Genomic DNA, 57,671 nt, shown 5'->3' on the forward strand with positions numbered 1-57,671 from the left:
AGTAGAACACTCCTCCGAGGGCGTCGAGGCCGTCCTGGGACCGGAACCAGTGGTACTCCAGTACGAGGAAAGGCAGGCCGAGCAGGGAGGCCACGAGAGGCGTCTTCCACCACGTCGGGTGGGCAAGGCGCGTTCGCGTGTCGTTCGGCTGCACGTCGTCGGGAAGCATGCGACCACCGCATCACAGCCGCCCGGGCAGGGGGCATCGGGGCACACACTCACCCTCGCACGCGCGCGTACTCACACCGTTCACGGCGCCCATGTCGATGGTGAAGACGATGTCTTCGCTGCGGCCGGGGCGCAGTGGGGTCCAGCCGATGGCGAGGAGTCGTCCGGGTTCGGGGTCGAGTTCCCTTTTCACTTCCCGGCGGGTGCTGGCGCGGGGTGATTCGTCCAGCCGTTTACCGCTGTGGGGCGCTTAGAGGGCATCTGACCTGGGTAGTTGGTGTTCTGGGATGTTTTTGTGACTGGCACCGTTGGTGGTCGTTGCATGAGGCGTGAGTGTTGGTCGTCCGTACCGCAGTGACGTGTCGGACGCCCGCTGAGCCTTGATCGAACCGGTGTTCACCGCCTGGCGGGCGAGACGAACCGGACCCGGCACGGCGGCCCGGGTGCACGATCTGCGAGAGATCGTCAACGCGATCCTCTACGTCAACCGCACCGGCATTCCCTGGGAGTGCCTGCCGCACGACTTCCCGCCGCACAAGAGCGTCTACGACTACTACGCGAAGTGGGAAGCGGACGGCACCACCCAGCAGGGCTGGTTGTTGAACCAGTCAACCCATTCCGCGGTGCCGAGTTCGACATCGGCGAGGCCGTGCCAGGGCCGACGGGGCTTGTTCAGCTCTGTTCTGTAGAGGCCGATCCGGGATTCCATGAGTGCGTCGTCCAGGGCGTCGCCGACGGTGCCGATGGAGGCGTCGACGCCGGCCTCGCGGTGGTGTGCGGTGAACGCGAAAGACGTGTATTGACTGCCCGCGTCCGAATGATGAATCAGGCCGGGGCTGGCTGGTGTGCCGGCACGGTCGCGTCGCCATAGGGCCATGTCGAGGGCGTCGAGGACGATCTTGGCCCGTTTGCTGGTGGCGGCGGACCAGCCAACGATCGCCCGGGAGAAGACGTCCACGACGAAAGCGATGTAGACGATTCCTGACCAGGTGGCGACGTGGGTGAAGTCCGTGACCCGTCGCTCGTTCGGCCGGGACGCGGTGAAGTCACGTTGTAGCAGGTCAGCCGCCCGGCCGTGCCCATCGTCACGGATGGTGGTGCGGATCTTCCTGCCGCGGAGGGCGCCCTCCAGACCCAGGTCGCGCATCAGCCGAGCGACCGTGCAACGGGCCACGGTTATGCCCTCACGGTGCAGCTGCCGCCATACCTTCCGGACCCCGTAGACGCTGAAGTTGTCGGCATGGACGCGACTGATCTGCGTCTTCAACTCGGCGTCGCGGACCGCCCTGGCACTGGGGTGCGCTTCTTGGCGGCGTAGTAGGTGCTCGTTGCGATCTTCAGTCCGTGGCCGGCCAGGACACGGCAGATCGGCTCGACCCCGAACACCTGCCGGTGCTCGTCGATGACCGCTACGAGCGCTTCGACGGCCGGTCAAGCTCGGCCGCGGAGAAAGCCGACGCGGCCTTCAAAATCTCGTTCGCCCGCCGCAGTCCGGCATTCTCGGCCTTCAGCCGCTTGATCTCCGCGGCCTCCTCCGAGGTGGTGCCGGGTCGCTGACCGGCGTCGACCTCGGCCTTGCGGACCCAGCTCCGCACCGTCTCCGCCGTGCCGATGCCCAGCTTCGCGGCAACCGCCTTCATCGCGGCCCACTCGGTGGGGTAGTTCGGACGGATCTCCGCGACCATGCGCACAGCACGCTCACGAACCTCAGAGGGGTAGGGGGACGGACGTGCCATGATTCGATCCTCTCAGGGCATCGAGCCTCCATCAGCCCCGGAGCGGTTCAACATCGCCCACATCACCAATCGGGGTCCCTCCCTGGTCTCGCAGTTCTACACCAAGAACAAAGGCGCGCCTTCGTCACAGCACTTCAGCAGGTCCTCACTGCCGTCGAAGCAGGCGGCATCACCGACGTCCCCGAACTCGCCACCATCGCGGGTCGCTACATCACCCGCCGCACCACCGCCTCCGGCGCTCGCGCCCGCGTACGCGGAAAAGCCGTCCTGATCACCCCTACTGGCTCGGGCACCGGCCGCGTCGGCCACCAAGCCATCGCGCTTCCGGCTCCGCCCGCCTGCGCCCTCTGATCGCCGAAGCCGCCCGCCTGGGACTGCGTTTGGCGTTCACCGTGCGCCTCGCCAAGACCGGCTACCTGCACCCCTCCGGCAGCCGCACCGACTCATCTGGAATCCGCCGCGACGTCATCCAACGTGCTGACCACACCGAAGAACGCTCCTACGGCTCCGCCCAGACCGGCGGATTCGACGCCGTCGACTTCGCCCGACGAGTCGACGCCGTCGCTGGAGACGTCACCGCCGCCGTCCATCAATGGCTCGTGGAAACCGGACGCATCCATCCCGACGTCCAGATCCTCCACCTGGAAGTCCGCTCCTGGCGCACCCGCCAGGAGCGTGTCCCACGTGGCCGTGATCTACGTGTGACGTTGCGGTTGTCCCGTCCTGCTAGACGTTCTCCCTGCCACGCTTGATCTTGGGGGTCTTGGCCGCCCTGGCGCTTCACCACCGGGGGCGGCGGCTTGTTACTCTTTCCGGTCATGCGAGCCCTCTTCCCGGGATCCTTCGACCCGGTCACTCAAGGGCACCAGGACGTACTCCGGCGCGCTGCCCTCCTGTTCGACGAGGTCGTCGTGTGCGTGATGTTCAATCCGAACAAGAGCGGCCGGTTCCCCATCACGGAACGGCTGGACCGGCTCCGCGCGGCAGCAACTGACTTGAGCAATGTCACGGTCGACTCCCATACCGGCGGCCTGCTGGTCGACTACTGCCGCCGAGTCGGAATCGACGTCGTCATCCGCGGAGTCCGTGGCGTTCCCGACCTGGACTACGAAATGCCGATGGCCCGCATGAACCACGAACTGGCCGGAGTCGAAACGTTCTTCATCGCTGCAGACCCCGCCCTGGCCCACATCTCCTCCACCCTCGTCACCGCGATGAGTCAACAGGACCGTGTCCCCGAATGATGACTTGAGCGAGCTTCTTCCAGCAGCTGAGGGCGGCAGCGAGGGTTCCTGAAACTGCCCAGTGCTCAGAACAAGCACCGTTGCAGCACTAAGGAGATTCCCTTTCAGATCCCGGGGTCGGTTGCGTGCCCTTCGCTTGATGGCCGTGGACCCCGTAGCGGAGCTCAATGTCACGCTTGCCCACTGGGGCCAGCGGAGCTGGGGCCGTTGGCGCGGGGCTGCCTCTCCTGCTGCACCCAGCGCTCGTGCGCGGACTTTAGAGATCGGCTCACGCCCGGGCGCGAGCAGCGCACTGCCCGCAGGCGGCCCCGCGAAGCCGGACATGGCGGTCTGGGCACCGCGCAGGCGGGAGTTGGGTCGCTCCAGGAGCGCGGGGTCGCGGCCGAGCAGATCCGGCAGAAAGGCCGTGGCGGCCGTGTCGAAGAAGAGTCCGCCGAGGCCGGGGAGGAAGGCGACGGCCGCGAACAGCGGAATGCTCAGCACGCCGAGCGCGGCCGCTGCCGCCGGTATGGCGAGCAGCACCGCACGCGCCGCGTCCATGGCCCGCATCGTGCGCCGACGGTCCCAGCGGTCCACCAGCGCACCGCCGGGCACCCCGAAGAGCAGCCACGGCAGTGTTCCGGCGGCCGTGACGACGGCGAGGGTCATCGGATCCCGCGTCAACGTCCATGCGAGCAGCGGCAGCGCGGCATGCGACACCCCGTCACCGAGCGAGGACACCGTCTGCGCAGTCCACAGCCGTTCGAACCCGGTCGGCAACTTCGGGTGAACAGGTCTTGCGCAGAGCGGTGTTGGTGCCGGGCTGGCACGATTCGGCCCGGCACCTGGATGGCGTACCAGCCCCAAGGGAGGAGAATGTTCACTCTCCCTCAGCTCGGGCAGATCAGAAGACCCAAGAGCCCCAGCCAACCTGGTTGGTGTTGATGTCCCAGACCTCTACAGAGAGCTTGTGTACACCGTCGTTGTGGTACTCCGGCCACGTGTTCACTCCGCCTCCCCAGCCGGTGTGCGTGCTGCCGCCAGTCTGAGTGTTCACCTGCCACAGGTCCACCTTGCACTCGTTGGCGGGCCCGTCGACGTGACCGTAGGCGTACATGTCAGAGTAGGGGAGGATGTACGCATGGCAGTTGCCGGCGAACGCATCCCCACCCAGGCTGGCTGCTGACGCAGCGCTGGCCGAGACGGCGACGAGGCTTGCTGCGGCGATCCCTGCCGCAGCGAACTTGATCCTGCGTCCGATCTTCACGGTTACTCCTTCGGAGGTAGTGACGGGCAAAGGGGCATATCTGAGCTGGTTCAGTCAGTGGTCGATGCCCGGCCCCGGTTGACAATCGTCATGGACAGTCGGTGCATGTGAGGATTTTCCCGTACGACTCCGTACGCCCCTTGCCCGGACTCGGCCTGACAGGAGCACGGGTGTTGACGGGTCGCGCCCCACGAAGTGGGGTGGCCGATCATGCGCGCCAAATCAGCAGGTCACCTGCGGTCTGACGTCCCGTCGGCCGGCCCTTGCTTCCCATCGGGGAGATGGAGTGAGCCCTACGAAAGGGCATGCGCACTCAAGATCGACCCGATGGGCGACATGATCGGCTACACCACGTGGTGGGACAGCATCTCCGCGTGAGCCGTCCCGCTTGAGAGCGTCACACTGGTTGCGGCCATGACTGTGGCGGTGGCGAGTGTGGCTGCTGTGCGGGACACGCGTAAACGGCTGCGGCGGGGACTGGTTCGGGTCGAGCGACGCATGCGCCTACTCCTTTCGTTTCGGTTTCCGGTCCTGATCGTCCGCAGCCGCTCACGGCGGTGACCAGGCAGAACAGGCGGAAGAAAGACCGGCAGTTTTCCCGGCAGACACCCTGTGGTGTACTCACCTGCACAGCTTCAGATCATCCGGCGGGGGCGTGATGAGCGAGGGTGGATTCGGGGCGCTGTTGCGCGCCCGGCGCAGTGGGGCCGGGCTGACGCAGGAGGAGCTCGCCGAACGCTCCGGGCTGAGCGTGCGGGCCATCCGTGACCTCGAACACGGCAGGGTTGCCCGGCCCCGCCGGGAAACGCTGCGGCTGCTGGCCACGGCCCTCGGCCTGCCAGAGGAGGAGGGCGAGGAACTCCTTCGCCTTGCCCGTCAGGCGTTACCACCGGCTCTGGCCGGGCCCGTTGACGCCGAGTTGCCGACCGCTCCCGCCACGACGGCACCCAACCGCGGTGACGATCCACATCCCGCAGCCGTCCCGCCGGACGAGCCGGACACGCTCTTGAAGGGCGAGGCCAGCGGCCGTCAGGCCCGACATGGGCGTGGGAGAAGACCCGCGGCACGCTACTTCCTGCTCACCGCCCTGCTGACGGCGGGCCGGGCGGGGCGCGGGACGGCCATCTCCGCCAGTAGCAGGGACGCGTCGACGGCCTTGGTCGCGCCGGGGCACAGGACGGCGGCGACGATGGCGCGGGTGGCGACGTCGACGGCGGTGGTGAGTTCGGGGCGGGCGAGGGTGCCGTCGTCGAAGAGGGCGAGGACGTCCAGGCGGGTGGTGTCGACCTGGACCTGCTCGCCGGGCCGCAGCGCCGTGGTGGGGGTGAAGGCCCGCCCGTCGAAGCTCGCGGGGGTCTGCCGGACGGGCCCGGCGGGCAGTTCGCCGGGGCGGGCGAGGGTGGTGACGAGCCGGTACGGCGTGGCCTGGGACGGCGCGGGCACCGTGCCGGGGCCGTGCTGGTCTTCAAGGATCTGGTTGATCGGCGGGAACAGGCCGTTGATGGTGCCTGTGGAGCGGCCGCGTCGGCGGCGCAGTGCCTCGCGGACGGCGGCGACGACCCGTTCGTCGGCCCGCCCTGTGGGGGTGGATGCGCGCGTGGTGCGGTGGTCCACCAGTCCCCACAGGCCCTGCTTGCGGTAGGCCGGGCGCATGCGCTGCACCGTGGTGCGCGAGACGCGGCCGGAGCCCAGCGCGGTCAGCTCCTCGGCCTTGGTCTGCTCCCGCTCGGCCAGAGTGAAGCGCTCGGCGTCGTACTGCGGCCGTACCGCTCCTTCGCTGCCGGGCCCGCCGGGCAGTCCGCATTCGACTTCCCTTACATGCCGCTGCCAGGCCAGTGCCTTCTCGCGCGCCGCGGCAGGGGCGGTTTCGAACAGCCCCCACTGCGGGGCCGCCTGGGGCACGTCGGCCCCGATGACGGCGAAGCCGGGGTCGGCGAACAGGTGCCCGGCGAGCACGGCCTCACCGCCGCCGTCCGGGCCGACGAGGTGGATGCCTTGCCCGGACAGGGCGACCACCTGCCACTTCACGCCGCGGAAACGGACGTGAGCCCCGATCTTCACGGCCGGCCGGGCATTCCGCCGCGCGGTCACCTGGCACCTCCCGTCTTGCCGGGGCCGCTCCAGCCCCGCGGGCCGACGAGGACGCGTTCGTGCAGCGGCGTCTGCAGCGGTGTCGTCAACTGTCCATGCCACAGGGCGTGGAAGACGACGGGGAGGACCTCGATCGGGTCGCCGGCCGCTTCGGCGCCTTAGAGTAGCGGCCGCGGCCGCGTGAACGCCTCGAGGACGGCGGGCATCAGGCCGGTGCGGCCGGCGTTGCGGGGGTGGCGGTAGCCGGCCAGCCATTTCAGGTTCGCCGCCACCACCTCATCCAGCGGCGCAAGCCGCTGGTAGGTCCAGCCGATGTGCGCGCACGCCTCCGCCACCGCCTCGGCGGCCCTCATCGCGCGTTCGCCGCCGGCGTCGGAGTGGCTGGGGCAATCGGCGAGCAGCGCGGTTTTGTCGGTGTAGCGGGCGAAGAGCTGAGGCACCCAGGAGCGGACCTGCCCGCGGGGATTGCACCACAGCAGCCGTACCGGCCGCCCCGCCGGCCCGGTCACGTCCGGGTCGCGGTCCAGCATCATCAACTGGGTGCGCATCGCGTTCGATCCCGCGGTCACGTGCCGTCCGGTCGTAGCCGACCACCACAGGCCCGGTCCCCGCCGCCGCCCCGGCACGGCCGGGAACGCGGACACGGGCGGCAGGTCCTCGAAGGCCACCGCCAGGGCCGCGTCCGCCCACCGCTGCTGGACCGTCTGCCCGACGGGGTCGAGGAAGACCGCCTCGAACCGTGCGCCCCGCTCCGTCTTCACCCGCTTCGCCCGGCTCCCGGGCCCGGCTGCACCCGTGTTGATCATCTGCTTCAGCCAAGCCGTATCCGCTGGCAGCTACGGTGGTTTTGGGGATTTGGACCCCGAAGGGGTAGGGCATGCACTAACGCTTGGCGCCTTCCGGCGCGGGCGCCCGGCGTTTTCAGCCGGTCCTTCAGCTAGGGTCTGCCTCCTGGCGGGCCGCGAGCGCAGGAGGTCTCCGGCTCGGGGCGAGGAAGTCGTCGACATCTTCGGTGAGTTGCCAGTCATCCGGGCCTTGGCCAGCCCTCCATGACGATTCGTAGTTGGCCATCGGGGATCCGAACTGCATGGCCGGGTCTGCTTCGGGAGACCGACGTGCTTCGGCCCCCGTGCTGCTGTGCAGCGCTGGGGCCGAAGGGGTGCCGTCCTCGCTCCGACTCAGGTCACTGGATTCCGGTGGCTCTGGTCACCATGCGCTGATGACCGGCGCGTCGGGTTCGTGCTGCCGCCAGGCCACATTGAGGCGCGCGAGCCGGTCCGCGGCGGCGATGCCGCGCAGGAACGCGACCTTGCCGTCGCTGACTTCGAAAGCCACGGCGCCCACGACCCGGTCGTCGACCACGGCGAGGACGGCCGGGGAGCCGTTGACCATCGCGATGTGGAACGCGGGGGAGCCGCCGGCCAGCCGCCGCTTCGCCGGCGTGGGCTTGAAGCCGGCCCGCACGTACGAGGCGACCCGCTCGCGCGTGGTGTACCGCAGCAGCCGCCTGGCCAGTCCGTAGCCGTCCGAGACCGCGGTCGCGTCGTCGGTGAGCAGCGCCACCAGCCGTTCGGTGCGCCCTGACGTGGCGGCGGCGAGGAACTCCTCGACGATCCGGCGCGCGGACGCGGGGTCCACCTCGTCGCCGCCGCGGCGCTCGGCGGCGACCCGGCGTCGGGCCCGGTGGACATGCTGCTGGCTCGCGGACTCGGTGATGTCGAGGATCCCGGCGATCTCGGCGTGGGGGTAGGAGAAGGCCTCGCGCAGGACGTAGGCGGCCCGCTCGACGGGCGAGAGGCGCTCCATGAGGGTCAGTACGGCCAAGGACACCGATTCGCGCTGCTCGAAGGTATCGGCAGGGCCGAGCATCGGGTCGCCCTCGAGGAGTGGCTCGGGCAGCGAGGCACCGGCCGCTCGCTCGTGGCGCGCCTGGGCCGAGCGGAGCCGGTCGAGGCAGAGGTTGGTGACGGCCTTGGTCAGCCACGCTTCCGGCACATCGATACGTTCCCGGTCCGCGGCCTGCCAGCGCAGGAACGCGTCCTGCACGGCGTCCTCGGCGTCGGCGGCCGAGCCGAGCAGACGGTACGCGAGCGAGGCCAGCCGGCCCCGGCTGGCCTCGAACCGATCGATGGCTGCGCTGTTCATGCGGAGCAGCCTATGCGGCGGCCCTCACACCGGCCCGGTCAGGCGTGGTGGCCAGGCGGCGCTTGTGCTTCGGCATGCCGAAGGTCGGGTGGGCGATGCTCCACCCGGCCCCCTTGAGAATGCCCGACTTGAGCCACACGGCGCTCCGGCCGCCCAGGTACCAGGACTTCGAGTGGACGTCCCCGTCCACCATCTGGAAGATCGCGTCCTGCCGCCCGAGGCTGATGTGGTTGCCGTGGTACTTCAGCCCGGTGGTCGGGACCTTGCTGCCCGTCAGGCGCGCGATGATCGCGGCGGTTGCCTGCATGTTGGTGTAGCCGGCCGAGGCGCAGGACATCGGCAGCGGCCGGCCGTTCTCGCCGATCGCGTAGGCGCTGTCGCCGGCGGCGTAGACGTCCGGGTGCGAGACCGAGCGCATGGTGCGGTCGACGACGATCTGGCCGGTCTCGGCGACCTTCAGGCCGCTGGCGGCCGCGATGGGGTGCACGGCGAACCCGGCCGCCCACACGGTCACGTCGGCCGGGATGGGCGTACCGTCGGCGGCGATCGCCCGTGTCGGCTCGACGGCTTCGATGCCGGTGTGCTCGTGGACGGTGATGCCGAACCGGTCGAAGGCCTGGCGCAGGTGACGACGGGCCTTCGGGGAGAGCCAGGCGCCCAGCTCGCCGCGGGCGGCGAGCGCGACCGTGAGGTCGGGCCGGGAATCGGCGAACTCGGTGGCGGTCTCGATGCCGGTCAGCCCCTCACCGACGACCAGCACGGTGCCGCCCTCGCCCAGGCCGGCCAGGCGCTCGCGCAGACGCAGCGCCGAGGACAGGCCGGTGACATCGAAGGCGTACTCGGCCACGCCGGGAACGCCATGGTGGGCTGCGGAGCTGCCGAGCGCGTAGAGAAGCGTGTCGTACGCGAGCTCGCCGTCGCCGTCCTCGCCGGTCACGGCGACGGTCCTGCGTTCGGGGTCGACGCCGGTGACGCGCGCCAGGCGCAGCCGCACCCCGGTGCCCGCGAATACGTCGGTGAGCTTGCGGACCGCGAGGTCCTGGCCGATCGCGAGCTGGTGGAGCCGCATCCGCTCGACGAAGTCGGGCACGGCGTTGACGACGGTGATCTCGGTGTCGGCGGGGGAGAGCCGGCGGGCCAGGTTTCCGGCGGCGAAGGCCCCGGCGTATCCGGCGCCGAGTACCACGATGCGGTGCTTCATGGCGTTGCTCCTGTCTCGTTCGCGTGCCCCTTGAACGAGACGGCGCTGCGATTGCTGACAGGAGCCGGGTGTGATGCGGGTCACCGAACTGAGACGAGCGGCTGAGCCTCCGACGGGCGCTTGTGCCTGTCTTGGGCAGCCGAAACGGGAGCGATGGCCAACTATTCGATACCAGCCCTTGTTTCACCTATCGATATTCGATAGATTTCCATCGCAAGTCGATAGGGGGGATGGGTCATGGGGAAGCTGGCAGTGCGTGCGCTGCGCGCCGTGCTCGTGGTGGTGCTCGCCGGCACCGTGTTCGTACAGGCAGGAATGGTGTGGGCGTTGGCCAGCGGGAGCGACCCGGAGGACGGGTCGCTCCCGCTGACCCCGCTGCGCGTGATCACGATCCTGGGGATGGTGTCGGCCCAGGTTGCCCTGGTCTGCGTATGGCGGCTGGTGGCGATGGTGCGACGCGGAACCGTGTTCTCCCACGCCGCCTTCCGGTACGTGGACGGCGTGATCGGCGCGATCGTGGCGGCCGCCCTCGCGTGGTTCGCCGTCACGGCCCTCAACGCGCCGGGCCAGCGCGCGGACCCGGGCGTCACCGTCATCATGGGCGGGGTCGGCGTGGCCATCCTGGGGGTCGCCCTTATCGTGCTCGTGCTGCGGATGCTGCTCGCCCAGGCCGTCGCGCGCGACGTCGAGGCGGCACAGATGCAGGCCGAGCTGGACGAGGTGATCTGATGCCGATCGCCGTCGACATCGACGTGATGCTGGCCAGGCGGAGGATGTCCGTGGGCGAGCTCGCGGACCGGGTAGGGATCACGCCCGCCAATCTGGCGGTACTCAAGAACGGCCGGGCCAAGGCGGTGCGCTTCGCGACGCTCGCCGCGCTCTGCGAGGTGCTCGAGTGCCAGCCGGGTGACCTGCTGCGCTGGGAGGCCGAGGACGCCGCGGGCGGATGACGTGCCCCAGGGCGGGCCTGACTACGCCGAAGCCCTGCAGGACCAAGGGACTCCATTTACGGCCAGATCAGCGTCCGGACCCTCCCAGCCGATGGCAGTGCTTTCGTATATTCACGCGCGTGTGGCTGGAATGCGGCCTACCGTCGAAGCCGTGACGACAGATGCGTGGCATGTGCTGAGCCGCTCCCTGCAAAGACGTCACCAGGAGTTCGACAACACCTACGCCCGGTACAACGGCCAGAATGTACCGGGCTCGGCGGCTGCCCTGGAGTTGCAGGACGACGGCCTCGCGGGCGAGTGGGGGCCTGCCCGGTGCACGACGCGCATCTGGCGCCTATATCGCCAGTCATGGCTGTCATGGACCACCTCGACAGCCTCGGTCTTCCGTTCACTTCGCCCAGTGGTCTAACGGCCTCGCACACGGTAGCCCGCAGCGCCCTGGACATTGCGACAAAGCCATGGTTTCAGACGGAGCCGGACATCGGCACGCGCGAGCGGGTACGCCGGCACATGAACTACCGACTGCAGAGCCTGAAAGAGCAGGAATTGACGGTCGGGGACGATTCGACGCCAGCTGCGGAGGGCGCCCGCCGGCATCCGCGAGAACGCACCGCGAAGATCCTGCATGCCGCACGGCACCACGGCTTCTCCGTCAAGGGAAAGATCGCGGACAAGGTCAGGCCCTGCTACCTCGGTCCGTGCCCGGTTCCCAGCACCACAGAGCTGGCCGGCGACATCATCGCGCCGGGCCGCAGCGCGCTAGGAGTCCTGCTGTGGCGGGCCACCTCGGCTGTCGTGCATGGCCAAACCCATGGATTGACGATGTTCTACGCGGAAGTCTCAGGGGCCCCTGAGACCGGACCGGACGACCACTTCGTCTACAGGCAAATGCAGTTCAGCCCCCAGGAAGCTGCTTTTCGCTGTGCCGGAGCTCCGCTCGCGACCCTGTCGATGCTGCGACGCCTGTATGGCCACTTCGGCCGGCCGACAGCCGGCCTCGAATCGGTTGGCCAGGACGTCGCCCGAACGTGGCTGCACATTGCCGGGTTGCCACATGCGCCTGTGGCCTGACACCGCGGCCGCGAGTGGGCACGAGGACCGCGCAGCCACCGAAGAGCGGGCCGAGTGGGCCGTGCTGCTCGCGTAGGAGCGGTGCTTCCTGGTTGCCCGGCGGGATTGGCCGGCTGCTCCTTGGGCAACCCGCCGTTCGGGATGCCCCTCGATCGAGCGGTGGAACCAGGCTGACGGCCGGGCCTGGACCCAGCGTTACGGTCTGGCCTGGGACCGGATCGTCCCTGGCAACCGCCCGCGGTTCACCTGCGTCCAGACCCCCGAGGCCACTGCGATCGCCGAGCGGGCCGGCGGCCGGCTCACCCTCCTTCCCGCAGCCGGTGCGGGGCGCGCGCGGGCCGTTCGTGCGGTCAAGTGACGTGTGGGGTTGCGCCGTTGAGTGCTTCCGTACGCTTACCCACACGATGGACACACAGAGCATTCGATCGGCAACGCAGGGTAGTTGGCGGGGTGTTGGTGTTCTCGCCGAACGTGTAGGTGTCGCCCCGCTCGAGCGTTGCAGAGGGCACGCAGACCTGCTCCGCCTGACGCACCAACGTTGTCGTTTCGACTCGTTGGGAGAAAGTTGCAGGTGGAGACAGCGGCATCCCGCCCAATCAGGCTGGCCGTGAGACCTAAGGGGCGGTGTATGTCGATCGTGGCCCGGGTGTACGGGTATCCGCCCGGCCACAACGCCGGCTCCGAGTGGATGCTGCACTCGATGCTCCGCCCGCTGGCCGAGCGTGGTCACCAGGTGGAGGTCTGGCTCTCGCACCCCGGAAGGATCGAGAAGACCTACGAGATCGACGGGGTGCAGGTCGTCCCCTATCAGGAAGGCATGGACTTCGCCGCCCGCGCCCAGACGGCGGACGTGCTGTTGTCCCACTTCGAGAACGTGCCGCTGGTGGCAGGGCTCGCGCGGGACCGCCGCATCCCCCTGGCCGTGATCTGCCACGACAACTTCGCCACCAGCTTCCACAACGCGGCCGGCGCCGACCTCGTCGTCTACAACAGCGAGTGGATCAGACGGGACGGCGAGATCTTCTACGCCCGCTACCCACGCGAGTTCCTGCCCAGGAACAGCATCGTCGTGCGCCCACCGGTGATCGCCGAGGAGTACCGCACTCAGCCCGGCGCCTGCGCGACCCTCGTCAACCTCAACTCCGACAAGGGCGGCGAGGTGTTCTGGCAGATCGCCGCCTGGACCCCGGAATGGAACTTCCTCGGCGTCCGCGGCGCCTACGGGCAGCAGGTCATGCCACCCCCACGGCTGCCCAACTGCGAAGTGGCCGACTCGGTGCCGGGACAGCAGATGCGCGAGCACGTCTACAGCCGCTCCCGCGTGATGCTCATGCCGAGCCTGTACGAGTCGTGGGGGCGGGTGGCGGTGGAGGCGTTCGCCTCCGGCATCCCGGTCATCGCCCACCCCACACCCGGCCTCGTCGAGTCCCTCGGCGAAGCCGGCATCTTCGCCTACCGCGACGACCTCAACGCCTGGATCCACGCCCTGACCTCCCTGCGGGACCCGGGCAACTGGGACCGCGCCTCCCGCCGGGCCAGGGCCCGCTCCATCGAACTCAGCGCAGCTCCCGACCTCGACCTCTGGTGCAACGCCGTCGAATCCCTGAGCAGGACCAGCTCACGCACCAGCTTGCGCAGGCGCGCGATCGGCACGCTCGTCGACGCCGGCGAGATGAGCCGCAGCCCCGGGGGCGACGTCGCGGATGCGGGAGCCGAAAGACACACCTGCCCCTGACGGCACTGCCCAGCGCAGCCGGACCACGCCTCCGCAGCCCCGGACAACGACACCGCCCCGCACCGCAACAGCCCCGGAACAACGCCCGGCACCCGCCGCGCACTTGGCTTGCGGACCTGTCTGCGTGCCATGCGAACAACGGGAAATCAGCTCAACCTGCAACGTAAGGACGACACGCCATGCCCCAGGAAACCCTCCCCGCCGCCCTCGAGCCCGCCAGTGTGATCGAGCCCCGGGCGGCCATTGCCCCGGCCGCGAGCGCACCGATCGCTCCGTACACCCACATCCGGCGTTTCAGCTTTTCCGGCAGCGTGGAGAACTTCACCGTTCCTCCTGGCGTCACCACGGTCAACGCCCGCTGCTGGGGCGGCGGGGGCGCTGGGCTCAGCACTGGGGGCGGGGGCGGTTTCGCCACCGGGGACATCGCCGTGGTGCCGGGGGAGACCCTGCGGGTCGTCGTCGACCTGGGAGGAGGCCCCTCCGGAGGGGGCGGCATGAGCGGCCTGTTCAGCCAGCGGCTGGGGCAAACGCTGCTGATCGCCGGCGGAGGCGGAGCATGCTCGTTGGACAACCCTGATGTGCGGGGTGGTGCGGGCGGCGGCACCAGCGGTTTTGACGCACGGACGGGCTCGTGGGGCGGCTGGACCGGACCGCCGGCGCATGGAGCTTCGGGTTCCACCGGCGGCGCCGGCGGGGCCATCTCCACCAACACCAGCTGCGGGGGGGCGCGGCGGCAACACCGGCCAGAACGGCGGCGCCAACGTGAACGGATCCCCTGGGGGCCAGGTGCCGATCCCCGGCATGGGCGGAGGCGGGGGTGCCGGCTACGGCGGCTCCAGCGGCGGGGGCGCCGGCTACGCGGGCGGCGGTGGCGGCCTCGGTATCGGCGGCACCGCCGCCGCCTTCTACAGCGGCGGGGCCGGTGGCAGCAGCCTCGTGAACGGTCCCGGTGTCACCGGGGGCCGCACCCTGGCCGGCAACGCCACCCAAGCGGGCGGCAAGGACGATCCCCTGTACCAGTCTCCTGTCGGCGACGCGGGCAACCGCGGCCAGGTGGTGCTGCAGTGGACGGAGTTCTCGGTGACGCCGGGCGGTCCGCCTGACGTGGAGCTGAGGCAGGGCGGACGGGCCGGCTACCCCGGAGTCCATGTCGAATCCGACATGGCGTTCGACCCGGCGACGGTGACAGTGGCCCTGCCCGCCGACCGCGGTCTGCTCTTCGGCACGCAGACCCTCGCCGACTACCAGCTGACCGTCCAGAACACTGGCCACGAAACCGTCCAGTACGTAGGAAGCCTCTCCGAGGACGGAACCTCGCTCGTTTTCTCGGACGTGGACCTGGAACTGTCCGGCACGACCGTCATGTGGGTGGCCGTGAGCGCCGGCCACGATGCCCCGCTCGGAGCCACCAGCCTGACCTTCACCGTGGGAGGAAAGCCCTCGCCCTCCACGACGATCGTCGTTGCCCCGAATTTCAGCGTCTCGCCCGGCGGTGCCCCGGTGGCTGTCGAGAGGGGAGGGCTGCCCGTGTATCCGGGTGTGGAGGTGCAGAACAACGGATCGCAGGCCATCCCGCTGCAAACGGTCACCGCGGTCCTCCCGGCCGACGCCGACATGGGGTTCGGTACGCAAGACAGCCCCGATCACCAGCTGACCGTCTGGGGTGCCGACCAGAACATCACCGTGTACATGGGGAGCATCTCCGACAACGGCCAGACACTGACCTTCTCCGATGTCGACCTGGGAATCCCCGGGGACGGATCACAGTCGGCCATGTGGGTCTGCGTGAGCGCCTCCGACGACACACCCACTGGCCCCACGCACCTCGAGTTCACCGTCGGCGATCGAACCACACCCTCCACCACCATCAACGTCATCTGACAGGCCGGGAAGTTCTGGATCGGGTGGCGGTGGACGCGTTCGCCTCCGGCATCCCGGTCATCGCCCCATCCCACCCCTGGCCTCGTCGAGTTTTTCGGCGAAGCCGGGATCTTCGCCTACCGCGACGACCTCAACGCCTGGATCCACGCCCTGACCTCCCTGCGGGATCCGGGCACCTGGGAGCGGGCCTCCCGCCGGGCCAGGGCCCGCTCCATCGAACTCAGCGCCGCCCCCGACCTGGACCTGTGGTGCGACGCCGTCGAATCCCTCAGCAGGACCAGCCACCCGAACGGCTGGCACGGGCGCGCGATCGGCACGCTCGTCGACGCCGGCGAGATGAGCCGCACACCCGGGGGCGGTGCCCCGGAGCCCGGAGCCGAGCGACGCACGTGTCCCTGACCGCAGGACGCGGCGAAGCCGGACCACCGCGTCGCCTCCCTGGGCGCCGACCGCCAGGACGTCGGACTGCACCACAGCGCCCCTGAAGAACATCCGCCGCATGCAGGGCATTGCCCGCACAGAGCTGCCTCACCTGCAAGCCGAATGGAATCTGCTCAATCCGCAACGAAAGGACGGCACATCATGCCCCAGGAAACCCTTCCCGCCACCCTGGAACCGGCCAGCGTCATTGAGCCCCGTGCGGCTGTTGCGCAGGCCGCGAGCGCGCCTCTCGCCCCCTACACCCACATCCGGCGTTTCAACTATTCCAGCAGCGCCGTGGACTTCACCGTTCCCCCCGGAGTCACCACCGTCAACGCCCGCTGCTGGGGCGGCGGAGGCCATGGAGCCGGTCTCGGGGGCGGGGGCGGCTTCGTCGCCGGAGACATCGCCGTCGTGCCGGGGGAGACGCTGCGGGTCGTGGTCACCTTGGGGAGCGCAGGCAATGGAGGCGGTATGAGTGGCCTGTTCAGCCAGCGGCTGGGGAAGCCGCTTCTGATCGCCGGCGGAGGCGGAGCGGGCATTTCGTATGTCGGCAATGCATACGGTGGTGCAGGCGGCGGCATCAGCGGCTCCGACGGACAGACGCACTCGGGCGGCGGGTGGACAGGCACGCCGGCGCGTGGAGCTTCGGGTGCCACCGGCGGCGCCGGCACGGTCGCTCCCCCCGGTGGCTATAGCGGAGGGCGTGGCGGCAACAGCGGCCACAACGGCAGCAACGCCCCGAGCGGCTTGGGCATCGGGGGCAAGGTGCCGATCGGGGATATGGGCGGAGGCGGAGGCGGAGGCCAGGGCGGTATGGGCGGTGGTGCCGGCTACGCAGGCGGCGGTGGCGGCGCCGCTTTCGGCACCAAGACCGTCTGGTTTGCCAGTGGCGGGGGTGGCGGCAGCAGCTTTGTGAACGGTCCCGGCGTCACCAACGGACGCAACCTGCCCGGCAACGGCACCCGGGCAGGCGGCAAGGACGATCCCCTGTACCAGGCCCCCGTCGGCGACGCGGCCAAAGGCGGCCAGGTGGTGCTCCAGTGGACGGAGTTCACGGTGACGCCCGGCGGACCCCCCGACGTGGAGCTGAGGCAGGGCGGAGGGCCCGGGTACCCGGGCGTGCATGTCGAAGCCGGCGTGGCGTTCGACCCGGTGTCGGTGGCGGTGGCACTGCCCACCAGCCATGATCTGCTCTTCGGCACGCAGACCCTTGCCGACTACCAGCTGACCGTCCAGAACGCTGACGGGAACACCGCCCAGTACACAGGAAGCCTGTCCGAGGACGGAACCTCGCTCACCTTCTCGGACGTGGACCTTCAGCTGCCCGGGACCACGGTCATGTGGGTCGCCGTGAGCGCCGGCCACCAGGCCCCCCTCGGCGCCGGCAGCCTGACCTTCACCGTGGGAGGAAAGCCATCTCCGTCCACAACGGTCATCGTCACACCCGGCTTCACCGTCTCCCCCGGCGGAGACCCGGTGACCGCAGAACGGGAAGGAGCACCCGTCTACCCGGGGGTCGAGGTCCAGAACAGCGGCACGGAATTCATTGCACTGCAGACCGTCACCGCGACCCTGCCGGCCGATACCGCGCTCAGGTTCGGCACCGCAGCCGGCCCCGATCACCAGCTGACCGTCTGGCAGGCCGACGGCAGCCACAGCGTGTACGTGGGAGTCCTCTCCGCCGACGGCCGGACCCTGACCTTCCCCGACGTCGACCTGGGCGTTCCCGAAGCCGGCTCCCAGTCGGTCATGTGGGTCTGCGTCACCGCCTCCGACGACACCCCCACGGGACCCACCACCGTGGCCTTCGCCATCGGCGACCGCACCTCACCCTCCACCACCATCCAGGTCATCTGACCTGAACATCACCTGCTTGGGGCCCTGCGCGTAGTGCCACACGCCTGTGCAGCCACGAGCAACGACCCCAGACAGACCCTGCCGGTAGGCGGGCCTCGGCCACGTCGGCGCCTTCATCTTTCATCTGCTCACCCGCGGCACCGCGCTGCGAGTCCGCTCGGCGAGGCGGGGCCCGAAGGCATCCCGGCAGGGCCAACCCCCCACCCCATACAGCAGCGAAAGGACGGCACATCATGCCCCAGGAAACCCTTCCCGCCCCCCAGCAACCGGCCAGCGTCATTGAGCCCCGCACGGCTATTGCGCAGGCCGCGAGCGCACCGATCGCTCCGTACACCCACATCCGGCGTTTCAACTATTCCGGCAGCGTTGCGGACTTCATCGTTCCCCCCGGTGTGACCACGGTCAACGCCCGTTGCTGGGGCGGCGGGGGTTGGGGAGTCGGTCTTGGGGGTGGGGGCGGCTTCGTCGCCGGAGACATCGCCGTTGTGCCGGGGGAGACGCTGCGGGTCGTGGTCGACCTAGGCGGAGGGGGTGGGGGCGGTATGAGCGGCCTGTTCAGCCAGCGGCTGGGGAAGGCTCTTCTGATCGCCGGCGGAGGCGGAGCGGGCAATAAGTATGTCCGTAATGTGCAAGGTGGTGCGGGCGGCGGCATCAGCGGTTCTAACGGAGGGACGGACTCCGGCGGCGGGTGGACAGGTACCCCTGCGCGTGGAGCTTCGGGTTCCACGGGCGGCGCCGGCGCGGTCCCTCCCCCTGCTTGGCACCTCTATCTCGGAGGACGTGGCGGCAACAACGGCCAAAACGGTGGCGCCGGCGGGGGCGGCGGGACCGTTGGGGGCAAGGTGCCGATCGGGGGTATGGGCGGAGGCGGCGGCGGAGGCGCAGGCGGGTACGGCTTGGGCGGTGGTGCCGGCTACGCGGGCGGCGGTGGCGGCACCGGTGTCGGCCGCAGCGACAGCGGCTGGTTTGCCAGTGGCGGGGGTGGCGGCAGCAGCTTTGTGACCGGTCCGGGCGTCACCAACGGACGCACCCTGGCCGGCAATGGCACCCGGGCGGGCGGCAAGGACGATCCCCTGTACCAGTCTCCTGTCGGCGACGCGGGCAACCGCGGCCAGGTGGTGCTGCAGTGGACGGAGTTCACGGTGACGCCCGGCGGACCGCCTGATGTGGAGCTGAGGCAGGGCGGAAGGGCCGGGTACCCGGGCGTGCATGTCGAATCCGGTGTGGCGTTCGCCCCGGTGGCGGTGGCGGTGGCCCTGCCCGCCGGCCATGGTCTGCTCTTCGGCACGCAGACCCTTGCCGACTACCAGCTGACCGTCCAGAACGCCGATGGGGAGACCGCCCAGTACACGGGAACCCTGTCCGAGGACGGAACCTCGCTCGTCTTCGCGGACGTGGACCTGGAACTGCCCGGCACGACCGTCATGTGGGTCGCCGTGAGCGCCGGCCACGATGCCCCGCTCGGAGCCACCAGCCTGACCTTCACCGTGGGAGGAAAGACCTCCCCCTCCACCACCATCGTCGTCGCCCCGAACTTCAGCGTCTCGCCCGGCGGCGCTCCGGTAACCGCGGAGAGGGGAGGAGCGGTCGTCTACCCGGGGGTGGAGGTCAGGAACAACGGCACGGAAGCCATTCCGCTGCAGACGGTCACCGCGGTCCTCCCGGCCGATGCCGCCCTGCGGTTCGGCACCCAGACCATCGCCGATCACCAGCTGACCGTCTGGGGCTCGGACGGGAACATCACCGTGTACGCGGGAAGCATCTCCGAAGACAACCAGACACTGACCTTCCCCGACGTCGACCTGGCAATTCCCGAGGACGGATCCCAAGCGGTCATGTGGGTGGGCGTCAGCGCCTCCGACGACACACCCCAAGGCGCCACCAGCGTGGAGTTCACCGTCGGCGACCGTACCTCGCCCTCCACCACCATCAACGTCATCTGAGCGCGGCGGCGCAACGCCTCACGCCCGCGTCCTCGAATCTGAGGCCGACAAGCCACACACCGAAGCCGCGGCCTGACCAGGCTCGCATTGTTCACCGCTGGGCCAGCAGGATCTCTGCCGGCCCAGCGGCGTCAGACTTCAGCGGAGCGGGCGACGCCGGTGAGCTGTCCCTCCCGTACGGCGACGCTCACGCCGCCCACTCCAGCCCGAGCGCGGCGAGGGCAGCGAGTCGTTCGGGGGTGAGCTTCGCGCGCCTCGATTTCGTGTTCGACAGGAACACTCCGAGTTTCACGGTGTGCTCCTGGCCGCCGACCACGATCGTCTCTGTGTGCCCTCTGGGGGCCTTCAGGTGCCCTTCCCGGGCCCTTGTACTGAGCGAGGGCTGCTACGCCCTTCTCGAAGGCCCCTGAGACCGCCTTGGGCGGCTTCGCGGGTGTTTTCTGTGGCGTAGCCGTTGCGGTTGCTTATTGATCTTGGTTGTGACCTGCTGTTGCTCAGTTGTACTGGGCGGTGTGTCTGTTCCGCGGGGGATGCTCATGCGGCGCCGAGGTGTGGGCGACCGGTGGTACGTGAGCTGAGCTGGCTTTTTGTGCTGCGCAGTGAGCTGAGTGTGGTGCCGGTTTTTGCGCAGGGTAGTTGGCACGCCTATAGGTACGGGAGTTGTCGGGCCATGTGCTGGGGCCGGGGCTGCGTCGGAGCGTGGGTTTCAGCGGGCGTGCAGGCGTTGCCAGAGCAGGTCGTGGTCGGCGGGTGCGAGGCGGGGCAGTTGGAGGCGGCTGGCCAATTGGTGGAGGAAGGCGGTCTGCTCTGTGCGTGTCAGGGGGTGCGGGGGCAGGCGGTCGAGGGCTGTGGCGAGGGTGAGGGTCTCGGGGTAGGTGATCAGGGCCCGGCAGGTCAGTGTGGGGGAGGCCGGGCCTGAGGCGAGGTGGGGGTTGGCGGTGGTGAGCTGTCTCAGGCGGGTGTGCCAGCGGATGTGGAGGTGCTGGTGGTGGTCGTACCAACGCGTGGTGATCGTTGTTGACCAGCTCAGGGAGGACGCCGTTGGTGGGCGGCGGGCGGTGAGGCGGGCATGGGCGAGTTCGGGGACGGAGCGGATGTCGAGGGGGGTGCGCTGTCTGGGGTCGCTGGCGGCTTGTTGGTGGCGGGTGCAGATCATGGCCCGGGGCAGGTTGGGTGCCGGGTGGATCCACGCGGGGACGGCTTTGTGCGGGCTGCGGCGGATGGTGCAGGCGGTGCACGCCGGCAGCGGCTGCACCGCGGGCTGGACGGGCTGCCAGCGGGCCAGGGCGGCGTGGGCCATGCCGATGGAGGCGGGCGGGGGCTGGCGGGCCAGTGCGCGGGCGAGGTGTGCGGGTGGGATGCGGGTGAAGTCTGACAGGCGGCGGGCGGCTTCGGTGCTGAGGTGGATTTCGGTGGCGGGCGGGGCCGGGGAGGTGCCGGTGGCGGTGATGTGCAGGCCGTCGAGGAGCTGGGCAGCGGTCAGGTGGTAGGCGGCTGCGAGGCGGGTGAGGTAGGAGGCTGCTGTCTCGCGGGGCAGCGGCCGCACGCGCAGCGCGCCGGGCGGGATGGGCCACATGGTGCTGGCTGGTACCGCGGGGCGGCTTGCGGTGTGGGTGGTCACCGGCTGCCGGGCCGGGTGCGGCGGGTGGGGGTGCGGGGCCGGTAGTGCTCCTCGGCGAGGTGGTCCAGCGAGATGCCGTCCAGCAGCGTTTTGGTGATGCGTTCACTGCCGTCCAGGAGGGCTTCGATGGCGGCCTGGCGGATCAGGCGGGAGAGGCTGCCGATGCGTCCGGCGGTCCGTTCGTGCAGGTACGACGCCAGTCTGGGCAGGCTGCCGGTGCGGTGGGCGTGCAGGTCGAGGGCCGCTTCCAGGGCGGCGATCAGCTCGCGGAACGGCTCGCGCTCGCCGGCGCGGGCGGGCAGCGCCCCGCAGTCGATCAGAGAGGCGCGCCCGGCCAGCTGCGCGCCGCGTACCCCGGTGAACACCGCGCTGGCGGTGACGTCGATGCCCGCATAGACGAACGTGGCGCCAACGCGTTCGGTGAGGTCCTTAAGCCAGTCGGCGGCCTCCGCGCCGCTGGAGGTGCGCGGGTTGAGCCGGTGGATCTCGTCGATCAGCACCAGCTTCACCCCGGCCGCGGTGTAGGTGTGGCAGACGGCGGTAGTGATCTGCGCGGTGGTCATGCGGGTGGTGACGGGGATGCCGAGGAAGCGGGCGAACTCGCAGGCCAGCGTCTTGGCCGTGGCGCCGGGCGGCACCAGTACGTAGGCGACGGGCACGCTGTCGTCGCCGGGGTGGGCGCGGCGGGTGTGGGCCAGGTGGCAGGTCCGCCCGACCTCGAGCAGCGCGGTTGTTTTGCCGGTGGTGGCCGGGCCGGTGACGATCAGGGACGGGCGGGCGGTGACGTGCTGGTGGCGGCCGAGGATCATCAGGGTGCGCACGCTGCGAGAGAGGTTCTCGATGGCCGGGGTGCGCACGGTCACGAACTGTGAGTGGTAGGCCAGGCGTTCCTCCAGGGAGCGCGGTGCCTGGCCCGGCTGCGGGGGTGCGGGCGGGGCGGTGGCGGCGAACCGGGCGAACGTATCGAATGTGGTGACCGCTCCTGAGGCTGGCTCCTCGACGGCGGGTGTGGTCTCGGGGCTTTTCACCAGTGCTCGGCCTCCTCGAAGGCGTCATACAGCGCGAATCGGCCGGCCAGCGGGGAGAGTTCATCGTCGGCGGCGGGTCTGCCGTCATCGTCACGGGCGTGGGCTTCGACGGCGTCGAGACTGTCCTGGGCCTCCGCGTCGTCATCCGCTGCCTGTGGGCCCGCCGCTGCTGCCACTGCTGCGGACGGGGCTGCTGCCGTGGCGGGTGCGTCACGGCCGGGTAGGGGGCGGGCGTGGCGCAGGACCTGGTCGGCGGCCTCGGCCAGGTCGGCCTCGTGCTGCTCGCGGCCTGCGCGATGGTTGAGGGTGGCGCGGATGTGGCGCCAGGCGGTCTCGCCCATGGGGGCGTGGACATGGTCGCGGTGGATCCACGGGATTTCGTGCAGGTGCCCGTCGGGCAGGCGGATGTAGATCTGCCGTACGTCGTGCGGGTTGAGGTGGACTTCCCACTTGCTGTCGGGGCCGGTGGGGGAGGGGCGGCCGCGGTGTTCGTTCAGCACGGCGTGGTCGTAGGTGCGGTAGTTGATGCGGATGCCGCGGCCGGTGATGGGGTGGAAGCGCACGGGCAGCAGTTCCAGGTAGTCGGCGCCGGTCAGCGGCAGCGGCACATACCCGGACGCGCCCAGTAGCGCGCCCCACATCTCGTTGGGGGCCAGCGCCTTCTTCGGCAGGACCGGGTGGCGCAGCCCGTCGTGGGGGCGGTGCTGCCAGACGGCTGTGACCCACTCATCGAGCAGTTCCTGCAGCTGGGCCACGGTGAAGCGTGCTTCGTCCTCCACCGCCTGGCCGCGCACGAGGACGTGGGAGCCGGTGTAGCCGGCGACGTGCTGCGCGAACAGCGTGTTGATACTCCCGAACGTCCGCTCGACGGCGCCCTTGGCGGCCGGTGAGCGCGGCGGGGCGGGCTGCACGCTCACTCCGAGGGTTTCGCAGGCGGCCAGGAATGCGGCGGAGACGAACACGCGCCCGCGGTCGATGACGATCGTCTCGGGCACCACCACCGGCCGCGCCGCCGCCTGCTCCAGCCGCGCGTCCAGGGCCAGCAGCCGGGCGTAGGGGACGGCGGCGTGGGCCAGGCGTAGATGGCCGGGCCAGCCGGGCCGTGCCGGTTGGGGCACGGCCATCTCCGCCAGCAGCAGCGCCGCGTCCACCGCCTGGGTGCTCTCCTCGCGCAGCACGGCCGCCACCACCGACCGCGTGGCCACATCCAGGGCGATGGTCAGCTCCGGGCGCACCGGATGGCCGTCCTCGCCGACAGCCATCACGTCCAGGCGGGTGGTGTCGACCTGTACCAGCTCACCCGGCCGCAGTGCCACCGTCGGCGTGAACGGGCGCGCCGGCGTGGTGGTGGCGGTGCGGGCCGGGCGGCCGGGATGCTCCAGCGGATCGGCCAGGACCCGCACCAGCCGGTTGAACGTCGACGGCGCCGGCAGCGCCACCGCCTCCGGCCCGTGGGTGTCGGTGAGGATCTGCCCGGTCAGCTGGCGCAGCCCCTTCAAGGTGCCTTTGGAGCGGCCGTGCTGGCGGCGCAGTGCCTCCAGCACGGCGGCTACCACCCGTTCATCGGCCCGCCCCGTCGCACTCGACGGCTTGCGCTGCGGGATCAGCCCCATGAGGCCGCCCGCGTGGTAGCGGGCGCGCATGCGGCGCACGGTGGCCCGGCTGACCCGCGGCCAGCCCAGCTGGGCGAGTTCGTCGGCCTTGGCCTGCTCCCGCGCGGCCATCGACTGCTGCTTGGGGTCGTATTCGGGCCGGGGTATCCCGCCGCTTGCTGGGCCGCCGGGCAACCCGGTCTCGATCTCGCGGATGTGCCGCTGCCAGGCCAGGGCCCGCTCCCGTTCCCGTGCGGGCACCGACTCCAACAGCCCCCACGGCGGCACACCGGCGGCCGGCGAATCCACCACGGCGAACGTGGGATCGGCGAACAGGAAGGGCGCCAGCACCGAGGCCGTCTGGCCACGCTCGTCGACAAGGCGCACCGACGCACCGGCCACGGCGGCGACCTGCCACGTGCGGCCCTCGAACGTCACATACGCTCCCAGCTTCACCTGCCGGTTCCGGGCGGCGGCCACCGGACGGCCTGCGGGTGCGCTCACCACTGCTCGGCCTCCGCGTGCGCATCCCACACCCCGAACCCGCTGCCCTCGGCGGTCGCTTGGCCACCGGCCTTGTCCCCGCAGGCGTCGCGCACCGCACCGCTGACGATCCCGCCTGTCGCCGCCTTCTCCCCGGCCGCCCCGGCACTGCGGCCGGTCGTCTCGCTGGCGGGCCTCGCGCAGGCGCCGCGTCGCGCGAGGATGCCGCCGATGCGGCGTCGGACGGTCTCGTCGAAGGGGCGCAGCGCGTGCTCGCCATCTGCCCACCCGATCGCGTGCAGCAGGCCGTCGGGCAGCCGGATGAAGACCTGCCGCAGGTCGTAGGGGTGGTGGTGGACCTCCCACCGCTGGCCGCGGCGGCGGTGTTCGTCCAGGCACGCATCGTCGTAACGGCGCCCGCCCAGCCGGATGCCGGATTCGGTGAGCGCGCACCGGCGGGCCGGAAGCAGTTCGCCATAGTGCTGCCCGGCCAGCGGCAGCGGCACCATCCCGGCCGCGCCCAGCAGCACATCCCACATCTCCTGCGGAGTCAGCCCCGCCCGGGACAGCAGCGGGTGGCGCAGCTGCTCCTGGGGGCGGTGGTGCCAGAAGGCGGTGATCCATTCGTCCAGCAGGTCCTGCAACTGCGGCACACTCCAGTACGCCCCGCTCTCCTTTTCCGCCGGGGCGAGCGGCCGGGCCGCAGCGGCGGCGTGCCGTGTGAACAGGCCGGCGAGAACTTCCAGCGTGCGCAGTGCACCGCGGTGGGCGCCCGCCGTCCGGGGTGGGGCCGGCTCCAGGCTGATGCCGAGGCTTTCGCACACGGTTAGGACGGTGGAGGTGACGGCGGCCGGCCCGCGGTCGACGACGAGCGTCTCGGGCACGGCCGCCGGACGCGCCGCGGTGGCCTCGATCCGGGCGGGCAAGGACATCAGTCGCCGGGGCGGCCCGCCCGCGTGGGCCTGCTCCAGCAGGGCGGGCCAGCCCGGGCGCAGCGGCCTGGGCACGGCCATCTCGGCCAGCAGCACCGACAGCTCTACCGGCCCGCTCTGCTGAGGGTGCAGCACGGCGGCCAGCACGCAGCCGCTCGCCCCGTCCAGCGCGGCCGTCACCGCCACCTCCACCGCACTCCCGTCCTCGCCCACCGCGCCGATTCCCAGGCGGGCGGTGGCGACATGCACCCGCTCTGCGGGCCGCAGCGCGGCAGGCGGGCCACCGGTCCGGCCGGGGCTGGTGGCGGTGCGCGCCGGGCTGCCGGGCGGCTCGGCCGGATCCGCCAGCGCCTTCACCAGCCGATACAGCGACGAGCGGGCGGGTAACTGGACCCGGCCCGGCCCGTGGGTGTCCGCCACGATCTGTTCGGTCAGCTCGATGACCTGTTTGGTGGTGGTCTTCGACCGGCCCCGGCACCGGCGCAGGGCCTCCAGCACGGCGCTCACCACTCGCTCATCGGTACGCCCGGTAGGGGACGGGGCGCGCAGGTGGCGCTTGTCGACCAGCCCCCACAGCCCCTGCCTGCCGTAGACCAGCCGCATCCGCTGCACCGTGGTCCGGCTGACCCTGGCCCAGCCCAGCCCTGCGAGCTCCTGGGCCTTGGCGTGCTCGCGCTCGGCGAGGGTGAAGCGCTGCGGGTCGTACTCGGTCCGGGGCACACCGCTTTCGGGGCCGCCGGGCAGCCCGGTCTCGACCTCGCGGATGTGCCGCTGCCAGGCCAGGGCCCGCTCCTGCGCCGCCAGCGGCACCGTCTCCCACAGTGCCGGGGCAGGCGGCGCCGCGGCGGCTGTGCCGATCACCGAGAAGCCGGGCGCGGCCACCAGGCGGGCGGCCACGACGCAGGCGGCGGCCCCGTCGTCGGCAGCCAGGTGTACCCGGCCGTCGACCTGGGCGGCCACCTGCCAGGTGCGGTCTTCGAACGTGACCTGCGCGCCCACCTCAAGATGCCGCCCACCGGGGGCGGTTGCGCCGTGTCTGCTCAACTTGCGTGCTGCTCCTGCCCCTTGTCGCCTGCGGCCGGGCCGGGGGAGACGACAGTGTGCTCACCCAGCGGTCTCTCAAGGTCTGCGGTCAGCCGCCCGCCCCACAGCGCGTGGTAGAGCACCGGCAGCGCCGTGAGGATCTCGCCCGCCGCCGTAGCCCCGGCCATCAGCGGCCGCGGGGCGGCGAACGCCTCGAGCACCGCCTGCTCAAGGCCGCCTGCGTCCCGGTGGCGGGGGTGGCGGTAGCCAGCCAGCCACCGCACGTTCGCCGCCACCACCTTCTCCGGCGGCACCAGGCGCCGGTAGGTGAACCCCACCGCCGCACACGCCGCGGCAAGCACCGCGGCGGCGCGCCCGGCCCGGCCTGCGGAGGGCTCGGAAGTGGCGGGACAGTCGGCGAGCAGGGCGCGCCCGTCGGCGTAGCGGGCGAACAGCTGGGGCACCCACGTCAAAACCCGCCTGCTGTCCGGATCACGCCAGATCAGCCGCACCGGCCGCGCCGACAGCCCCACCACCTGCGGATCGCGGTCCAGGACCATCAGCTGCGTGCACATCGCCTGTGAACCGTGCATCACATGCCGCCCGGTCGTGGCCGACCACCACCAGCCCGGCCCCCACCGCCGCCCTGGCACCACCGGGAACGGTGCGACCGGCGCAAGCTGTTCGAAGCGCACCGCCACGGCTGCCTCGACCCAGCGGCGCTGCACCGGCGTGCTGTCCGCCCCGGTGAACTCCGCCTCCACCGTGCCCGGTTCCGGCACTTGCGTGAAGGCGGATAAGCCAGCCTCCGCGCCGTCCTGGCTGCTGTCGATGATCACGTACTCCACACAACGCCATGCCTGCCCTGTTGCGCAGGAGAACCGGCCGGTAACCGCAACCTCGGTACCACCGCCGGACATTCACCGCGCGGCACCCAGGGTGCCGCGCGCGGGCACCGGTGTCAGTGCGGAGTCCTGCACTTTTTGCCCCGCCGCGCGGCCTCGGCCCGGCAACGGCTCGTCGGCGCGCCAACCGGCCGCAGTGCCCGGGCCGCTTCCCGGCCGCCGCCGGTTGTGTCAGTCCTCGTCCTGGCCTGCGGCGAGCACCGAGGCCAGCTCCTGGGCGGGCAGGCGCGACCAATGGGCGACTTCCTGAAGCGACACCCCGGCGGTGACGGCCGCGGTGGCGGTGTGCACGAGGGCCTGGTCGATCAGGGCGGCACTGTGGCTGAGGTGCTCCAGCAGTGTGCGGGCCACCTCGGCGGTAGTGCCGCTGTGCACGCCGCGCAACTCCACCAGCTGCTCCCGGGCCTCGTCGACCAACTGCGTGATGTGGAACCGGTGTTCGGCGCTCACTGTGGCCCGCCACCGGGTGCGCGAGCCACCCGACTGCTGCTCGGCCGCCATCACGCGCAGCTGGCCGGCCATCGTGGCGGGCTGCTGTTCCCGCTGCAGCCGCCACGGATCGTCCCTCCACCCGGGCGGCCCGCCTTCACCGCGCCGCTGGCGGATGACCGCGCCCATCCAGGTGAGCAGCGGCCCGCCGTAGTCCACCGCGGACAGCGGGCCCAGCCAGCCCCGTCCCACCCGCTCGCCCAGCCGGCGGCAGAACGCCCCGTCGGCGGGCAGCGGCCGCGGCCGCCCGGCGCCGCTGTCCCTCCACACCAGCTCGGCCATGGCCGGCTCCAGCAGTGCCTGCGTCACGGCCACGACCTCGGGGAAGATGGCCGCGTCCCGGTCCACGATCCGCCACCGCTGAAGATCCGTTCCCGCGTTGCCGCCCGCCAGCCGGTGCAGCCTGTGCGGCCAGATCTCCTCCTGCTCCCAGTGCAGGGCCTCATCCCACCACCGGGCCACGACCGCGTGCGCCAGGGCGAACACCTGACCGGGCTCCGCCGCGGCCCGCCCCGCACGGCGCGCCACCCCCGCCCACTGCCGCTGCGCCGCAGCGACTTCCGGGAGACCGTGCAGGTCGAGGTGTTCCAGCGGCTGGTCGGCGTCGGCGTCCAGCAGCCACCGCCCGTGCCGGACACACACCCGCTGCCAGCGCGGCAGATACCGCACCGCCCGCACCGTCTGCCCGGTACGCCGCGCGGTGCACGACCGGCAGGCGAACGCCGCTTCGCCCGCCACCGCGCCCGCCGCCCGCCACCGCGCCTGCGCCAGGGCGGCCTCCCGGCCGGTGCTGATCTTGGGATCATCCACGGTGAAAGCGGGCAGCGCGTGCGCCAGCACCGCCGGCTCGACCCCGCACAGTTCGGCGAGCACAGCCCGCCCGGCTTCGTTGAGCACGATCTCCGCATCGGCCCGCACACCGCCGCTGTCGTTGCGGGCGGGGGAGTTGCGGCACGTCCACAGCCGCAGCACACCGGCAGCCGGCAGGCCGTAGTGGTCCGCGGCCCGGTTGATCAGTGACGAGGTCAGCTCCCCGGCCAGCGGCACGGTCCGTAACGCTCCTGCTCTCACAGCTCTCCCCTGACGCCCTGTCCTGCTTCCTGCCCCGGCGCACTGATCGCCTACAGCTCGAACTGCAGGTCGACGATGTCCTTGAGTTCCACTTCGAGGCCGTGGGCACGGCGGCCGCCGTCGCGGAAGTACACCTCACCCAACGCCTCGGCAGCGAGCTCGCGGAGGTCGTCCTCGTCGACGCCTGCTTCCTGGGCTTGAAGGAGGCGGGCGGCGTGCCGGGGCGGCAGGGCGAGGGTGAGGTGACGCACGCGGGCCTGGTCGGTGCTGCCGACGGCGGCGGTGTAGCCGAACCTCGCCTGCACATCGATCATGATGCCGCTCGTGGTGGCCGCGGCCTGTTTCGCCTTCGCCCTGATCTGCGGCTGCCAGCGCACGCGGACCTCACGCTCGAGGCGGTCGGCGAGCTCCGGCCGGGGCCTTTTGATCTGGTTCTTCACATACCGCTCCACCGTGCGCTGGCTGATGCCGAGCAGCTCGGCCACCGGCATCGTCCGGCCGCCGTGCTTCTTGAGGAGGTAACGCATCCGCGCCCCGGCGGACTTGGGGATGGGCCGCGTGAACGCGCCCTGCACCGCCCTGTCGAGTTCTTCCCCGACCGTGACCATCGGCGTAACTCTCCTACTCTCCAGTGTCCTTGGCGGTGACCTCGCCGGTCTTGATGTAGCGGGCGAGGTTGGCGACATGGCCGTCGGCGCCGAGCTGTTCGAGCACGTCAGCCCCCCACAGCACGCTCTGGGTGCCCTCGTGCTTGACCATCCCGGGCGAGACGCCGAGCCGGAACGAGCCCGGCACGGTCTTGCCGTCGGCTCCGTAGGGCAGGACGTCCAGAGGGCTGGGCCCGTCGGCCGCGTACACGGCGCAGTCGGAGAGGACCGCGACCGGGTAACGGCCGGTGGCCGCCGCCAGGTGGAGCATCTTGCGGTGCATGTTGACCCGGGCCCGGGAGATGACGGTCGCGCGGATGTCCGGCCGCCAGGTCGGCCGCGCGAGGGCGGGCCAGGCCTGCCCCGGCTTCCAGCCGCCCCCGCGCGCCTTCTCCTGCAGCTTGCCGATCCCGCCCTTGACGGTCATCTTGACCGCGTCCACCACGATCCCCAGCTCCGGATCACGGCTCTTGTAGCCGTCCATCGCCTGAAGGAACTGGTGCGGGGGCAGCTTCTCCGCGACGCCGAGGTCCGCCATGGTGGCGACGTAGGCATCGCGCAGCCGCTTGTACCAGCCGTCCAGGAGCCGGCCGCTCTCCCGGCGCAGCCAGGCCTCGACGGGGGTGACGTCGTAGCCGAGCTCGACGGCGTAGGCCACGGTGGGCGTGGCATACCAGGCCGGACCGGTCGGGCGCCGGCCGCTCGGCGTGAAAGGGCTGGGCAGCAGGCCGGCGTCGAGGTCGCGCCACTGCTTGCCGACCTTCACCCGGGACAGGTCGACGTGGGAGAGGTCGACCAGCCAGGAACCGGGCACCGCTGGGTCGAAGACCGGATCGGTGACGTGCTCGGGTGGCGATGACAGCCCGACGACCGCACCGTTGGCGGCTGCACCGAAGGCCAGGTTCACATCCAGACCGACCAGGTGCCCCTGCATGCACTCGGCGTCGGTGAGGTCCCGCGCCCAGTCGTAGGCCTCCTCGAACAGCCGCTCGTCGGGGCCGCGCACGTGGAAGCGGGGCAGATGGGCCAGGACGGGGTGTCCGTCGATCGCCTCGCACGGCGCCGGGTCTACCGGCTCCGTGCCCAGTGACCCGGGCCGGTGCTCGCGGTGCCGCCTGCCGTTCTCGTCCGGCTCGCTCGCGCGGGTCGGCGGGTTGAGCGCGGTCATCAGCTGCAGCCCCGTCACGGCCGTGGAGCCGACCGGCGTCATCACCCGCTGCGCGTACACACCCAGCACCCGGGCGAGCTCAGGCGGCGGCAACTGGGCGGCGTGGCCCCAGGCGCGGTCGTCCAGGGCGCGCCAGGAGGGGATGCACAGTTGTACGCACTGGCGGCGGCTGCCGTGGGCGGGGCGGTAGATCCGCGCCCACGGCCCCAGCCCGCGCTTGGTCAGCTGCCAGTCGGCGCGCTCAAGCTGCTTGATGACCTTGTGTCCTTCCGGCAGCCGCCCGGCAAGCCGCTCGGCCTCGGACAGGGCGGCGGGCAGGCCGTAGCGCTCGCACGCCGCCTCGGTGAGCACCAGCAGCGGGTCGCCGTCCTTGCCCGAGCCGTGCAGCTTCTCCGACCCCAGCCGTGCCTCGGTGAGCGTCCACTCCACCAGCGCGGGCAGGGATTTGGCGGGCACGTCCAGGATCAGGCCGCCGATGCCGTACCCGGTCACGTTGCGCTCGGTGTCGGCGTCGAGAACGAGCAGCGGACCGTGCGCGTACGCACCGCCGGGCGCGGGTGTGTGGGCCGCAGCGGCCTTCGACGCACCCGGGCGGCGTGATCCCTGCGACGGCCGGGCGGCCCGCGCCGGACGCGATGCGGCTCCCGGCGCGTGAGCGGCTGCGGGCGAGACGGACGGGGCGGCGGGTGTGGCCACGGGTGTGGTCACGGCCGCAGCCTCAACAGCCCCGCCCCCGGGCCCGGTCGTTGCCGTGGGTGCCGGGCCGCTGAACGCCGTCGGTGCCGGGGCCTCCTCCTGCAGGGCGGCGGTGCTCCCGGCGGCGGGGTAGAGCTGTGCGAGCTGCTTGAGCAGGCGCGCGTACGGCTCCCGCTGCGGCGGCCGCGGCTCCGTTTTGCCTGACTCCCAGGCGCTGACGGTTGCCCGCCGCACGTCCAGGGCGGACGCCACCTCGTCCAGGGTGAGCGCGTGGGCCTGGCGCAGGCGCTTGCGCTCCGCCGGGGGCGGCAGCGGGGACCGGGACGCGACCAGCGCGTCGACCGCATCGAACAACTCGGACATGGGGCACCTCCGCCTCCACTCTACCCCATGAACCGTACTTATTGCGTACGGATAGCGTCCATTCTGCGTACGGATGAAGGGTGTGGGTGGTAGGGTCCCGATCGGAGGGCGCCCTTTTCGGAAGGTCTCACCGCCTCCCCGGTCCGCCCGCCGCCCGGATGCCGCCGCCTGCTTCGGATCGAGGAAGAGCTGTATGACTGTGGTCGAACTGCCGCGGCCCGGCCGTCCCGGGAGGCAGCGCCTCTTCCCGGACCAGGCCGAGGCCGTCAAGCGGCTGGTACGGCATCTGCGGCGCGCGGGGACGCGGGGGCTGTTCGTGTCGGCGACGGGCACCGGCAAGACGCTGGTGTCGATCCGCACAGCGGACGAACTCGGCGCGCGGCTGGTGCTGTTCGTGGTGCCCACCCTGGACCTGGCGGCCCAGACGGCGCTGGCCTGGCGCGGCGACGGTCACCTGGAGCACATGGTGATCGTCTCCTCCCTGGACACCAGCGGCCGGGACGACCTGGTCGCGGCCCGCGTCATGTCGACCACGAACCCGCACGCGCTGGGCGGGCTGATGTCGGTGGTGGGGGAGGGGGAGGACCAGATCCGTGCGTTGACGGTGATCTGCACCTACGACTCCCTGGACAAGATCGAACAGACCCAGCGCACGGGATACGCGGTGCCGCCGTTCGACCTCGCGGTCATGGACGAAGCCCACCGGATCGCCGGCCGCGCCGACAAGAAGTGGGCGATCGTCAACGACGCCAAGCGGATCCGCGCGGATCGCCGCCTCTACATGACCGCCACCCCCCGCATCTTCGCCGCGCCGGAGCTGGCCGAGTCCGCCGACACCACCCGCCCCCGCCGCCGTGCCACCGCCCCGAACCGGGACACGGACGTGGACGCGTTCGCCAACTCCATGGACAACGAGGCCGTCTACGGCAAGAAGGTCTTCGAATACCCCCTCGCCCAGGCGGTGGAGGACGGCCGGGCCGCGGACTACCGCATCGTGGTGCCCACCCTGACCGACACCGACCTGCGCCGCCGCCTGAACATGCCCGCCCCGGGCACGACCGCGCACACAGCCGCCGGTTCCGGCGAACAGGGGGACGACGGTGCGCTGCGCACCACCGCCCTGCACCTGTCCGTCCTGCGCGCCATGACCGAACACCGTCTGAGCAAGGTCCTGGTCTACTTCAACCTCGTCTCCGACGCCCGCCGCTTCGCCCGCGAACTCCCCCACACCCTGCGCCTGCTGGCCCGCACCGACCCCGACCTCGTCCCGGACATCACCCCCGAGCTGTTCTTCGCCCACGGCGAGCACACCCCAGCCCAGCGCGCCGACACCTTCACAGCCTTCGCCGCCGCCGACTGCGCGATCCTCGCCAACTCCCGCCTGATCGCCGAAGGCGTCGACATCCCCAGCGTCGACGCGATCGTCTTCGCGGACCCCACCCGCAGCGTCATCCGCTGCGTCCAGGCCCTGGGCCGCGCCCTGCGCCTGGACGTCTCCGGCAAGACCGCCAGCCTGATCGTCCCCGTCTACGTCCCGCCCGGCGCCGACGGCGAGAACATCCTCGGCACCGCATACGAGCCGGTGTGGGCGATCGCCTGCGCACTGGCCGGCCACGACCACCGCATCCTCGAGCGCCTCCCGGACAAGGCCAACCGCCTCCCACGCGAGACCAGCGATGTCATCGCCCGCCGTTGGCACTTCGACTTCACCGTCCACCCCGAACGCATCGCCCAGGCGATGGACCTGGTCTCCTTCGACCCCCGCGACGCGCCGGTCTCCCGCTCCCGCCGCCTAGGGCTCGCCGCCGCCCAGTCCTACCGCGACCAGTACGGCCACCTCGAGGTCCCCGCCGACCACATCGACCCCACCGGCTACCGGCTGGGCACCTTCATCACCACCATGCGCGACGCCCGCACCGCCGGCCGCCTCGAAGCCGACTGGATCGCCGAACTCGACGCGCTCGGCATGATCTGGGACAAGCACGACGCCGCCTGGCGCTCCCGCCTCGCCGCCGCCGCCGACCACCTGCGCACCCACGGCCATCTCGCCGCCCCTGCCACCACCCCCGTCGGCGCATGGCTCGCCGAACAACGCCACCTCGCCGCCAAGAACACCCTCGATGCCGCCCGCGCCGACGCCCTCACCGCCCTCGCCCCCGACTGGCGCCTTCCCCACGGCGCGGACTGGCACCGCAAATACCACCTGCTGCGCGCCCACCTCGCCTCCGGTGCCGACCCGGCCGCCCTCACCCGCGACACCCTCCTGGCCGGGGTGAAGATCGGCTCCTGGCTCCACCGCCAGCTCACCACCTGGGCCGCCCTCCACCCCGGCCAGCAGCACCTGATGACCGCTCTCGGCCTCACCCCCGACACCAACCCCCTCGCCCCGGCCCGCCGCTCCCGCCGCACCTTCGAACAGGCCGTCCAGCTCCTTGAACTCTTCCTCCACCGCGAAGGCCGCGCCCCCACAGCCCGCGAGACCATCCGCGTCGACGGCGACACCGTCAGGATCGGCGCCTGGCTCGCCAAAGCCCGCACCAAGCACCGCACAGGCCAGCTCCCCGGAGCCCACGCACGCCTGGTCGCCGCGCTCTTCGAAGGCGACTGGACGACCGAGGCCGCCGTCCCCGCCATCCTGGCGTAGACGCCTGCCCGCACAGGGGGGCGGAGCCGGGTCCGTATGCTGCGTGCGCCTGGAGGACCACGCCGCGCCCGCCGTTCAACCTCGGCGGCCGTGCTCCCATACTCATTTCGTCACTCCATGGTCAGGTTCGTATGCGGATGGTTACTCTGGCGTGATGGATCACGAGGGGGCGGAGCAGGGGCCAGGGGGTGCGGTGACCAGCCGGGAGCAGGACGCGGTGCGCCTGCTGCTGTTGATTGACGGGGCGTGCGAGCCGCTCACCGAGGCGGAGAAGGCCCTGCCCGGCCTGGAGCAGGCAGTGGGCGTAATGAGGACGCAGGTCAAGCTGCAGAAGCTGGACTTCTGGCTGCGCAATCCGGACTACCTGGCCAACGAGCTGCTGACTGCCTACGAGACCGAGCCCGAGGAAGCACTGCTGGACCTCGCCGGCCGCATCCTGGACTCCGAGGAGCCGGAGGTGCGGCGCTATCCGATGCTGCGCCACCACTTCGGCGCCTACGAGTGGCTGGACGACGCCCTGGCGGTGCTGCGCAGCGCCGGGCTGCTGGTGCGCAAGCGGCGGGGAACGGTCAACCGGGTGCGCCAGCACGACTACTTCCTGCTGGAGCACGGCCGTCACGTCGCCCGGGAGATCATCCGCCAGGAACCGGATTTCGGCTACTACGTGCAGCGCGTCGAGGACGTCCTGCGGCTCGCGGGGGAGAAGAGCGGCAGCGAGCTGAAGAAGCAGCAGTACCTGACGCGCGAGTACGCCGACACGCCGCGGGGGAGCCGGATCGGGTCGATCAGTGAGCAGGCGCGCCGCCGGCTGGCGGCATTCCGGCAGCAGCTGCAGGCACAGGGAGCGGGGGGAGCATGAGCACGGTGCAGGAAGAGGCACTGCTGGAGACGCGTATTGCGGACAAGGCGGGTGTGAAGGTCGACGATGTCCGTGACGTGTTCGCCGCTTACGGGCTGCCGCTGGTCATCTCTCCGGCACGTCCGCGGTCGCTGCGGGTGCACCGGCTGCGGGTGGCCGGGGAACGCACCGGCGACGTCGAGCCGGGCCCGTTCGACAAGACCCTGTCCTTCTCCGCAGGTCTGACAGCGCTGGTCGCCTCGAACTTCCGGGGCAAGACGTCGGTGCTGGAACTGCTGACGTGGTGCCTGCGCGGCACGCCGCGCAGTGAGATGCAAAGCCGTGTCCGCAGCTGGCTGCACCACGTCGACCTGGACGCGACCGTCGCGGGGGAGCCCATGGCGTTCCGCCTGGACCTCACCGACGGGGAGATCACCGCGGCCGCCGTCCTGACCGGCCCCGACTCGGCCGCCCTGGCCGACGTACGCGGCCCCGCCCCGGACCGGGGCATCACCGTCCTGCTGCGAGCCTCCAGCACCGACAGCTACGCGGAGCAGATCGCCGGCCTGATGCTGGGGCGGATGGATCTGCAGCCCCTGGTCAACAGCTTCAAGGAGACCAGCACCCAGACCCACGGGTGGCCCGCCTACTTCGGGGCGGTCTACCTGCCGGCCGGCGGCGACAAGGCACTGCTGGGCGAGGTCACCTCCAACGGACTGCCGGGCCGTCTGCTGCAGGTCTTCCTGGACCTGCCCGCGGCCGCCGCCCTCACCCGCGTCAAGACCGTGCACGACGTGCGCCTCGCCGAGGACAAGGCACGCCGCGCGGTGGCGGCCGCCGAAGCAGCGGAACGCGCATCCGAACGCGAACGCCTCGAAACCGATCTCGCCCAGGCCCGCGAGGCACTGGCACGCCTGCTGCCCGGGGACGGCGAGGACGCCTCCCTGACCGACCTGGCCCGCGACGCGGTCCAGCTCGCCCGGGCGCTGGCCGACGCGCAGGACGCGTGGGACGAAGCCGTGCGCGTCTTCCGCCGGGCGCGCACCGAACGCCAGCAGGCCGCCAAGCTCCTCAACGACGTCACCGAAAGTGCCACCGCCCGTCTGCTCTTCCACGGCCTGAACCCCACCAGCTGCCCCCGCTGCGACCAGCAGATCGACGACACACGCCGCCAGCAGGAGCGGCACGCCCACACCTGCGCGGTGTGCGCGCGAGGTGACCGGAGACGACGAAGAACCGCAGGAAATCAAGGCCGAGGCACAGCAGAGGCTGGAGACGAGTACCGCCGCCGAAGCGGCAGCCAAACAGGCTCTGGAACAGGCCGAGGCCACCGTCGATGGCCTGACACGCCAACTGGAACGCGCGCAGGAGCAGTTGCGGCGCGCTCAGTCCGCCGCCGACCTGCCCGCTCGCCTGGCCGCACAGGAGAACGTGCTGCGACTGGAAGGCGCACTCAGCGTGTTCCGCGAGCCCGAGGAACCGGCCCTGGACGAAACCGAGGCCAAGGCCATCAAGGTCCTGGCTGCCGCCGCCGACCTGCTGGAAAAGGACAGCAAGACGGCCGCCGAGGCACTGTTCAAAGAGGTCAACGAGGAGACCGCCGAGCTGGCGACCCTGTTCGGGGTTCCCTCCCTCAAGTCGGTGTCGATCGACCGCGGCGCCCGCCTGAAAATCTTCCCCCTCGGCAGCAAGCAGGAATGGTTCAAGGACCAGACCGCCGGCGCACGCCTGCGGCTGCGCATCGCGGTCGCCATCGCCCTGCTCAGGGTCGGTCGGGCAAACGGCGTATCCACCCACCCCGGCCTGCTGCTGATCGACAGCCCCAAGTCCGAGGAGATGCAGTCCGCCGACGCCCATAAGCTCTTCAAGGAACTGGCCACCGTCGCAGCCGAGAGCGACCTGCAGGTGGTCATCACCACCGCGGACTTCGACCTGGCCCGCGCAGCCCTGCCCGCCGACAGCATCCGGCAGGCCGAGCCCGGCGCTTCCCTATGGTGATGCCGCACCCGAGAGCACGCAGGAAAGGACGGCTGCCGTGCCGCAACTCGCCGACCGGCTGACCGAACTGGCCGCAGACGGCCAGCCCATCACCTTCCCTGCCCTCGGCCTCGCCCCCGACACCGTCGCCAGCCAGGCCGGCGACGTGGCCGCCGGCCCCTTCGCCCCCTACCTCGCCGAAGCCGTCGCCGACGCATACAACCGCAGCGACGCCCAATGGCAGCCCGCAGCCACCGCACTCCCTGAAGGACTCGCCGCACAGCACAGCGTCCTGCACCTGACCGCATCCATGGACGCCCTCCTCCACAGCCCCGCAGCCGCAAAGGCACTGGGCAAGCCCCTGACCGCAGCCCTGCTGGACGGACTGCCCGACCGCATCGAGGCCGCACCCCTCCTGGCCGCCGCCCGCCTCGAAGGCGCCGTACGCCTGGCGGTCGCCGAAGCGGTCACCCCCTTCAAACTGTGGCAGGCGCTCGAGGACGTGCCGACCGACGGCCCCGAAGACTTCCTCGAACGCCTGCCCCGCCTCCTCGGCCTCACTCTCGACCGCTGGGCCGGCGAGGACACCCTCGCCGACACGGTCCGCACCCTGCTGCAGCAACTCACCCACGACGAAGCCACCGACGTGGACGCGATGTTCGAACTCGGCTGCGACCTGCTGCGCCGCGCCCTGTCCTCCCAGGACATCGGCACCGTCACCACCCACCTCGTCCAGGCCCGCCACCAGTTCGAAACCGCCGCCCAGGCCGAAGAAGCCCGCCACGACGCCCTCACCTACGCAGCGGTCTGCGACGCCATCCTCGCCTTCGGCCGGGCAGACGCAGCAGCCATCAACCACGCCGCCGACCAGATCGCCGACACCCTGGACCAGCGCCAGGCCTGGATCCACCGCACCCACCAGCCCGAATGGCTCCAACCGCGCCGCTCAGCAGAAATCGCCTGGCACCACCTCGTCCTCCAACTACGCGCCGCAGCCACCACCCTCCAAGACGACGCATGGATGGACGCCTGGCAAGCCCTCGACACCGTCCTCGCCGCCTACAGCGCCGCCCGCACCGTCCGCCCCCTGGCAGGCGACACCGGCCAAGGCCTGGCCCTGCTGGTCCAGCCCGCGATCGAAGACGGCTTCCTGCGCCAGCAGGCCTTCCTGGCACAACTGCGCCGCGCCGCCCAGGAAACAGCCCAGCACGCCGCCCGCGACTTCGACGCCGCCACCGCCCACACCCTGCTCACCGCGATCGAGACCGCGGCCCAGCGTGAGATGAGCTCCGCCAGCTCCTCCAACGCCGCCGACGACGGCAGCGATGACGACGACCCCGGCGGAGCAGTGCTCGCCCGCTTGCAACGCCTGGCACCGACCCTGCTCCTCCAGCTCAAAGACCAGGCCCTGGGCATCGCCAGCACACTCGACGACCAGCAGCTCCGCGTACTGGAAGGCTTCGCCCACGACAGCGACGTCGCCCGCCTCAAAGCCACCGATCCGCTCATCGTGCCCAAACTCGACCAGCTCATGGCCGAGTTGTCCGCCCATCCCTCGTTCACCGGGGAAGTCCGCCAGACCTTCTCCGTGCTAGTCGAGCAAACCCTCCTCTTTCTCAAGAGCCGTTCCGACATCACCCGCACCAACCTCCTCGGCTCCACCAAGAAGGGCGAACCACCCCTTTTCGACTACCGGCGCAAACCCGAGGGAGACCGCAAGCCCGTCGAGGCCGACCTGCAGCGCGACTTCCATCAGTGGCTCCAAAAAGGCCCCCTGCACAACGTCGTCCTCGTCGAACCCGTCGACGTGGGCATGGGCCGCGCCGATGTCATGGCGCACTTCGGAGCCCTGCGCTACCTCACCGAGATCAAACAGGACGCCACCGACAACGATCCCCAGTACCTCGAAAGGCGCTACCTCACCCAGGCCGCCGAGTACAGCATCACCAACGCCCCCTTCGGACAGCTCCTCGTGCTGGACCTCACCCCGAAGAACGACACTCAAGGCAATCTGCGCGTCGATGAAGTCGCCTGGACCACCGCCCACCGGCCCCGGGGGGCCACAACAGACCGGGCAGTCGTCGTCGGCATCGTCGCCGGCAACCGCACCACACCCTCCGCCTACTCCCGCAAGTAAGCCGCGGTATCCACCAGCACACGGCCACCAGCCTCGAACCGGACGACCGCTCGGCCGTCAGCGCGACGCCCTCGTGGGCAACGCCACCGGGGGAGAACCAGCCCAGGACGCCTGAACACGGGACGCGCTCGTTGTCAGCGTCGCAGTCCGGGGCCGACGCGCTCGTAAGCGCAGCGCTTGGTGACCGGGTTCAAGACAGCGACCTTCAGCGGGCTCCGGGCGGCTTCCTCGATCCTCGAGAGCCAGGCTCGGCCGGGCACCAGGATGGTCAGGTCCGCAGGCCACCGGGCGAGCGCTGAGGGGTCGGGGCACACCACACCGGCCAGCTGGAACGCGCTGTCCTTGCACGGCCGGCTGTAGAGGAGCAGCCCGTTGCCGTGGGCGGGGCTCTGGGCGCCGCACTCGACGGCCTTGCCGGAGGTGGAGCGGACCATGTGCATGAACGCGGGCCACAGTGCGGCGTCCATGCCCGCGTGCTCGAAGAAGGCGGACAGCCGCTCCTGCTCCGCCCGCTCTTCCCGCGCCTGTTCCTCAGCGGCCTGCCGGCGGTCCTCGGCGGCCCGTCTGCGCCGTTCCGCGGAAGCGGCCCGCATGTCCGCGGCCTGACGGCGTTGCTCGGCGGCGGCCGCCTGCAGGACTGCTTCGGCGTCGGCCTCCAGCCGGGCCCGGACGACGGCCAGTTGGACGTAGGAGCGGGCGGTCCACCACACCGTGGCGTCCGGGCCGGCATGGGCATGCACCCGCTCCTGAAGAATCCACCGGATCGCATCGACGAGGGAGCAGGAGACGTGGGTCCACGCCGCCTTTGTCTTCAACGTGTGCGGCGCCGCCCAGGTGTAGCGCGCCATCCCGTGACGCACCGTCCACGCGTCCCCGCGGCTCCTGGGGGGCGCCACCCGCAGGGAGGGCACACCGCGCTCCCACGGCCGCTTCTCCACCGCAATCCAGCACACCGCCACACCGTCCGCCGCGTAGCGGTCCGTCCGCCCCTGCGCCTCCTGCGGCGTCATGGGCGAAAGCTGCGCCTCCAGTGCCATGAACGGCCGGTCCCGCCGGTCGAAGACCAGCACGTCGGCACGCCAGGTCCGGGCCTCGTTGCCGACCTCCAGCTCAGCCCTGAAGCCCGCTGCCCGGGCGGCGGTGGCCAGCTCGAGCTTCAGCAGATGATGCTCCGGCGACTCGTTCGCCAGCGCGCAGTCGCGGGGCCGCACCTGGTGGTAGAAGTGCCGGGCACGGTGCGGGGAGACGCGCGCGAATACCTTTCCCCGGCACTCCGGACACGCCAGCTCCAGACCTTTCACGCGGTGAATGTCTGCCCAGGACCGGCCGCACCCCAGATCGTCAAGCGACGCATCCAGCCGGCCCCAGCCCGCGTGCAGGGCGGTGTACCCCATCGGCTCCCCATCGTGTGCCCCGACAAGGACAGCATCCCCTGTGCTGCAATGGCGATACACCCTCGTCTGCTCGTTTGTCCGGGTGCGCTGTTGAGTGACGCGCCTGCGGGCTGGCGGGTGGTCACGACGGCTTCCCGGCGAGTGCGGCCAGGCGCTCCAGCTCGCCCAGGCCCGTAGTCGCAGCACTGCCCGCACACCAGCCGCCGCTTCCTGGGCTTCTCCGGCAGCCGGATGTCGTGCGGTAGCCGAGAGGTGTCTTTGGACTCGCGTAGGTCGAAGTCGCACTCGGCGCAGACCAGGCCAGCCGCGCGGGCCTGCTTCTTCGACCATGCGGGCCAGTCCGCCGACAGGGCGAGGTTGCAGATCGCCATGCCTACGGCGCCGGGCTGGAACACGGGAAGGCCCAGCCGGGGCAGTCCTCGGGGATGTCGCCGATGGACTCCTTCAACGAGGGCATCCACCGCACCAGGTGGGTGAGATCGTTGCGGACGATACGGACCTCATCGCCCTGCCGCATGGCCTTGTTGTAGGAACTGGCGAGCGGGAAGCGGAATGCCGTCACGATCGTGTAGGGCACTTCGAGTAGCTGAAGGTCCTGGCCGATCTCAGCGGCCGTGGCCTTCCACTCGCCGCACCTGGTCTCCCGCCACAGCGCGAGCCCGTCGTTGTTCAGCACGCCGGACACCCTCACCGTGCTCACGATCCGCCGCTGCGCGGCCCGTACCTCCGGGAGAACTGCTTCCGTCATCGGATTACCCTCGTCTCGTCGGCCCCCGGGCGGGCGGCCTCCCCAGGTCAACGATGGGCGGCGCCGGGCCGCCCGGTACGACTTCTTCCCCCCGGGAAATCGGCCGTGACGTGGGGAGGACGTTCGTCGTTGTCGGGGCGGTGCCGCCCCTTTCCTGTCGCGCTGTGACGGTGCCCGGCCGAGTGCCGCGTCAGCCCACGACTGACCCGGACTGGTAGGTCCCAGACGCGCCGCGTCACTCACAGCGCCCCGCCGTGCGGCCCCGGCCGCCCGACAGGCGCCGGATCGTGGGGTCGGCCGGAAGACGGCACCGCCATGACCTCACCCCACCCGCGAAGGCGCCCCCAGCGGCGCAGCGAGATCCCCCGTGGCCCGCAGCAAACCGCGGGCCTGCAGGAAGTCCGCGACGCCCTGCCGCCCGCGCCCGGTTCCTGCACCGTGGCGCCCGCTCCGCTCCCGGCCGATGAGGGCGTACCGCCCGAGTTGCTGGCGCTGGTCACCTACCACTGCCGTCACATCAACGCCTACCTCGCCCGCGCCCAGCACCTGAAGACCCTGCACGGCGACAGCATGAAGCAGTGGCAGCGCCTGGTCCTGTACGCCCTGACCGACGCCCTCGCCCACAACCACCTCCTGGTCGGCACCCTCGCCGCCTACCTCCAGCGCCAGGACCTCGACGCCGACCTGCTGCGCCGCTACCTGCAATCCCCCGACCCCGACCGCTACATCACCGGTGAGGCCGTCGAGCACCTCGACGGCCTCACCGGCGCCGTGCCCGAGGAAGCGGCCGAGCCGGTCTGGACCGGCATCGGCCGGCGGATTGCTCGCGACGGCGGCTGACGACCGCGCCAGCTCGATGCTGAGCGCGATGTTCTCCGCGGGCTCGAGGAACGCGTCGCGAGCGCCGGGCCCGGGCGTGGCAGGCGCGGCGCGGGCCGGACTCACTCAGGCCGAGAAGGAACGCGCTGCCGCCCGGCAGCGCGGTCGGCCGACGCGGCGAGGGCACGGAGCCCGACGTCATACGCCATCGCGCCGAGGGCGAGGACCACGAGCGGCCACACGAGCGGGGACGCGATGGTGCCGTGGACCAGGGCCGCGCCGACGCTGCCGGTGCCGAGTACCGCGGTGCAGGCCGGAATTCCCGGCAGGGCGATCCGCAACACCACCTCCCGGCGCCGGGCCGGGCGTGCTGCGACAGGGGCGGGGGCGCTCATCGGCCGCTCACCGTATCCGGCTCGGTCGCGGGAGAGCTGCCGGTGATGCGCCCAGCAAGCCGCTTCACCTTCCGGCGAACCTTCTCGGCCTGCCTGTCCGGCTCCGCAGCACCAGCGGCCATGGCCGCTTCGGCCCAGGTGGTGACCCCACGGGCGCCGAGAGCGAGAGTCACCGCTCGCTCGGCCGGGGAGAGGGCCTTCAGAATCTCGATCAGGCGCGAGTTCTCGAAGCCGGTCTCGAGGCCGGGGTCGACGGCAGCTTGTCCGCAGACCAGGTCGTACAGGGTCAGCCCGTCGCCGAGCGGGGTGTCGAGCAGCAGCAGCCGCGACTGGTTGACCTTGCGGCGCCAGACCGGGGTGAGTTGCCGGTGGATGACACTGGCCTCTGACTTCAGCTTGTCCAAGGACTCAGGGGTCAGGTGACCTTGGTCGTAGAGAGGGTCCGCCCAGTCGCCGAGCAAGGCGGTGGAGACCGGCTCATTCCACCCGCTCCACCTCCCCAGCACCTCCGACGTGAAGGAGTGAATCGTGGGTCCGTCGCCGACGAGCGCGGCCTCGCGGGCGCTCAGCGCCTGGATCACCTCCGGGACCGGGATGTTCAGAGCCCGGAACCCGGACTCGATGGTCCGGTTGGCCGGGTGGCCGGTTTTGAGCACCGCCATGCCGGTGGTGGTGGAGATCATCATGGGAGGGGCGACGCGGTCGAACGGCTCCGGCAGTCCGAACGTGCCGTCCACGTCGAGAGCGACGCTTCCGTCCTCCCGGAGGGTCACGGTATCGCCGGTGTTCTCGCTCCAGTGGGCCGGGAACAAGGCCATGACCGCCGCGCCGGTACGTGAGTCCCAGTTGAACTGGCTGATCCGCTCCGCCAAGTCGGTGTGGACAGAGTCGTCATCCTCGACCATGGCGTGACTGGGCGTTCGGGTCTTCGGTGACCATGGGCGTCTCCTTGTCGGGGAAAATCCTTCTCCTCTCGGTCCCGGCACGGGCACGATCCGACAACGCATCCCCTGAATCTTCTTGTGATCCACATCACAGCAATCCGAGGCCTCGGAACTCGTGGGAGTCGGCCGCCCTTCGATTCGTAAGAACCGACCGGCGCCGGTACGGAGCGTCGATAGGGCCACAACGGCAGGACCGGCCGGCCATCCGGCACGAGATCTTGTCGGCCCTGTGCTCGTCCAAGCAGTCGGCCGGTTCAACATCTGACGGACACGAATGTCGCCTGGAACCTCCCCAACCCTGCCGCCCCCGGGGCCGAGGCGGACGGCCTTCTACTCTTCGTACGGCTCGTGGGCGGGCACCTGCCCGTCGCTGCGCCGCTGCCGGTCACCGGTGAGCGCGACGATCCGGTGGACGGGTACCAAGATGGCCGGGTGGCCGCCCGCGGGGGAGAACCCCACCCGGCCCGTGCCGGGCTCGTAGGAGGTCACCGTGCCGTACAGCCGGTGCAGCACGGTCTCAGCACGCATCCCGCACTCGACGTCCAGGCACAGCATCCAGTCCTTGAGCCAGTGGACGGGCAGGTTCTCCATCTCGGCGGCTGCGGGGCCGGGATGCTCGTCGTCGGGGACCCAGCTGTACTTGCCGACGACCAGGTCGTTGTAGACCTCCATCGAGTCGGGCCCGCTGTAGGCGGCCCGCCGCCCGAGCTGGGCTGCGCGCCGCACCGCCCGGGCCGTCGTCACCATGGCCGTGGGCCTGGCGCCCGGCCCGTCGCCTTCAGCGTCCGCCGGCAGATAGGGGTAGGCGCCGCGCAGCAGCGCCAGCACGTCCCGCTCGTCCGGCTCGGCGGCGGCCGCGACAAGCTCCGGTCCGAGGACGACCCGTAGCCGGTCGTCGCGGGTGTGGTCGGCGGCGTGCCGGGCGGCGAAGCGGGGGACGGCAAGCACGACAGCGTGGTCGGGTTCGACGCCATAGCTGGTACGGCGGCCACCGAACGGGACGGTTGGCCCGTGCTGCTCGTACTGCGCGAGGTAGGCGAGTTCCGCATCCCGCTTGCTGGTCAGCGGCCAGCCGCTCACCAGCACCAGCTGCCGCCCGTCGCCGCCGTCACCCGGGGCCGCCCCCAGCGCCTCCTCCAGCCTGTCGCAGCAGTCCAACACGTACTGCTGCCACCGGTGCTGGAACTCCGCATCCGCCCACTGCGCGGGAGAAGCAAACCCTGTACCCGCCACGAGGGCCGGCCCCGGCAGCGCCGTCACGTCACGCACCCGCGCCCCGCCCCAGACGGCTTCCACCGCCAGCATGGCGGCCGCACGTGCCGCAGTCGCCTCGCCGCCCTGGTCCCGGACGCCGCTCCACGCCCGCCGGACGGCCGCCCACACGTCGAACGGCTGCGCCCACCGGGACTGCAGCACCGCGGCCGCCAACTCCTGGCCCGTGCGCTGCACGTTCCCGTCGGCGGCCACCGCATCACACGCCCCGCTGACCGACGTCACCTCGCGCGCCGCAGGCGCTGCCGCCCGCCAGCCGGCCAGTACCGTCTCCGACCGCTCCAGCACCCCCGACCACGCCTTAAGCATCTGCCGCGCGCCCGCACCGACCGAGGGATCAGCCGTCCATGACTCGAGCCCGCGGCGAACCTCCGCATCGCGGTGCCGTGCCGCTTCCCACAGCACCCGCGCATAACCCTCCCAGGACCGCGGGCCCGCCTCCTGCTCCTCCAGCCTGCGCACTCGCCCGTCAGCCGCCACAACGTCGGCCGCTGCCCGCCACAGTGCCTCCTCGCCCGGCTCCACCCGCACCCCAGGGGCACAGTGGCGGCACACCTGCTCACAGACGTCCAGCAGCGCGAGCGGGCTGCCCGTCAGGTGCTGCGCGTAGCGGCAATGGCTCCGCCACCCCGCCGCCTTGGCAGGAACGTGCCACTTCCCGCCGCCCGCACGCCCCAGGACCACGGTGATCCGCCGCAGCGGCCCGACGTCCACCCCGGCCGCCAAAAGTTCCTTCTCCCGCAGCACCGGAAGCCCTCGGTCACGCCGCACGACAGCCCGCCCCTGGTCGCCTATTCGCTCTCGTCGCTCACTGTGACACAGGCGCCCGACCGGCGTGCTCGGTTGCCCAACGGGGTCACCCTCCCCGGCACGGACGGCTATGACATGGCGCGCGGGTCTGTACCGGCGCTCCGGCTGGGTAGGCCGGTTCGGCTCACGGCATACCCGGGGCCGGGCCCTGGGAGGCACGGGCCTTGTCAAGCCCGTTGAGCACGGCGGCCCGCCAGAGGCCCCTCTGGTGAGTGATCTTCGCGCAGATCTGCCGGTACTCGGCGAGGGAACTCCCCGGGCCACCCTGCTGTCCGCGCCGCCGCCTTCCCCGATGGACGACGATCGGCGTGTGATGCCTTCGTGCGGCCAATCCAGCGGATGATGAGCAGGCGGGTTCCGCGTCGATACCCGAGCCGACCCGGAACCCTGCTGGCGCGACTGTCCCCTCATCGCCGACCCGATTGCCCAGGAGTACCCGAACCGCAACAGCTGCAACCTGCCCTCGCGCACGTCTTGTCCGGAAGAGGGCGCACCGTCCGCACGCAGTCGGTACGCGATATGTACGCCATGGGTATGAGGTGTGAGCAGGGCCGGTCCTGGGCGGCATGCTGTCATAGGCGGTGGCTCGAACCTCTCACTGAACCCGGCTTACCCACGCCGGATCCTGAAACGGACAGAGCAGTGCCGGCGGGCACCGCTAACCCGATGCCTCCCAGGCGGTGGTGAACAGCGCGCATTCGAGGAGGTCAGGGGCCGCGCCGGACGGCCAGATGTCGCCTGTGGCCAGCTGTCCGGTGGCGGCGTGCATGAAGGAGAGGTAGACCCCGTAGCGGTGGGGCGTCCAGTTGCTGTCCGACCACACCCAGGCGGCGACCGAGCCGTCCACGTCGTGGCCGCTTTTGCGGCCGACGGCTGCGGCGATCTGCCGCAGGCGTCTGGCCAGTACGCGGTCGAGGATGAGCGGCCGCGGGCCGTGGGCGGGCGGTACGACGATCCCGGTGAAGTAGAGGAACTTGGTGGAGAAGGACGGCCCGAGCCCGGGAACCTTCCGGCGGAGCGCGGCGTACGCCTGGGGTGCACCGTGCTCGCGCAGTGCGGTGACCGCGGCGGCCAGTACCGCGTCGAGGCCGTCGAAGGCGAGGATTCTGTGCAGGGTGGCCGGTCCGCTGCCGCCGGGAGTGCCGCGCTTTCCCTTGCCCCACACATACGTTGCGATCAGCGCCTCCCTGAACGCCTTCCGCTGCAGCGCGTCGGCGACGGCCGCAGCCACCTCGGCCCGGCTGACTGCCGCATCACCGCCTGCGCAGGTGGGCGCCAGCGTGGGCGGCCACGGAGTGATCTGCGCCCACCGGCCGGGCGTGTAGCGGACCGTGTGCGCGCCGGGCGTCCCGTCCACGTAAGCGGACGCGTTCACCTCCCACCAGCGGCCCAGCGCCCGCACCACGGCATCGGGCAGCAGACGTGCAGCCATCTCGCGGTCCACCGCGTCCGCGCGGTCCTGGCGGCCCTGCCCGTCCTGTCCGTCTTCTTCGTTCACGAGCCGCCCCCCGCCTGACGTTCCGCCGGGCCCGGGGAGGATGCGGCGGATTCCTTCGGCGCGGACTGCTGCGATAGGCCCCCGCCCGGCACGAGCTCGGCCGCTGCCTGCTCCAGTTCCTGCCGGCGCAGCTCGCCGCCCTCGATCAAGTACATGTCGGGCAAGGGCCGTGCCGGAAGCCCCCAGGTGCCGGCACGGGTCCGAACACCGATGTCCCGGCTGATGACGACCACCTCCGCGGGAGCGACAGCCTGATGCAGACGCAGCGCCGCAGCCACCAACTCGTCGTCCGGCACGGGAAGACGGGCATGACCGGGCTCATCGGCCGCGATGAATACGGGGGTCCCGTCGTCCGCGGCCGCTTTCTCGGGCCCAGCTTCCAGCACCGACTCCAGCAGCCGGAACACGCCACGCGCCCGCCTGGAGATCTTCCTGTCCCCGGTCTGGTAGCTCTTGGTGTCGATCTCGTCGACCACGACGTGCGGCACCATGACCGCGGTGCCCTTCCCGAACACCTTCTGCCAGGAGACCTTGTCGAACCGCGTGAAGTGCAGTGTCGTGTTCGTGTCCAGCACCGCGTACCGGACGGCACCGGCGCGCCCGTACCGCTCCTGCATGGCACGCACCCGGTTCGCCACGGATCTGAAGTAGTCCTGGAGCTCGGCGAGCTCCACGTACATCATCAGCCGGGCCTCGTCCAACGGTGCGGTAAGTATCGCCCGGTAACGGCCCGCGCGGAGCTGCCCCGCGATCTCCCGGTCGCTGAACCGCCGGTTGAGCTCCTCGGCGGCCTTCCAGGTCCACTCGTCGTACCGCTTGCGCACGGCCCGCATCTCAGCCTCGGCGTCCGCACCGGTCCTCATCCTGGGAGGGATCCGGATGGAGACGTCGTTGAGGCTCCCGGCCACGAGATCGTTTTCCAGGAAATTGATCGCCTCGGTGCAGGTCGTTCCGGCTCTCAGCATGCCCTAGTTCTCTCCCCCCGACGGGGCTCGGTGCGCCCCGTCAGGCTCATCCTGCCAGCGTTGATTACGCCCGGTGCGAGTTCCGCTTCCCCCGCGCGGCGGCCTGCCTCCTGGGCGGGGCGCCGCGCCCTGACCCCTGGTTACAGCGTCGGCTTCTCATGTCGAGCCAGGAGTTCGGTGAAGAAGTCCTCCAGGAGCTGCTTCCCGCCGGGCGCGGTGAGTTCCCAGCCGCCGAACCGGTAGATCTCGTATCCGGCCAGCCGCAGCCGCCGGTCCTCGGCGACCATCTCCGCATACAGCCGCGGCACGGCGGTATGAGTGACCCGGCCTTTCTCGTCGGGCGGGTTTGGAATTCCGTAGTGCTGCACGCCGTCGACCTCGATGACGATGCGGGAGCGGTCCGGCGCCAGGAGCAGGAAGTCCATCCGTTGCCGGTACAGCGCTCCCGACTGCTTGCCGCTCCTGCGCGAGTAGGGGTCGTAGTGGAGGTACACCTGGGGGATCAGCGCGGGCAGGTCGAAGCCGCGTTCCTCGGCGTAGCGGGCGCAGTACGTCCGCATCACCAGCTGCTCGGGCGGGGAGTCCAGCGACCGATACAGACGCCGGTACAAGGCGTCGGCGGCAGTCTTCTCGTCGGCGTCCGGCTGGTGGCTCTTCCTCCACCAGGCGACCGTCTGCCGCCAGGTCAACCCGTGCGGCGGCAGGGGGTCAGTGAACACCAGGCAGGTGTCGGCGTGGCGGACGATCTCGACGTCGTTGTTCACCGCGTCGCGCAGCACGATCTGCGGCTTCGCCCCGGCGGCGGCGAAGATCAGGTTCTTGAAGCTGCCGGACGGTCCCTTGGTGAACCGGCGTTCGTACTCCAGCTCCTGCAGCTCCTCCAGCGCATCCCTGGTGGGGCCGAGGATCTGCTCGATGCAGTCCCGGCGGGCCTGCCAGCTGTTACGCATGCCGTTGTCGCGCCAGTAGGTGCCGAACCCGCGCGGCCCGTCGAACGTCCGAAACGGCCAGACCGGCGGCTCGAGCGCGAGGCGCTCCAAGACGGCGCGGTGCGCTTTGATGACGATCGAAACGTTGTCGTCGTCCAGGTGCCTGCCCTTGCCGTCGGTCCCGTGGGAGACGAAGTCGTAGTGCAGCAGCCGGGTCAGCGCGATCGCCACGTCCAGCTCGGTGTGACCGGCCGGAGGGCCGAACCGCAGCGACTCGACCAGCCCGACGTCGAGCACCCACGGACTGGCCCAGCCGTCCCCGCTGCTGAAGAACGCCTCGATGTCCACGCCCCCCACCCCCTGCGATCCGTAGAGAGCATCCTCGGCCCTGAACCTGCCAGGTCACCAGATGCCCCTGACAAGCTCCGGCCCTGTCCGTAGCCTCCGGGCCGCGATCCGAGGCGCCGCACCCGCCGTCGACCCGCGCTAGTGCGGGCCGTGCGACGGCGGGTGCGGCAGGGGTGACACGCCTGACCGGATCGCGGCGCCGTATGTGGTTCAGGAGGTACGCACGGGTTCGGAGTAGGTGGTGAAGAACCGGTCTCCGGTGAGCTTGTAGTACGCGAGCTGGTCGCGGACGGCCTGCTCGTCCGCCCAGCGGTCCGGGCTGCTGTCATGCGGCAGCCGCCACAGATCGTCTCTCATTGGCCGCGGCCGGTGAGGGCCTGACGTTCACCGTGAACGAGGCCAGGAGGAAGGTACTGGCGGCCGTCGTCGCCGCCCTGGCGTGAAGGCGGTCGGGGGCGCGGCGGCCCCGGATCTCTGCTTCGTCCCGCCAGACCCCGATCACTACCTCCAGCGCCCGGCGGCGGCGGGGGCTGTGAAGGTGGATGGGAGTTCGGGTGCGTGGCCCGTGCCGGGGACGGGGCCGAGCAGCGGTTCCTCCGGCAGCTCACCGAGGCATCCGAGGAGCAGGCGCTGCAGTTCGATGAGCTCGGCCGCGAGGTGCTGGGTGTGGACCCGGCCGAGGTCCGCCGACGCCTCCGGCAGCTGAAGGAACAGGAGCAGCAGCGGGCAGCGGCGTGCAGATCCGGGGGCGCGGCCGGGAAGCCGGGCACCGCGGCCCAACGCCCGGCCCGGTCGGCGTCACCGGGCGGGGCGGGCGAGAGCACGCTTGGCGGACTGCTCGCCCCGCGCGAGGAGTGCCGTGCCGGGCCCATCGTATCCGCCCCGGGCGTAGGCGTGGAGGGCCCGGTGGGCGTCGGAGCCGGGCGGACGGCCGGCACGTGCGCGGTCTCGGGCAGGCGCCCGACCAGCTCGTCGACCAGGCGGTGCTGCGCGTCCTGGACGCGACCGCGCAGCTGGCCGATGACGGACAGCAGGTACTCCAACAACCCCTCCAGTTCCGCCAGCAGTTCCCCGGTGGATGCACCGGCGGGGTCCTGGGCCAGAGCGAGGACGGCGAGGGTCCGGCGCGCACCGTCCCGGAGCCGGTCGACGCCCTCGGTGTGCGGATACCCGTACAGGGCGGCAAGGCGGGTGAGCAGCAACGGGCAGGGCATGGTGCCCGTGGCCAGCGCCCAGGCGATGCCGCCGCTCTCCCAGTCGAGCAGGGACGGGGGATCGGGCCGGTCAGGCCCGGCTGCACGCCCGCCGCCCGTGGCGGCCCTCAAGGCCGCCACTCGGGTTCTGACCGCCTGGGACGCCCCCACCCGGCTCGAACGCCGGGGCCTGCTCCTGTGGCTGTCCCAGCAGGTGGCGCACGCCCACAACGCGGCGCAGACGGCCGCCACCTCCCCGCACGAGCCGCCGACCGGCCCGCTGGACGCGCTCGCCCTCTCCGCCCCCGCAGCCAACCAGCCCGGCGGACAGGACCCCACGACGCTGGACAGCCGCCAGGCCGTCCTGCAATGCAGTGTTCAAACGCCCAGGGGGAGGCCCCTCGCCTGCGGTCGCGTGATGCCCGGGACGTCCACAACGGGACACCGACGGTTCGGAAGGGCGCCCACCGACTTGGTGGGGTGGGCCCGCGCCATCTGTCTGCGACTGCCCGGGCAACATCCGCTCGGTCGCGGCGATGACTTAGCGCTGGGCGCCTACATGGGCGCCGTACATGAGCAGACCCACCCAGACCGCGGAGACCGCGGCGGTCATGGTCGCCCAGGGCGCCGTGGTGAGGGACGGGCCCGTCACCAGTTGGTAGGTCGTCACGCCGGCGAAGACGATGACCAGCAGGAAGGCTGCGGGCCGGGCCAGCCGCAGCCACATCGGAAGACGGACCGGGGAGGAGGGCTGCACGGACGGCGTCGGCGAAGCGAGCATGACGAACTTCTCCTACAGGCGGGGGAGTTGGCGGACGAGCGACCTTGCTGGCCGGTGCTTCGACCGTATGGCGCCCACCCCCGTGCAGACCATCTCCCATTTCCGCCCTGATTACCCAAGGATGAGGACTTGGGGGAGAGGAGGAGACCCATGTGGGTGTCGGTGACCCTGTACGACAAGGGAGCCGCCTGCGAGCGGCCCGGAGCGGAGGCCGGGCGTGTCGAGATCAGCGGGCTGGAGGGTGCCCGGACCGCTGTCTTCACGGTGGGCCTGCGCCGCAGCGAGCACGACATCCACCGGCCTGCCGCCCTGCGCCTGCGTGTTCCTGGCGCCCGCCCCGGCAGGGTGACGCCGAGGGCGGTGCGCGCCGTCGACTGGGAGCGGGTGCTAGCCATCGCCACCGTGGCGGCGACCGTCTCCACGCGCGCCGCCGAGCAGCTCGATGCCGGCTGGACGCGGCGTCCCCGGGGCGGTAGCCGCGACTTCTGCCTGCTCGTCGCCGCGGTCTACGCGCTTGCGGTCGCCCGCCACCTCCCGCCGCGCCATGTGATCGCCGCTGTCTGGGGCAGGGGAGTGGACACCGTGGACAACTGGCTGGCCGAGGCGCGCAGGCGTCAGATCCTCGGACAGGATCCGCTCTCCAGCCGCCACGGCCCCCGCACCGAGCCGGACCGGCGCGGGGTGATCCCGCTGCCGCGCCCGCCACACCAACCGCCCTCCTCGCAGACCACCGTGGGAACCAACGGAGCGACACTGCGCGACCTGCCCGACTGTCCCGACTGGTCCTTCCGCATCGAACCTGGTGCCCGCGAGGGCAACGTGTTCGTCCGTGGATGGGCGATCCAGCCCGACATTACGCACGCCGGCGGCTGGCGAACGCACCTGACGGACAAGGTTCTTGCCGCTGCTCCGCTCGACGACGTCTTCGCCCGCGGGCTCGCGGCTCTGCAGGGCAACCTCTACCTCACCACGGCCCGGGGCGTCGTGGGTGAACCCGTGCGGACCCGGGGACCAGACCACCTGCGCCAGGTCACTGACGCCTACCTCTTCGCCCTGGCCCAGGAACAGCCACCACTGCCTCTGATCTGCACCCTGTGGAACGTCAGCTACAGGACGGCATCGAGCTGGACCAGCAAAGCCCGCAGAGCTGGCGTCCTGAGGGCCCGGTACAAGCCGCTGCCCGACCGCTGGGGACGCTCAAGCAGGCCCGAAGGGCCGTGAGTCCTGCCGCGCCTGCCGTAGCCGCACGCGACGTAAAGGTTCCAGGGCTACGTCTTTGGCTGGAGCGAGACCCGGGGCGGCCGTTGCTGTGCGTTACGGGGCGCACCCCGTGGCTGCGTACGGTCGGCGCGCTCCGGGCCGTGCCCCGTGTCGCGCTGGGGGCGGTGTCGTCCGGATAATCCCTGGGTGCCTGTGAATCCGAAGTACATGGAGACCAATGTCAGGGTCCCGTTCTGTGCTTTCGATGCGCTGGCCGCCGTCGCGGCCCGGCAGGGCGCCTCGCGGGACGCGACCGTGCGCCGTCTGCTGGCCGAGCATGTCGAGCGGCAGGAGCAGGTTGATCCCGACGACCGGCTGACGCACATCTCCACCGTCTTGCGCTACCCGCCCCCGCCGCGCTGGCGTAAGGATCCGCGTCAGGACCGGCCCCTGCGGCTGAGGGCGAGCTCCGCGTTGTTGGAGCGGGCCCGCGCAGTCTCGCTGCTGCTGCCGGGGCAGTACGAGCGGGCGTTTCGGGACTACCAAGGACGGGTGCTGACCGACGCGGCGGTGACCGCCATCGCGGTGGCCGAGCCGTTCACGGACGAGTTCTTGGACGGGCTGCTTCCCCTCCTGCGGCACCGCGCCGCCCGCAACCTGTGGCGGCTGGCGACCGCCGCGCTCATCACCGGTCCGGAGCTCGACCTCCTGGACGCGGCCGACGAGCTACGTAAGGCGACGGCCTGGACGCCCGACACCGAGCTGGATGAGTACGACCAGCGCCTGCTGAGGATCGCGACGGCCCTCGAGGAGGACGTGGCCTGGCACTCCCCAGCCCGATTCCAGGTCGCGGACAACATTGCCCGCGACCTGCTGACCGGCCCGCAGGCCGAGGCGAACGCACGGATGCTGCAGGAGGAGGGCGAGGCCTGGGATGACCTGCATCAGGACACTCTCCACGCAGACGAGGAGCGCCGGTGCTACCTCAAGCGGGGGACCACGGACTACGACTGGAGTGGGCGGGGCGGCACCGCGGTGTGGCGGGCCGAACGACAGGTGGCTCTGCAGGACTTCGAGGACTGGCTCACCCACCGCACCCGGACGGACACGCCCCAGTACGCGGTCCACCCGCCCGGCTGGGTGCTCACCCGCCCGCCCGGCTGGCGCGCCGTCGCCCCGGCCGCCGCGGACACCGGCGGGCTGCCGCAGCCGTACGCGGCATGGACAGGCGAGGGCCGCGTCCTGGCCTTTCCCCACCGCAACCGGCAGGCCGTGTGGCCACTTCAGCGCCGACCGGATGCGCCGGGCTACGAGCCCGTGCCCGGCGCCGCAGCACTGCTCGCCCCCGCGGCCGGTCTGCCGCCCGATCAGATCCTCCAGTACATCGAGGCCCTACTCGTTGACTGGAACCACGAGTTCGGCGACGAGGACGAGCCCGACCTCTATCTCGCGCTGGACGTCCCGGTGGGCGCGGCATACGACTTCGGTCTCATCAGCGCCGAGGAACGTCAGGAGGCCATGGCCCAGGCCCGCACGGCGACCCTGCGGGCCATGGACGAGATCATCGACGAGCTGGCCTTGGACGGCTGCGACGACGAGGACCTGCGGCACCTACGGCACGTGCGCGGCAACGTCCGCCAATTCACGGACGAGGCCACCCGCCTCGACAGCCGGATCGGCGCACGGTTCCGGGTGCACAAGGCGACCTGGCGGTGGCCGGGACAGTCGGTGACCGGGGAGTTCCTGGCCGGCGCCTCCACCGACCTCGTGCAGTGGCTGGCCACCGTCGCACACGCGAGGAGCTCTCTGATCACGCAGCGTTCGATGCAGCAGGCGTGGGGCGAGGCCTTCGACCGCTACGCCCCCAGGGAGCGCAGCTCCCGACGGCGCCGGTGACCTCCAGGAGGAAGCGTGTGACACCCACCGATACAACAGGCACGAGCCCTCTTCGTAAAAAGGGATGCAGGCCGAGCAAACGACGCCCGGATTACCGACATCCCGCGTACTTCACACGTACGCCCGCCCGAGGGGTATGTCGTCTCAGTCGTGTTGCATCCTGATGGTCTTCTAGTAGGTCTCTGACCTGTGATGCTGCAAAGAGTGAGAATGCGATCAAGTGAGACCTAACCGGCCAAACAGCGCCTTGACCTGCAAGGCTGCAAGGATTGAGACCAGCCTGCAAACCCATTGAGAGGGCTGTAAGTAGGGGAGGAGATCGGGTGTGCTGTGATCATATCCGGGGGCCCCTGGGCGGGAGACGCCAGGTGCCTCCTTGTTTGGGTAGTTGGCTGCGCCGAGCCTGGGTCGACGGCCGCTGGGTTCGTTGGGCCTGAGGGCTGGAGCCCGTGGCTGGGGGAAATCGGGGGTGATGTGGCGGCCCGCCCGGCAGAATCGGGTGATCGACACGCCCTTTGGGGGAGCTATGCAGGAATTCCGCTTCGACGACGACATCCGGTTCACCGCGGAGGTCAGCAGCGACCAGACGTGGCTGCACCGTTCGCTGGGAGCCCACGAGGTGAGCGTCCAACTCGCCGTCGGGGTGTCGCCCTTCACCGAGGCCGGGAAGATCCTCGCCCTGGAGGCGGACCTGTTCGGCTTCGATACCACGGGGCAGCGCTCCCGCCTCGCCCGGACCACGGCGAACCTGGCGTACACCCCGAAGGTGACCGTCCACCGCATGAACCTGTCGTTCCCGCTGACCTCGTTGCAGATCCACGCGATCGAGGAGGGCCGCACCGGCGACGTCCGGTTCGAGATCGACCTCAACGCGACCCTGCCACAGGCGCCCGGCTACCCGGGGAGCGCCCAGGACACGGCGCACATCACCATCGCCAAGAGCCGGTGGGAACAGCAGCTCGCGCAGCTGGGGCCCTCCGCGGCGTTCGAGATGGCCGTGCCGTACCCGCTCGGCGACCCGGAGAGGGACGAGGTCGGCCGGACCCTGCGAGAAGCGCAGCGGCTGCTGACCGTGGGCGAGATCCCGGCGTCCATCCTGCAGATCAGGCGGGCACTGGAGTGGGTCCGGGAGAACGCGGGCTGGGACAACCCCGGGAGGAAGGTCCCCAGCCAGTGCAGCCAGACCGAGCGGTGGTGGCGGATCCAGGACGCCCTGTACGGCCAGACCTGCGGCGCCCTGCACAACGACGCGGTCACCAAGGACTTCAAGTACGACCGGGCCGAGGCGGAGACGCTGCTGGCGATGACCTCCGCACTGCTGCGGAACGTGCCCGGCACCAGCGCGTGACGGGACGGCCCGGCGCCCGCCCCGCGACCGAGACGAGGACCGCATGGCAATCGAGCACAACGGCATTGCAGGCCCCTACTTCGAGTACGACGGACTGCCCGCCCTGCACGCGGTGGACAAGGATCTGCCGCTGATCCATCCGTACGGCCCGGTGACACCGGGCCGCTACGTCACGCCCGGCGGCGGCCGGCTCACCATCCGCCCGGCCGAGATGCGCGCCCACATCCGGATCACGCTGGATCACCTGGGCTGTCCAGCCCAGCTCACCGACGAGAAGAACGGCGCCTTCAAGCGGCTCGCCCTGGCCGCCGAGGGGTACTGCGTGCAGTCCAGGTGCCGACACCGCGCCGCGTACGCGGACGGGGTGTTCCGCATCTTCGAGGTGCGCAACGGAAGCATCGCGCTCGCCGCGTTCGTGCGCGCCGCGCTCGCGGTCGAGCTGGGGGACTTCGCTCTAGCAGACCGGCTCATGCAGGAGGCCGAAGCACTGGCCGGGCCTGTCCGCCGGGAGGGCGAGGAGGACCAGGCCAGCGGCGGCTAGACGCCCCATGTCCGCCTGCCGCAGCGATACGGGCGAGCCCCTGAAGGCGGGTCGGTGCGGCGCCACGGGGGGAGCGCCGCACCTGCGACCAGCGTAGCGATCCACCCCTCTGCCCGAGCTCGTATGTGCGGCTGGACGGTAGTCCTGCACCCATGGCTGACCTTTTAAGAGGTCATCTCATTTGGGGTGTTCGATAGGCTCCAGATGTGGGGATCGTTGAGCGGCTGGTGCCGGATGAGCTGTGGGAGTTGTTCCAGCGAGTGGTTCCGGAGGCGCCGAGTCGGCCTCAGGGTGGTGGCCGGCGCCGGCACGGCGACCGGGAGGTGTTGGCTGCGATCGTGTTCGTGGCCACGTCGGGCTGCACGTGGCAGCAACTGCCGTCCGCCTCGTTCGGGCTTTCAGGGCCCACGGCTCACCGGCGCTTCGCCGAGTGGTCGAAGGCCCGGGTGTGGGCGAAGCTCCATCGCCTGGTCCTCGACGAACTCGGCTCTCGCGGTGAACTGGACTGGTCTCGCTGCGCGATCGACTCGGTGAACATGCGAGCCCTGAAAAAGGGGACCTGACAGGTCCGAATCCGGTGGATCGCGGCAAGTACGGTTCAAAGATCCACTTGATCACCGAGCGTACCGGGCTGCCCCTGTCCGTCGGGATATCCGGTGCCAACCTGCACGACAGCCAGGCCCTCGAACCGCTCGTGCGAGGCATCCCACCCATTCGCTCCCGGCGCGGACCGCGCCGACGACGGCCCGCCAAACTCCACGGCGACAAAGGCTACGACTACAACCACCTGCGCCGATGGTTACGCAGCCGCGGCATCCGACATCGCATCGCCCGCAAAGGCATCGAGCCCTCCACACGGCTGGGCCGCCACCGCTGGACGATCGAACGCACCATGGCCTGGCTCGCCGGATGCCGCCGCTTCCACCGCCGCTACGAACGCAAAGCCGAACACTTCCTGGCCTTCACCAGCATCGCCTGCACCCTCATCTGCTACCGCAGACTCACCAAATGAGATGACTTCTAAGCCGCAGACGTGCCTCGATACCGAGGTGCTCGTGCAGGAGAGACTTCAGCGCCCGACCATCGACGAGCTCGATGAGCCCGGAGCGGGCTGCGAACGCACGGCTGCTCGCTCCGAACCAGCCGGTGGTGACCAGGATGCCCCGGACGGCCTGCACATCCAGCATCTGCCCGGCCAGCGCGTGAACCGTCTCGAGCGGCACAGCGTGGTGACTGCGTCGTGTCTGCAGCACCCAGCGTTCGCCGGAGCGAGGCCTGTCCCGGA

General features: G+C 70.9%; 46 protein-coding genes and 4 pseudogenes (2 of these 50 only partly in view). 20 read left to right on the forward strand and 30 right to left on the reverse strand.

Going from position 1 to position 57,671, the window contains the following annotated elements:
- Positions 1–169 carry the 5' portion of a hypothetical protein gene (locus AVL59_RS22420; protein WP_159400007.1) on the reverse strand. Its footprint begins 152 nt before the window's first position, so only the first 169 of its 321 coding nucleotides appear in the window; the start codon lies at positions 167–169; its stop codon lies off the left edge, out of view.
- A gap of 379 nt (positions 170–548) precedes the next feature.
- Between AVL59_RS22420 and AVL59_RS56095 the strand changes: the two are divergent.
- Positions 549–758 (forward strand): annotated as a pseudogene (locus AVL59_RS56095) (transposase); the annotation flags it as partial.
- Here AVL59_RS56095 and AVL59_RS54685 read toward each other — a convergent pair.
- Positions 722–1,904 (reverse strand): annotated as a pseudogene (locus tag AVL59_RS54685) (IS3 family transposase). The pseudogenes AVL59_RS56095 and AVL59_RS54685 overlap by 37 nt on opposite strands.
- A 443-nt stretch (positions 1,905–2,347) precedes the next feature.
- Positions 2,348–2,545, reverse strand: a complete 198-nt coding sequence (locus AVL59_RS52390; protein WP_067307297.1) for a hypothetical protein — start codon at positions 2,543–2,545, stop codon at positions 2,348–2,350.
- A gap of 177 nt (positions 2,546–2,722) precedes the next feature.
- Here AVL59_RS52390 and coaD point away from each other — a divergent pair, with 177 nt between their 5' ends.
- Positions 2,723–3,148 carry a pantetheine-phosphate adenylyltransferase gene (gene coaD / locus AVL59_RS22445; RefSeq protein WP_067307300.1) on the forward strand — a complete coding sequence of 142 codons (426 nt, stop codon included), beginning with the start codon at positions 2,723–2,725 and terminating at the stop codon, positions 3,146–3,148.
- A gap of 270 nt (positions 3,149–3,418) precedes the next feature.
- Here the strand turns inward: coaD and AVL59_RS48885 are convergent.
- Both AVL59_RS48885 and AVL59_RS22455 read right to left on the reverse strand, forming a co-directional pair.
- Positions 3,419–3,907: pseudogene (locus AVL59_RS48885) on the reverse strand (MFS transporter); the annotation flags it as partial.
- A gap of 124 nt (positions 3,908–4,031) precedes the next feature.
- A complete protein-coding gene (locus AVL59_RS22455) occupies positions 4,032–4,394 on the reverse strand; it encodes a hypothetical protein (RefSeq protein ID WP_079146887.1) in 363 nt (120 codons plus the stop codon).
- 658 nt (positions 4,395–5,052) lie between these two features.
- Between AVL59_RS22455 and AVL59_RS48890 the strand changes: the two are divergent.
- Positions 5,053–5,244: pseudogene (locus AVL59_RS48890) on the forward strand (helix-turn-helix domain-containing protein); the annotation flags it as partial.
- A gap of 218 nt (positions 5,245–5,462) precedes the next feature.
- Here the strand turns inward: AVL59_RS48890 and AVL59_RS22460 are convergent.
- The 4 genes from AVL59_RS22460 to AVL59_RS22475 form a co-directional block, all read right to left on the reverse strand.
- Entirely contained in the window at positions 5,463–6,485 is a 1,023-nt protein-coding gene (locus tag AVL59_RS22460) for a hypothetical protein (protein ID WP_308281972.1), read from the reverse strand.
- Positions 6,486–6,643: 158 nt separating this feature from the next.
- Positions 6,644–7,291 (reverse strand): TnsA-like heteromeric transposase endonuclease subunit, encoded by a 648-nt coding sequence (locus AVL59_RS22465; protein WP_237281613.1) that lies wholly within the window; start codon positions 7,289–7,291, stop codon positions 6,644–6,646.
- Between the two features lie 400 nt (positions 7,292–7,691).
- Complete coding sequence (locus AVL59_RS22470; protein WP_067307305.1) at positions 7,692–8,630, reverse strand: sigma-70 family RNA polymerase sigma factor; 939 nt, start codon at positions 8,628–8,630, stop codon at positions 7,692–7,694.
- 10 nt (positions 8,631–8,640) lie between these two features.
- A complete protein-coding gene (locus AVL59_RS22475) occupies positions 8,641–9,831 on the reverse strand; it encodes an NAD(P)/FAD-dependent oxidoreductase (RefSeq protein WP_067307308.1) in 1,191 nt (396 codons plus the stop codon).
- Between the two features lie 237 nt (positions 9,832–10,068).
- On the opposite strand from AVL59_RS22475, the gene AVL59_RS22480 reads away from it, so the two are divergent.
- From AVL59_RS22480 to AVL59_RS22515, 7 genes are all read left to right on the forward strand, one after another.
- The gene (locus AVL59_RS22480) at positions 10,069–10,560 is read left to right on the forward strand and encodes a DUF2975 domain-containing protein (protein ID WP_067307310.1); all 492 of its coding nucleotides are present in this window, start codon (positions 10,069–10,071) and stop codon (positions 10,558–10,560) included.
- Positions 10,560–10,781, forward strand: coding sequence for a helix-turn-helix domain-containing protein (locus AVL59_RS22485; RefSeq protein ID WP_067307313.1), 222 nt, complete (start codon positions 10,560–10,562; stop codon positions 10,779–10,781). Before AVL59_RS22480 ends, AVL59_RS22485 begins: the two co-directional genes overlap by 1 nt.
- A 357-nt stretch (positions 10,782–11,138) precedes the next feature.
- Positions 11,139–11,852, forward strand: coding sequence for a hypothetical protein (locus AVL59_RS22490; RefSeq protein ID WP_208870427.1), 714 nt, complete (start codon positions 11,139–11,141; stop codon positions 11,850–11,852).
- A 628-nt stretch (positions 11,853–12,480) separates the two neighbouring features.
- The gene (locus tag AVL59_RS22495) at positions 12,481–13,587 is read left to right on the forward strand and encodes a glycosyltransferase family 4 protein (protein ID WP_067307319.1); all 1,107 of its coding nucleotides are present in this window, start codon (positions 12,481–12,483) and stop codon (positions 13,585–13,587) included.
- 762 nt (positions 13,588–14,349) lie between these two features.
- Positions 14,350–15,468 (forward strand): hypothetical protein, encoded by a 1,119-nt coding sequence (locus AVL59_RS22500; protein ID WP_159400008.1) that lies wholly within the window; start codon positions 14,350–14,352, stop codon positions 15,466–15,468.
- 582 nt (positions 15,469–16,050) lie between these two features.
- The gene (locus AVL59_RS51540) at positions 16,051–17,748 is read left to right on the forward strand and encodes a hypothetical protein (RefSeq protein WP_067307328.1); all 1,698 of its coding nucleotides are present in this window, start codon (positions 16,051–16,053) and stop codon (positions 17,746–17,748) included.
- 896 nt (positions 17,749–18,644) lie between these two features.
- Positions 18,645–19,691 carry a hypothetical protein gene (locus tag AVL59_RS22515; RefSeq protein WP_159400009.1) on the forward strand — a complete coding sequence of 349 codons (1,047 nt, stop codon included), beginning with the start codon at positions 18,645–18,647 and terminating at the stop codon, positions 19,689–19,691.
- 187 nt (positions 19,692–19,878) lie between these two features.
- On the opposite strand, the gene AVL59_RS22520 is transcribed toward AVL59_RS22515, so the two are convergent.
- From AVL59_RS22520 to tap, 9 genes are all read right to left on the reverse strand, one after another.
- Complete coding sequence (locus AVL59_RS22520; RefSeq protein ID WP_079146891.1) at positions 19,879–20,007, reverse strand: helicase; 129 nt, start codon at positions 20,005–20,007, stop codon at positions 19,879–19,881.
- 390 nt (positions 20,008–20,397) lie between these two features.
- Positions 20,398–21,267, reverse strand: coding sequence for a TniQ family protein (locus AVL59_RS22525; RefSeq protein ID WP_067307337.1), 870 nt, complete (start codon positions 21,265–21,267; stop codon positions 20,398–20,400).
- 41 nt (positions 21,268–21,308) lie between these two features.
- The gene (locus AVL59_RS22530; protein WP_067307339.1) at positions 21,309–22,340 is read right to left on the reverse strand and encodes a TniB family NTP-binding protein; all 1,032 of its coding nucleotides are present in this window, start codon (positions 22,338–22,340) and stop codon (positions 21,309–21,311) included.
- The gene (locus AVL59_RS22535) at positions 22,337–24,439 is read right to left on the reverse strand and encodes a DDE-type integrase/transposase/recombinase (protein ID WP_067307342.1); all 2,103 of its coding nucleotides are present in this window, start codon (positions 24,437–24,439) and stop codon (positions 22,337–22,339) included. Before AVL59_RS22535 ends, AVL59_RS22530 begins: the two co-directional genes overlap by 4 nt.
- Positions 24,433–26,391 carry a Mu transposase C-terminal domain-containing protein gene (locus AVL59_RS22540; protein ID WP_159400011.1) on the reverse strand — a complete coding sequence of 653 codons (1,959 nt, stop codon included), beginning with the start codon at positions 26,389–26,391 and terminating at the stop codon, positions 24,433–24,435. The genes AVL59_RS22535 and AVL59_RS22540 overlap by 7 nt, the downstream gene beginning before the upstream one ends.
- Entirely contained in the window at positions 26,388–27,209 is an 822-nt protein-coding gene (locus tag AVL59_RS22545) for a TnsA-like heteromeric transposase endonuclease subunit (protein WP_079146892.1), read from the reverse strand. The genes AVL59_RS22540 and AVL59_RS22545 overlap by 4 nt, the downstream gene beginning before the upstream one ends.
- A 237-nt stretch (positions 27,210–27,446) precedes the next feature.
- Positions 27,447–28,811 (reverse strand): TniQ family protein, encoded by a 1,365-nt coding sequence (locus AVL59_RS22550; RefSeq protein ID WP_079146893.1) that lies wholly within the window; start codon positions 28,809–28,811, stop codon positions 27,447–27,449.
- 74 nt (positions 28,812–28,885) lie between these two features.
- On the reverse strand, positions 28,886–29,443 hold the full coding sequence (tpg, locus tag AVL59_RS22555; protein ID WP_067307352.1) for a telomere-protecting terminal protein Tpg: 558 nt from the start codon (positions 29,441–29,443) through the stop codon (positions 28,886–28,888).
- A gap of 13 nt (positions 29,444–29,456) precedes the next feature.
- Positions 29,457–31,709 (reverse strand): telomere-associated protein Tap, encoded by a 2,253-nt coding sequence (tap, locus tag AVL59_RS22560; protein WP_067307355.1) that lies wholly within the window; start codon positions 31,707–31,709, stop codon positions 29,457–29,459.
- A 193-nt stretch (positions 31,710–31,902) separates the two neighbouring features.
- Between tap and AVL59_RS22565 the strand changes: the two genes are divergently transcribed.
- The 4 genes from AVL59_RS22565 to AVL59_RS22585 all read left to right on the forward strand — a co-directional run bounded on the left by AVL59_RS22565 (position 31,903) and on the right by AVL59_RS22585 (position 39,305).
- A complete protein-coding gene (locus tag AVL59_RS22565; RefSeq protein WP_067307358.1) occupies positions 31,903–34,353 on the forward strand; it encodes a DEAD/DEAH box helicase in 2,451 nt (816 codons plus the stop codon).
- 154 nt (positions 34,354–34,507) lie between these two features.
- The gene (locus tag AVL59_RS22570; protein WP_067307360.1) at positions 34,508–35,212 is read left to right on the forward strand and encodes a hypothetical protein; all 705 of its coding nucleotides are present in this window, start codon (positions 34,508–34,510) and stop codon (positions 35,210–35,212) included.
- 1,194 nt (positions 35,213–36,406) lie between these two features.
- Positions 36,407–37,189 carry a hypothetical protein gene (locus AVL59_RS22580; RefSeq protein ID WP_067307366.1) on the forward strand — a complete coding sequence of 261 codons (783 nt, stop codon included), beginning with the start codon at positions 36,407–36,409 and terminating at the stop codon, positions 37,187–37,189.
- A gap of 37 nt (positions 37,190–37,226) precedes the next feature.
- A complete protein-coding gene (locus tag AVL59_RS22585; protein ID WP_067307369.1) occupies positions 37,227–39,305 on the forward strand; it encodes a hypothetical protein in 2,079 nt (692 codons plus the stop codon).
- Positions 39,306–39,439: 134 nt separating this feature from the next.
- Here the strand turns inward: AVL59_RS22585 and AVL59_RS22590 are convergent, their stop codons facing one another.
- Positions 39,440–40,606: a competence protein CoiA gene (locus AVL59_RS22590; protein WP_237281614.1), complete on the reverse strand. Its 1,167-nt coding sequence runs from the start codon at positions 40,604–40,606 to the stop codon at positions 39,440–39,442.
- A 466-nt stretch (positions 40,607–41,072) separates the two neighbouring features.
- A complete protein-coding gene (locus AVL59_RS22595; protein ID WP_067307374.1) occupies positions 41,073–41,447 on the reverse strand; it encodes a hypothetical protein in 375 nt (124 codons plus the stop codon).
- A 315-nt stretch (positions 41,448–41,762) separates the two neighbouring features.
- On the opposite strand from AVL59_RS22595, the gene AVL59_RS22600 reads away from it, so the two are divergent.
- Complete coding sequence (locus AVL59_RS22600; protein ID WP_067307377.1) at positions 41,763–42,287, forward strand: hypothetical protein; 525 nt, start codon at positions 41,763–41,765, stop codon at positions 42,285–42,287.
- A 101-nt stretch (positions 42,288–42,388) separates the two neighbouring features.
- Here AVL59_RS22600 and AVL59_RS22605 read toward each other — a convergent pair whose 3' ends face one another.
- From AVL59_RS22605 to AVL59_RS22640, 9 genes are all read right to left on the reverse strand, one after another.
- Positions 42,389–42,661 (reverse strand): hypothetical protein, encoded by a 273-nt coding sequence (locus tag AVL59_RS22605; protein WP_159400012.1) that lies wholly within the window; start codon positions 42,659–42,661, stop codon positions 42,389–42,391.
- Positions 42,658–43,566 carry a hypothetical protein gene (locus AVL59_RS22610; RefSeq protein WP_067307382.1) on the reverse strand — a complete coding sequence of 303 codons (909 nt, stop codon included), beginning with the start codon at positions 43,564–43,566 and terminating at the stop codon, positions 42,658–42,660. The genes AVL59_RS22605 and AVL59_RS22610 overlap by 4 nt, the downstream gene beginning before the upstream one ends.
- Positions 43,567–43,935: 369 nt before the next feature.
- Positions 43,936–45,648 (reverse strand): hypothetical protein, encoded by a 1,713-nt coding sequence (locus AVL59_RS22615; protein WP_159400013.1) that lies wholly within the window; start codon positions 45,646–45,648, stop codon positions 43,936–43,938.
- A gap of 697 nt (positions 45,649–46,345) precedes the next feature.
- Positions 46,346–47,185 (reverse strand): 8-oxoguanine DNA glycosylase OGG fold protein, encoded by an 840-nt coding sequence (locus tag AVL59_RS22620; RefSeq protein WP_067307387.1) that lies wholly within the window; start codon positions 47,183–47,185, stop codon positions 46,346–46,348.
- On the reverse strand, positions 47,182–48,150 hold the full coding sequence (locus tag AVL59_RS22625; protein ID WP_067307389.1) for a PIN domain-containing protein: 969 nt from the start codon (positions 48,148–48,150) through the stop codon (positions 47,182–47,184). The genes AVL59_RS22620 and AVL59_RS22625 overlap by 4 nt, the downstream gene beginning before the upstream one ends.
- A 140-nt stretch (positions 48,151–48,290) precedes the next feature.
- Positions 48,291–49,427, reverse strand: a complete 1,137-nt coding sequence (locus AVL59_RS22630) for a hypothetical protein (RefSeq protein WP_237281615.1) — start codon at positions 49,425–49,427, stop codon at positions 48,291–48,293.
- 210 nt (positions 49,428–49,637) lie between these two features.
- Positions 49,638–49,784 (reverse strand): hypothetical protein, encoded by a 147-nt coding sequence (locus AVL59_RS52395; protein ID WP_159400014.1) that lies wholly within the window; start codon positions 49,782–49,784, stop codon positions 49,638–49,640.
- Between the two features lie 144 nt (positions 49,785–49,928).
- Positions 49,929–50,207 carry a hypothetical protein gene (locus tag AVL59_RS22635; RefSeq protein ID WP_067307393.1) on the reverse strand — a complete coding sequence of 93 codons (279 nt, stop codon included), beginning with the start codon at positions 50,205–50,207 and terminating at the stop codon, positions 49,929–49,931.
- 954 nt (positions 50,208–51,161) lie between these two features.
- A complete protein-coding gene (locus AVL59_RS22640) occupies positions 51,162–51,401 on the reverse strand; it encodes a hypothetical protein (RefSeq protein WP_067307396.1) in 240 nt (79 codons plus the stop codon).
- 150 nt (positions 51,402–51,551) lie between these two features.
- Here AVL59_RS22640 and AVL59_RS22645 point away from each other — a divergent pair, with 150 nt between their 5' ends.
- The 5 genes from AVL59_RS22645 to AVL59_RS48905 all read left to right on the forward strand — a co-directional run bounded on the left by AVL59_RS22645 (position 51,552) and on the right by AVL59_RS48905 (position 57,398).
- A complete protein-coding gene (locus AVL59_RS22645; RefSeq protein WP_067307398.1) occupies positions 51,552–52,622 on the forward strand; it encodes a hypothetical protein in 1,071 nt (356 codons plus the stop codon).
- A 186-nt stretch (positions 52,623–52,808) separates the two neighbouring features.
- The gene (locus tag AVL59_RS22650) at positions 52,809–54,497 is read left to right on the forward strand and encodes a hypothetical protein (protein ID WP_159400015.1); all 1,689 of its coding nucleotides are present in this window, start codon (positions 52,809–52,811) and stop codon (positions 54,495–54,497) included.
- A 526-nt stretch (positions 54,498–55,023) separates the two neighbouring features.
- Positions 55,024–55,845, forward strand: a complete 822-nt coding sequence (locus tag AVL59_RS22655) for a hypothetical protein (protein ID WP_067307403.1) — start codon at positions 55,024–55,026, stop codon at positions 55,843–55,845.
- A gap of 43 nt (positions 55,846–55,888) precedes the next feature.
- On the forward strand, positions 55,889–56,386 hold the full coding sequence (locus AVL59_RS22660; RefSeq protein ID WP_067307406.1) for a DUF6420 family protein: 498 nt from the start codon (positions 55,889–55,891) through the stop codon (positions 56,384–56,386).
- Between the two features lie 212 nt (positions 56,387–56,598).
- A protein-coding gene (locus tag AVL59_RS48905) for an IS5 family transposase (RefSeq protein ID WP_237281908.1) occupies positions 56,599–57,398 on the forward strand; the annotation gives its coding sequence in 2 pieces (ribosomal slippage) (positions 56,599–56,934 and positions 56,937–57,398; 798 coding nt in all).
- Here AVL59_RS48905 and AVL59_RS22675 read toward each other — a convergent pair.
- Positions 57,388–57,671, reverse strand: partial view of a restriction endonuclease gene (locus tag AVL59_RS22675; RefSeq protein ID WP_067307410.1) — the end only. Its footprint extends 1,993 nt past the window's final position; only the last 284 of its 2,277 coding nucleotides appear in the window; its start codon lies beyond the right edge, outside the window — the gene reads right to left on this strand; its stop codon occupies positions 57,388–57,390. The genes AVL59_RS48905 and AVL59_RS22675 overlap by 11 nt on opposite strands.

The organism is Streptomyces griseochromogenes, from assembly GCF_001542625.1.
GTDB lineage: Bacteria > Actinomycetota > Actinomycetes > Streptomycetales > Streptomycetaceae > Streptomyces > Streptomyces griseochromogenes.

Excerpts from the sequence above, each read along its gene's own strand:
- coaD (WP_067307300.1), top strand. The coding sequence starts at position 2,723 with ATGCGAGCCCTCTTCCCGGGATCCTTCGACCCGGTCACTCAAGGGCAC.
- AVL59_RS22465 (WP_237281613.1), bottom strand. The coding sequence starts at position 7,291 with ATGATCAACACGGGTGCAGCCGGGCCCGGGAGCCGGGCGAAGCGGGTG.
- AVL59_RS22470 (WP_067307305.1), bottom strand. The coding sequence starts at position 8,630 with ATGAACAGCGCAGCCATCGATCGGTTCGAGGCCAGCCGGGGCCGGCTG.
- AVL59_RS22475 (WP_067307308.1), bottom strand. The coding sequence starts at position 9,831 with ATGAAGCACCGCATCGTGGTACTCGGCGCCGGATACGCCGGGGCCTTC.
- AVL59_RS22480 (WP_067307310.1), top strand. The coding sequence starts at position 10,069 with ATGGGGAAGCTGGCAGTGCGTGCGCTGCGCGCCGTGCTCGTGGTGGTG.
- AVL59_RS22485 (WP_067307313.1), top strand. The coding sequence starts at position 10,560 with ATGCCGATCGCCGTCGACATCGACGTGATGCTGGCCAGGCGGAGGATG.
- AVL59_RS22490 (WP_208870427.1), top strand. The coding sequence starts at position 11,139 with ATGGACCACCTCGACAGCCTCGGTCTTCCGTTCACTTCGCCCAGTGGT.
- AVL59_RS22495 (WP_067307319.1), top strand. The coding sequence starts at position 12,481 with ATGTCGATCGTGGCCCGGGTGTACGGGTATCCGCCCGGCCACAACGCC.
- AVL59_RS51540 (WP_067307328.1), top strand. The coding sequence starts at position 16,051 with ATGCCCCAGGAAACCCTTCCCGCCACCCTGGAACCGGCCAGCGTCATT.
- AVL59_RS22525 (WP_067307337.1), bottom strand. The coding sequence starts at position 21,267 with ATGTGGCCCATCCCGCCCGGCGCGCTGCGCGTGCGGCCGCTGCCCCGC.
- tpg (WP_067307352.1), bottom strand. The coding sequence starts at position 29,443 with ATGGTCACGGTCGGGGAAGAACTCGACAGGGCGGTGCAGGGCGCGTTC.
- tap (WP_067307355.1), bottom strand. The coding sequence starts at position 31,709 with ATGTCCGAGTTGTTCGATGCGGTCGACGCGCTGGTCGCGTCCCGGTCC.
- AVL59_RS22565 (WP_067307358.1), top strand. The coding sequence starts at position 31,903 with ATGACTGTGGTCGAACTGCCGCGGCCCGGCCGTCCCGGGAGGCAGCGC.
- AVL59_RS22570 (WP_067307360.1), top strand. The coding sequence starts at position 34,508 with ATGGATCACGAGGGGGCGGAGCAGGGGCCAGGGGGTGCGGTGACCAGC.
- AVL59_RS22595 (WP_067307374.1), bottom strand. The coding sequence starts at position 41,447 with ATGACGGAAGCAGTTCTCCCGGAGGTACGGGCCGCGCAGCGGCGGATC.
- AVL59_RS22600 (WP_067307377.1), top strand. The coding sequence starts at position 41,763 with ATGACCTCACCCCACCCGCGAAGGCGCCCCCAGCGGCGCAGCGAGATC.
- AVL59_RS22605 (WP_159400012.1), bottom strand. The coding sequence starts at position 42,661 with ATGAGCGCCCCCGCCCCTGTCGCAGCACGCCCGGCCCGGCGCCGGGAG.
- AVL59_RS22610 (WP_067307382.1), bottom strand. The coding sequence starts at position 43,566 with ATGGTCGAGGATGACGACTCTGTCCACACCGACTTGGCGGAGCGGATC.
- AVL59_RS22625 (WP_067307389.1), bottom strand. The coding sequence starts at position 48,150 with ATGCTGAGAGCCGGAACGACCTGCACCGAGGCGATCAATTTCCTGGAA.
- AVL59_RS52395 (WP_159400014.1), bottom strand. The coding sequence starts at position 49,784 with ATGAGAGACGATCTGTGGCGGCTGCCGCATGACAGCAGCCCGGACCGC.
- AVL59_RS22640 (WP_067307396.1), bottom strand. The coding sequence starts at position 51,401 with ATGCTCGCTTCGCCGACGCCGTCCGTGCAGCCCTCCTCCCCGGTCCGT.
- AVL59_RS22645 (WP_067307398.1), top strand. The coding sequence starts at position 51,552 with ATGTGGGTGTCGGTGACCCTGTACGACAAGGGAGCCGCCTGCGAGCGG.
- AVL59_RS22655 (WP_067307403.1), top strand. The coding sequence starts at position 55,024 with ATGCAGGAATTCCGCTTCGACGACGACATCCGGTTCACCGCGGAGGTC.
- AVL59_RS22660 (WP_067307406.1), top strand. The coding sequence starts at position 55,889 with ATGGCAATCGAGCACAACGGCATTGCAGGCCCCTACTTCGAGTACGAC.